This is a genomic window from Haemophilus haemolyticus (assembly GCF_003490935.1).
In the GTDB taxonomy this organism is placed as follows: Bacteria; Pseudomonadota; Gammaproteobacteria; order Enterobacterales; family Pasteurellaceae; genus Haemophilus; species Haemophilus haemolyticus_M.
Genome location: NZ_QQGD01000003.1, coordinates 57,672 through 115,342 on the forward strand (window position 1 = coordinate 57,672; position 57,671 = coordinate 115,342).

At 38.3% G+C, this 57,671-nt stretch carries 48 protein-coding genes, 1 tRNA gene and 2 pseudogenes (2 of these 51 cut by a window edge); 26 read left to right on the forward strand and 25 right to left on the reverse strand.

Translation table 11 applies throughout. The features are described from left to right. Both pta and DV417_RS04510 read right to left on the reverse strand, forming a co-directional pair. Positions 1–634: the beginning of a phosphate acetyltransferase gene (pta, locus tag DV417_RS04505; RefSeq protein ID WP_118878808.1), read on the reverse strand. Its footprint begins 1,502 nt before the window's first position; the window shows 634 of its 2,136 coding nt (coding positions 1–634); its start codon is at positions 632–634; its stop codon lies beyond the left edge, outside the window. 67 nt (positions 635–701) lie between these two features. Then, on the reverse strand, positions 702–1,907 hold the full coding sequence (locus DV417_RS04510) for an acetate kinase (RefSeq protein WP_118878810.1): 1,206 nt from the start codon (positions 1,905–1,907) through the stop codon (positions 702–704). A 220-nt stretch (positions 1,908–2,127) separates the two neighbouring features. On the opposite strand from DV417_RS04510, the gene yfbV reads away from it, so the two are divergent. The 3 genes from yfbV (at position 2,128) to purF (ending at position 4,677) form a co-directional block, all read left to right on the forward strand. Beyond that, positions 2,128–2,571: a terminus macrodomain insulation protein YfbV gene (yfbV, locus tag DV417_RS04515; RefSeq protein ID WP_118878812.1), complete on the forward strand. Its 444-nt coding sequence runs from the start codon at positions 2,128–2,130 to the stop codon at positions 2,569–2,571. 86 nt (positions 2,572–2,657) lie between these two features. After that, positions 2,658–3,149, forward strand: coding sequence for a CvpA family protein (locus tag DV417_RS04520; protein ID WP_005670590.1), 492 nt, complete (start codon positions 2,658–2,660; stop codon positions 3,147–3,149). A 10-nt stretch (positions 3,150–3,159) separates the two neighbouring features. Then, on the forward strand, positions 3,160–4,677 hold the full coding sequence (purF, locus tag DV417_RS04525; protein WP_118878814.1) for an amidophosphoribosyltransferase: 1,518 nt from the start codon (positions 3,160–3,162) through the stop codon (positions 4,675–4,677). A gap of 65 nt (positions 4,678–4,742) precedes the next feature. Here purF and DV417_RS04530 read toward each other — a convergent pair whose 3' ends face one another. Together DV417_RS04530 and argR are read right to left on the reverse strand one after the other, a co-directional pair. After that, positions 4,743–5,633, reverse strand: a complete 891-nt coding sequence (locus DV417_RS04530; RefSeq protein ID WP_118878816.1) for a TIGR01777 family oxidoreductase — start codon at positions 5,631–5,633, stop codon at positions 4,743–4,745. After that, positions 5,633–6,088, reverse strand: a complete 456-nt coding sequence (gene argR, locus DV417_RS04535; protein WP_005638679.1) for a transcriptional regulator ArgR — start codon at positions 6,086–6,088, stop codon at positions 5,633–5,635. Before argR ends, DV417_RS04530 begins: the two co-directional genes overlap by 1 nt. 207 nt (positions 6,089–6,295) lie before the next feature. Here argR and mdh point away from each other — a divergent pair, with 207 nt between their 5' ends. Next, positions 6,296–7,231: a malate dehydrogenase gene (mdh, locus tag DV417_RS04540; RefSeq protein ID WP_005691178.1), complete on the forward strand. Its 936-nt coding sequence runs from the start codon at positions 6,296–6,298 to the stop codon at positions 7,229–7,231. Between the two features lie 86 nt (positions 7,232–7,317). Here mdh and lysS read toward each other — a convergent pair whose 3' ends face one another. Next, positions 7,318–8,826, reverse strand: a complete 1,509-nt coding sequence (lysS, locus tag DV417_RS04545) for a lysine--tRNA ligase (protein ID WP_118878818.1) — start codon at positions 8,824–8,826, stop codon at positions 7,318–7,320. A gap of 111 nt (positions 8,827–8,937) precedes the next feature. Next, positions 8,938–10,036, reverse strand: a protein-coding gene (gene prfB, locus DV417_RS04550) for a peptide chain release factor 2 (protein WP_111407231.1) whose coding sequence is annotated in 2 segments (ribosomal slippage) — positions 8,938–9,960 and positions 9,962–10,036 — 1,098 coding nt in all. Because the reading frame shifts where the segments join, the coding sequence is not laid out codon by codon here. Between the two features lie 132 nt (positions 10,037–10,168). Between prfB and dsbC the strand changes: the two genes are divergently transcribed. The 4 genes from dsbC to DV417_RS04570 all read left to right on the forward strand — a co-directional run bounded on the left by dsbC (position 10,169) and on the right by DV417_RS04570 (position 14,047). Continuing rightward, on the forward strand, positions 10,169–10,858 hold the full coding sequence (gene dsbC / locus DV417_RS04555) for a bifunctional protein-disulfide isomerase/oxidoreductase DsbC (RefSeq protein ID WP_118878820.1): 690 nt from the start codon (positions 10,169–10,171) through the stop codon (positions 10,856–10,858). A gap of 75 nt (positions 10,859–10,933) precedes the next feature. Next, positions 10,934–12,661, forward strand: coding sequence for a single-stranded-DNA-specific exonuclease RecJ (gene recJ / locus DV417_RS04560; RefSeq protein WP_118878822.1), 1,728 nt, complete (start codon positions 10,934–10,936; stop codon positions 12,659–12,661). After that, positions 12,654–13,358: a thiol:disulfide interchange protein DsbA/DsbL gene (locus tag DV417_RS04565; RefSeq protein ID WP_118776116.1), complete on the forward strand. Its 705-nt coding sequence runs from the start codon at positions 12,654–12,656 to the stop codon at positions 13,356–13,358. Before recJ ends, DV417_RS04565 begins: the two co-directional genes overlap by 8 nt. Next, positions 13,358–14,047, forward strand: a complete 690-nt coding sequence (locus DV417_RS04570) for a 5'-methylthioadenosine/adenosylhomocysteine nucleosidase (protein ID WP_118776115.1) — start codon at positions 13,358–13,360, stop codon at positions 14,045–14,047. Before DV417_RS04565 ends, DV417_RS04570 begins: the two co-directional genes overlap by 1 nt. 98 nt (positions 14,048–14,145) lie before the next feature. On the opposite strand, the pseudogene DV417_RS09670 reads toward DV417_RS04570, so the two are convergent. Together DV417_RS09670 and DV417_RS09675 are read right to left on the reverse strand one after the other, a co-directional pair. Continuing rightward, positions 14,146–16,002: pseudogene (locus tag DV417_RS09670) on the reverse strand (TonB-dependent receptor domain-containing protein); the annotation flags it as partial. A gap of 201 nt (positions 16,003–16,203) precedes the next feature. Continuing rightward, positions 16,204–17,013, reverse strand: a pseudogene (locus DV417_RS09675) (TonB-dependent receptor plug domain-containing protein); the annotation flags it as partial. 276 nt (positions 17,014–17,289) lie between these two features. Here DV417_RS09675 and cmk point away from each other — a divergent pair. The 7 genes from cmk to yciH all read left to right on the forward strand — a co-directional run bounded on the left by cmk (position 17,290) and on the right by yciH (position 22,722). Continuing rightward, positions 17,290–17,967 (forward strand): (d)CMP kinase, encoded by a 678-nt coding sequence (gene cmk, locus DV417_RS04580; RefSeq protein WP_192876988.1) that lies wholly within the window; start codon positions 17,290–17,292, stop codon positions 17,965–17,967. A gap of 96 nt (positions 17,968–18,063) precedes the next feature. Continuing rightward, positions 18,064–19,713: a 30S ribosomal protein S1 gene (gene rpsA / locus DV417_RS04585; protein WP_046942589.1), complete on the forward strand. Its 1,650-nt coding sequence runs from the start codon at positions 18,064–18,066 to the stop codon at positions 19,711–19,713. Between the two features lie 103 nt (positions 19,714–19,816). Continuing rightward, positions 19,817–20,116 (forward strand): integration host factor subunit beta, encoded by a 300-nt coding sequence (locus DV417_RS04590; protein ID WP_478292514.1) that lies wholly within the window; start codon positions 19,817–19,819, stop codon positions 20,114–20,116. A gap of 80 nt (positions 20,117–20,196) precedes the next feature. Next, on the forward strand, positions 20,197–20,490 hold the full coding sequence (locus DV417_RS04595) for a LapA family protein (RefSeq protein ID WP_005628856.1): 294 nt from the start codon (positions 20,197–20,199) through the stop codon (positions 20,488–20,490). After that, positions 20,490–21,680 carry a lipopolysaccharide assembly protein LapB gene (gene lapB, locus DV417_RS04600; protein WP_118776112.1) on the forward strand — a complete coding sequence of 397 codons (1,191 nt, stop codon included), beginning with the start codon at positions 20,490–20,492 and terminating at the stop codon, positions 21,678–21,680. Before DV417_RS04595 ends, lapB begins: the two co-directional genes overlap by 1 nt. Positions 21,681–21,703: 23 nt before the next feature. Beyond that, the gene (gene pyrF, locus DV417_RS04605; RefSeq protein WP_118776111.1) at positions 21,704–22,396 is read left to right on the forward strand and encodes an orotidine-5'-phosphate decarboxylase; all 693 of its coding nucleotides are present in this window, start codon (positions 21,704–21,706) and stop codon (positions 22,394–22,396) included. A 5-nt stretch (positions 22,397–22,401) separates the two neighbouring features. Next, positions 22,402–22,722 carry a stress response translation initiation inhibitor YciH gene (gene yciH, locus DV417_RS04610; protein ID WP_032828022.1) on the forward strand — a complete coding sequence of 107 codons (321 nt, stop codon included), beginning with the start codon at positions 22,402–22,404 and terminating at the stop codon, positions 22,720–22,722. Positions 22,723–22,750: 28 nt separating this feature from the next. On the opposite strand, the gene hda is transcribed toward yciH, so the two are convergent. The 8 genes from hda to aceE all read right to left on the reverse strand — a co-directional run bounded on the left by hda (position 22,751) and on the right by aceE (position 34,541). Further along, entirely contained in the window at positions 22,751–23,446 is a 696-nt protein-coding gene (hda, locus tag DV417_RS04615) for a DnaA regulatory inactivator Hda (protein WP_118776110.1), read from the reverse strand. 71 nt (positions 23,447–23,517) lie between these two features. Next, positions 23,518–24,762: a nucleobase:cation symporter-2 family protein gene (locus DV417_RS04620; protein ID WP_118776109.1), complete on the reverse strand. Its 1,245-nt coding sequence runs from the start codon at positions 24,760–24,762 to the stop codon at positions 23,518–23,520. A gap of 110 nt (positions 24,763–24,872) precedes the next feature. After that, positions 24,873–25,499, reverse strand: a complete 627-nt coding sequence (gene upp / locus DV417_RS04625; protein ID WP_005634809.1) for a uracil phosphoribosyltransferase — start codon at positions 25,497–25,499, stop codon at positions 24,873–24,875. Positions 25,500–25,622: 123 nt separating this feature from the next. Further along, positions 25,623–27,689: a DNA polymerase III subunit gamma/tau gene (dnaX, locus tag DV417_RS04630; RefSeq protein WP_118878826.1), complete on the reverse strand. Its 2,067-nt coding sequence runs from the start codon at positions 27,687–27,689 to the stop codon at positions 25,623–25,625. A gap of 11 nt (positions 27,690–27,700) precedes the next feature. Further along, positions 27,701–28,243: an adenine phosphoribosyltransferase gene (gene apt, locus DV417_RS04635; protein WP_118776107.1), complete on the reverse strand. Its 543-nt coding sequence runs from the start codon at positions 28,241–28,243 to the stop codon at positions 27,701–27,703. Positions 28,244–28,401: 158 nt separating this feature from the next. Further along, positions 28,402–29,826, reverse strand: a complete 1,425-nt coding sequence (lpdA, locus tag DV417_RS04640) for a dihydrolipoyl dehydrogenase (protein ID WP_118878828.1) — start codon at positions 29,824–29,826, stop codon at positions 28,402–28,404. Between the two features lie 100 nt (positions 29,827–29,926). After that, positions 29,927–31,816, reverse strand: a complete 1,890-nt coding sequence (aceF, locus tag DV417_RS04645) for a pyruvate dehydrogenase complex dihydrolipoyllysine-residue acetyltransferase (RefSeq protein WP_118878830.1) — start codon at positions 31,814–31,816, stop codon at positions 29,927–29,929. 64 nt (positions 31,817–31,880) lie between these two features. Continuing rightward, positions 31,881–34,541, reverse strand: coding sequence for a pyruvate dehydrogenase (acetyl-transferring), homodimeric type (gene aceE, locus DV417_RS04650; protein WP_118878833.1), 2,661 nt, complete (start codon positions 34,539–34,541; stop codon positions 31,881–31,883). Positions 34,542–34,843: 302 nt separating this feature from the next. Between aceE and mgsA the strand changes: the two genes are divergently transcribed. Beyond that, positions 34,844–35,302 (forward strand): methylglyoxal synthase, encoded by a 459-nt coding sequence (gene mgsA / locus DV417_RS04655; RefSeq protein ID WP_118878835.1) that lies wholly within the window; start codon positions 34,844–34,846, stop codon positions 35,300–35,302. Positions 35,303–35,370: 68 nt separating this feature from the next. Here mgsA and DV417_RS04660 read toward each other — a convergent pair whose 3' ends face one another. After that, the gene (locus tag DV417_RS04660; RefSeq protein ID WP_118878837.1) at positions 35,371–36,810 is read right to left on the reverse strand and encodes a YdgA family protein; all 1,440 of its coding nucleotides are present in this window, start codon (positions 36,808–36,810) and stop codon (positions 35,371–35,373) included. A 266-nt stretch (positions 36,811–37,076) separates the two neighbouring features. Between DV417_RS04660 and dnaK the strand changes: the two genes are divergently transcribed. The 3 genes from dnaK (at position 37,077) to dnaJ (ending at position 40,742) form a co-directional block, all read left to right on the forward strand. Then, positions 37,077–38,984 carry a molecular chaperone DnaK gene (gene dnaK / locus DV417_RS04665; RefSeq protein ID WP_118878839.1) on the forward strand — a complete coding sequence of 636 codons (1,908 nt, stop codon included), beginning with the start codon at positions 37,077–37,079 and terminating at the stop codon, positions 38,982–38,984. A gap of 142 nt (positions 38,985–39,126) precedes the next feature. Beyond that, the gene (locus DV417_RS04670) at positions 39,127–39,531 is read left to right on the forward strand and encodes a GyrI-like domain-containing protein (RefSeq protein WP_118878841.1); all 405 of its coding nucleotides are present in this window, start codon (positions 39,127–39,129) and stop codon (positions 39,529–39,531) included. Positions 39,532–39,593: 62 nt separating this feature from the next. Next, entirely contained in the window at positions 39,594–40,742 is a 1,149-nt protein-coding gene (gene dnaJ, locus DV417_RS04675; RefSeq protein ID WP_118878843.1) for a molecular chaperone DnaJ, read from the forward strand. A gap of 78 nt (positions 40,743–40,820) precedes the next feature. On the opposite strand, the gene proA is transcribed toward dnaJ, so the two are convergent. Both proA and DV417_RS04685 read right to left on the reverse strand, forming a co-directional pair. After that, a complete protein-coding gene (proA, locus tag DV417_RS04680; RefSeq protein WP_118878845.1) occupies positions 40,821–42,074 on the reverse strand; it encodes a glutamate-5-semialdehyde dehydrogenase in 1,254 nt (417 codons plus the stop codon). Positions 42,075–42,094: 20 nt separating this feature from the next. Further along, positions 42,095–42,757 (reverse strand): trimeric intracellular cation channel family protein, encoded by a 663-nt coding sequence (locus DV417_RS04685; RefSeq protein WP_005646565.1) that lies wholly within the window; start codon positions 42,755–42,757, stop codon positions 42,095–42,097. Positions 42,758–42,854: 97 nt separating this feature from the next. On the opposite strand from DV417_RS04685, the gene DV417_RS04690 reads away from it, so the two are divergent. After that, a complete protein-coding gene (locus tag DV417_RS04690) occupies positions 42,855–43,655 on the forward strand; it encodes a hypothetical protein (RefSeq protein ID WP_118878847.1) in 801 nt (266 codons plus the stop codon). A 32-nt stretch (positions 43,656–43,687) separates the two neighbouring features. Here the strand turns inward: DV417_RS04690 and DV417_RS04695 are convergent, their stop codons facing one another. From DV417_RS04695 to DV417_RS04705, 3 genes are all read right to left on the reverse strand, one after another. Continuing rightward, entirely contained in the window at positions 43,688–44,884 is a 1,197-nt protein-coding gene (locus DV417_RS04695; protein WP_118878849.1) for a Bcr/CflA family multidrug efflux MFS transporter, read from the reverse strand. 1 nt (position 44,885) lies between these two features. After that, on the reverse strand, positions 44,886–45,584 hold the full coding sequence (gene rsuA, locus DV417_RS04700; protein ID WP_009499999.1) for a 16S rRNA pseudouridine(516) synthase RsuA: 699 nt from the start codon (positions 45,582–45,584) through the stop codon (positions 44,886–44,888). A gap of 90 nt (positions 45,585–45,674) precedes the next feature. Next, positions 45,675–46,295 (reverse strand): DUF1919 domain-containing protein, encoded by a 621-nt coding sequence (locus DV417_RS04705; RefSeq protein ID WP_118878851.1) that lies wholly within the window; start codon positions 46,293–46,295, stop codon positions 45,675–45,677. Between the two features lie 196 nt (positions 46,296–46,491). On the opposite strand from DV417_RS04705, the gene DV417_RS04710 reads away from it, so the two are divergent. Then, positions 46,492–48,762, forward strand: coding sequence for an NADP-dependent malic enzyme (locus DV417_RS04710; protein ID WP_118878853.1), 2,271 nt, complete (start codon positions 46,492–46,494; stop codon positions 48,760–48,762). 284 nt (positions 48,763–49,046) lie between these two features. Then, on the forward strand, positions 49,047–50,972 hold the full coding sequence (locus DV417_RS04715) for an LTA synthase family protein (protein ID WP_118878855.1): 1,926 nt from the start codon (positions 49,047–49,049) through the stop codon (positions 50,970–50,972). A gap of 29 nt (positions 50,973–51,001) precedes the next feature. On the opposite strand, the gene uvrB is transcribed toward DV417_RS04715, so the two are convergent. Then, complete coding sequence (gene uvrB, locus DV417_RS04720) at positions 51,002–53,041, reverse strand: excinuclease ABC subunit UvrB (protein WP_065249720.1); 2,040 nt, start codon at positions 53,039–53,041, stop codon at positions 51,002–51,004. Between the two features lie 435 nt (positions 53,042–53,476). Here uvrB and DV417_RS04725 point away from each other — a divergent pair. After that, positions 53,477–53,552, forward strand: a tRNA-Asn gene (locus tag DV417_RS04725). A gap of 102 nt (positions 53,553–53,654) precedes the next feature. Here the strand turns inward: DV417_RS04725 and zevB are convergent. Both zevB and zevA read right to left on the reverse strand, forming a co-directional pair. Further along, positions 53,655–54,623 (reverse strand): zinc transporter permease subunit ZevB, encoded by a 969-nt coding sequence (gene zevB, locus DV417_RS04730; protein WP_118878857.1) that lies wholly within the window; start codon positions 54,621–54,623, stop codon positions 53,655–53,657. A gap of 2 nt (positions 54,624–54,625) precedes the next feature. Next, positions 54,626–55,246, reverse strand: a complete 621-nt coding sequence (gene zevA, locus DV417_RS04735; protein WP_118878859.1) for a zinc transporter binding subunit ZevA — start codon at positions 55,244–55,246, stop codon at positions 54,626–54,628. A 350-nt stretch (positions 55,247–55,596) separates the two neighbouring features. Here zevA and DV417_RS04740 point away from each other — a divergent pair, with 350 nt between their 5' ends. The 3 genes from DV417_RS04740 to ettA all read left to right on the forward strand — a co-directional run. Further along, positions 55,597–55,872, forward strand: a complete 276-nt coding sequence (locus tag DV417_RS04740; protein WP_065249717.1) for a type II toxin-antitoxin system RelB/DinJ family antitoxin — start codon at positions 55,597–55,599, stop codon at positions 55,870–55,872. Continuing rightward, positions 55,869–56,132, forward strand: a complete 264-nt coding sequence (locus tag DV417_RS04745; RefSeq protein ID WP_118878862.1) for a type II toxin-antitoxin system YafQ family toxin — start codon at positions 55,869–55,871, stop codon at positions 56,130–56,132. Before DV417_RS04740 ends, DV417_RS04745 begins: the two co-directional genes overlap by 4 nt. Before the next feature lie 94 nt (positions 56,133–56,226). Continuing rightward, positions 56,227–57,671 carry the 5' portion of an energy-dependent translational throttle protein EttA gene (gene ettA / locus DV417_RS04750; protein WP_046950035.1) on the forward strand. The gene runs 226 nt beyond the window's last position, so only the first 1,445 of its 1,671 coding nucleotides appear in the window; it begins with the start codon at positions 56,227–56,229; its stop codon lies off the right edge, out of view.

Sequence of the window (57,671 nt, forward strand, 5' to 3'; positions counted from 1 at the left end):
TATTTGCAAATAATTTGCTCACTTCTGCTTCACATGCATGGCTATGTTGGAATGAATCAAAGATTTCAGCAAGATCAGGGCGTGTACGACCAGATTCATCAACGGGTGCATTAAATTTGTTTACAACTACGCCTAAAAGATTCGGATTGTTTTTACCACCAAATAGAGAGGCTGCAGCTTCTACACGATCTTTTAATTCGGTTGGGGTTTCAGTTGCAGGTGCTGCAACTAATACGATTTCCGCATCTAATGCTTGTGCAATTTCATAGTTGATGCTATTTGCGTAACCGTGTTTTCTTGTTGGAATTAAGCCTTCAACCACAACAATATCGTTGTTTTTAGTTAATTGTTGGTGATTTGCCACAATTTTTTCTAACAATACATCAGACTGATTTTGCCCAATCAATGATTCCGCAACGCTTAACATAAACGGTTCAGAAGTTTCAAGGTTAGTGCTGGTGCGAATGATAGAGGTTGTACGATCCAGTTTATCTTCACCTGTGCTTGGTTGAGAAACTGGTTTCATAAAACCAACTTTTGCGCCTTTTTGTTCAAGAGAATGGATCAATCCCAGACTAATGCTAGTTAAACCCACGCCTGTGCTTACAGGGATAAGGATAATCGTGCGAGACATAGTTAAACCTTAATGTGTATATGTTATAAATAAAAACTGCCGAAAAATTCGGCAGCTTGTTGTTAAATTAGAAACAAAGTTTTGCGGTATCTTGTGCGATAACTAATTCTTCGTTAGTTGGAAGAACAATCGCTTTAAATGCTGAATCATCAGTAGTGATGACGCCATCTTTACCGAAGCGTGCCGCTAGATTGCGTTCGTTATCCACTTTAATACCAAATAATTTCAAGTGATTTAATGCTAATTCACGAACGTGTGCTGAGTTCTCACCAATGCCACCCGTGAAAGCAATCGCATCTAAGTGATTATCACCTAATACAGCCATATAAGCACCGATATATTTCGCTAAACGATAGCTGTATACATCTAAAGCGCGTTTTGCTTCTGGTTTAGATACATCATCGTAATTATCTTCAGCATAACGGCAGTCGCTCGTTACTTCAGTTAAACCTAAAAGACCAGATTTTTTCACTAAAGTCTCTTCGATTTGTTCCATAGACATACCTAAAGTTTTGTATAGGTAGAATACGATTGCAGGATCGATATCACCACAACGAGTGCCCATGACTAAACCTTCTAACGGAGTTAAGCCCATTGATGTATCGATACATTTACCGTTACGCACAACAGAAACAGAACCACCATTACCTAAGTGACAAATAATCGTATTGACTTGGTCTGCAGGTTTACCTACATATTCAGCGACTTCACGAGAAACGAAGTAGTGGCTAGTACCGTGTGCACCGTAGCGACGAACGCCATGTTCTTTATATAAAGAGTATGGAAGGGCATAAAGAAATGCTTCTTCAGGCATGGTTTGGTGGAATGCCGTATCAAAAACTACTACATTTTTATCTTTTAAGTGCGGGAATGCATTGAATGCTTCGCGAATACCGATTAAGTGCGCTGGATTGTGAAGTGGCGCAAATTGTGCAGCATCTTCAATACCTTTAACGACTTCATCAGTTACGATAACAGATTGGGTGTATTTTTCACCACCATGTACGATACGGTGACCAATTGCCGCGATAGAGTTTTTAAGCTCATCTGTCATGATATTAGACGCAATAAAGTTAAGCGCTTCAGTATGAGCTGCGCCTGCGCCTAAATCTGCGTTACCTTTCTCACCATTGAGTTTCCATTTGATACGAGCTTCTGGTAAGAAAAATGCTTCCGCTAAGCCGGATAATTTTTCTTCACCTGTTGCAGGATCAAGAATTGCAAATTTTAGTGAAGAACTACCACAGTTAAGGATAAGAACAAGTTTTGACATGGGAACCCTATATTTGATTAAAGTTAATGGAAATCCACCTTGCTGATGGACTGAAAAAATCTGGCATAGGATACACCTTTTGATAAACAAAATAAATTCATCCCAGCATAAAAAGACAACGATTTATGGAACTTTTTGAAAAATTAAACTTTTTCAGTAAGGTGACAATTTCAGGCAAACTGGGGTATGATAAGTGCGGTTGTTTTTTAAAGGTGTTTTTATGGCATTTTTTTCCATTTTAAAACAGGGACAAATTTATCTTAATACTTGGCCACAGGAGGCTAAATTAGGGATTATTTTCCCAGAAAACCGCATTATGAAAGCCACGAGTTTTGCACAAAAATTCATGCCTTTTGTTGCTGTATTTACAGTGGTGTGGCAACAGATTTATGCAAAAAATGATTTGATGGCCTTTTCTATTGCAATTTTGACCGCACTTTTTGCCTTGCTTATTCCTTTTCAAGGTCTTTATTGGCTTGGTAAGCGTGCGAGTTCGCCATTAGAAAATCAAAGTGCGGTGTGGTTTTATGATATTTGCGAACGCTTAAAAAAACTACATGAACCCTTGCCTCTTGTGCAAGATCAACCGACATACCAACATTTAGCAGAAGTCTTAAAGAAAGCTCAAAGCAAATTTGAACGTGCTTTTTGGCAGGAAATTTAGTTTACGCAAACGTTTTCTTTTTGGCTTTATTTTTGTAGAATACCTCGGTCGTTTTAAACGGCCGTTTTTCATTGAGAGATTTTTTAATGATCGATTACATTATTATTGGCATTATCGCTTTTTCCATTCTTGTCAGTTTATTACGCGGTTTTGTACGCGAAGTGCTTTCACTCGGTAGCTGGGTTGTGGCATTTATAGTAGCAAGCCAGTTTTATCCTTATCTTGCAGCTTATCTTACGCAAATTGAATCAATGTATATTCGTAATGGAACCGCAATCGGGATTTTATTTGTACTGACTTTAATCGTGGGTGCCATAGTAAATTATGTGATTAGTCAATTAGTGGATAAAACGGGGTTAAGCGGCACTGATCGCGTATTAGGTGCAGCTTTCGGTTTAGTGCGCGGTGCACTGATTGTGGCTGCGTTATTATTTTTCATGGATACCTTCACCAATTTTGAACAAACTGATTGGTGGAAAGAATCTCAATTAATACCGCACTTTGGTTTTATTATTGAATGGTTCTTTCAACAACTCCAAGCTAGTTCAAGTTTTTTAACTCCAACGCTTAATCAATAAGGAACACAAAATGTGTGGTATTGTCGGTATTGTTAGCCAAAGTCCGGTTAATGAATCTATTTATGCAGCATTAACTCTTTTGCAACATCGTGGGCAAGATGCTGCGGGCATTGTGACGCTTGACGATGAAAACCGTTTCCGTTTACGCAAAGCTAACGGTTTAGTGAGTGATGTGTTCCATCAAGAACATATGCTACGCTTGCAAGGAAATGCTGGATTGGGGCATGTTCGCTATCCTACAGCGGGGAGTTCTAGCGTCTCAGAGGCGCAGCCTTTTTATGTAAATTCTCCCTATGGTGTCACTTTGGTGCATAATGGCAACTTAACCAACTCAGTGGAGTTAAAAGAAAAAGTCTTTAAAACAGCTCGCCGACATGTAAACACCAATTCAGATTCCGAACTTCTTCTAAATATTCTTGCAAATCACCTTGATCACATTCCTCAAGAGAAACTTGATCCAAAAGATATTTTTAATGCTGTTCGTCAAACTCACAACGATGTTCGTGGTGCTTATGCTTGTTTAGCGATGATTATTGGGCATGGCATGGTTGCGTTTCGTGATCCTTTTGGTATTCGTCCTTTAGTGTTGGGTAAACGCGAAGAAAATGGCAAAACTGATTATATGTTTGCCTCTGAAACAGTTGCTTTAGATATTGTTGGTTTTGACTTTGTTCGTGATATTGCCCCTGGTGAAGCCGTTTATGTGACGTTTGATGGCGAGCTTTATTCCCAGCAATGTGCTGAAAGTGCGGTGTTAAATCCTTGTATTTTTGAGTATGTTTATTTTGCACGTCCAGATTCAACAATTGATGGCGTCTCTGTTTATGCAGCACGTGTTCACATGGGCGAAAAACTCGGACAAAAAATTGCAAAAGAATGGGCGGATGAAATTGATAATATTGATGTAGTGATTCCCGTTCCTGAAACCTCCACAGATATTGCGTTACAAATAGCTCGAGTACTAGGGAAACCTTACCGACAAGGATTTGTGAAAAATCGCTATGTTGGTCGTACGTTTATTATGCCAGGACAAGCACAGCGTATTAGTTCTGTTCGTCGCAAATTGAATACTATTAAAGCTGAATTTAAAGATAAAAACGTCTTATTGGTGGACGATTCTATCGTTCGTGGCACAACCTCTGAGCAAATTGTTGAAATGGCTCGCTCAGCTGGCGCGAAGAAAATTTACTTTGCCTCTGCTGCTCCAGAAATTCGTTATCCGAATGTATATGGTATTGATATGCCGAGTCGCGATGAACTGATCGCTTACGGTAGAAATGTTGATGAAATTGCACATTTGATTGGTGTGGACAAATTAATTTTCCAAGATCTGACCGCACTTACTGAATCTGTTCAATTGGAAAACCCAGCCATTCAAGGTTTTGATTGTTCTGTTTTCACAGGCGAATATATTACAGGTGACATCACGCCAGAATATTTAGAGAAAATCGCAAGTCAACGGAACGATAGTGCAAAGAAAAAACGTGAAAAACAAGCATCTAATCTTGAAATTTATAATGAACAATAAATTGCGATAAGGCGAGATATTTAATCTGATAAAAAATCACCGCATTAAAAAAGTGCGGTGATTTTTTATTTATTTTTTAGAATCTCTTCTAGATAGTTTTCGCAATCAGAATATTGAAATTGGAATCCAGCGTTGAGTAATTTTTCAGGCACAACATTTTGGCTTTCTAGTAATAGATTCGCTCGTTCGCCAAGGATGAAATGTAATATCCATTTTGGAATGATTGCAAAGGCAGGACGTTTTAATATTCCAGCCAAAGTGCGGTTAAATTTATATTGTTTTATGGGATTCGGGGCGGTGAAGTTAAATGAGCCTTGGCATTTTGAGTGATCGAGTAAAAATAAAATGCCATTGACCATATCTTCCAAAGCAATCCAGGGAAAATATTGCTCTCCATTGCCCAGTTTGCTGCCAAGCCCCCATTTGTATAAAGGCAACATTTGAGCTAGTGCCCCCCCTTTTTTAGAAAAGACCATGCCTGTTCGAATCAAACAAACTCTTGCATCAGCTTGTCGCGCAATATTTTCCCAATCTTGGCATAATTGTGCGGTGAAAGTTTTTGCTGTTTTGCTTGTTTCGGTAATTTTTTGTTCGCCTTGATCGCCGTAAATTCCAGTTGCTGAACCTGAAATAAAAATAGGGTGTTGCTGATATTGATTAATGAATTCAACCAGTTGAGTGGTAAGGCTTAAACGACTTTCTCGTAAAATAGATTTTTGCTTTGTCGTCCAAGCTTTATGAAAAATCGGCTCACCAGCAAGATTGATGATGGCATCAAGCTGTTCTTGTAAATCGAGTTCTGAAAGTGCGGTAATAAATTTGATGTTTTTTGGCTTTGAGATAGTTTGCAGCGTACTTGAGCGGGTTAAGATCGTCACTTGTTCATTGCGTAGGCTGAGCTGTTCAACAAGTGCTTTGCCAATAAGTCCCGTGCCTCCAGTTAATAAAATATTCATTACAACGCGTTTTCAAATAAACGTTGAACATTTTTGAGTAAATCGACAATTTTTGTGCCACGCGTTGGTGTGATAAAAATTGTGTCATCGCCTGCGATAGTGCCTAAGATGCCTTCTGATTTTCCAATTGAATCGAGCAAGCGAGCGATGAGTTGTGCCGCACCTGGAGAAGTCTTAATGACAATTAACATATCATTGTAATCAACGTCTAATACAAGATTTTTTAATGGGCTACTGGTATTAGGAACACTTAATTCACCTGGTAAGCAATAGACCATTTCCATTTTGGTATTACGGGTGCGAACAGCGCCAAATTTGGTGAGCATTCTTGATATTTTTGATTGATTAATGCCTGTAAAGCCTTGTTTTTTTAAGGCATCGACAATCTCACTTTGAGAGCCAAAGCGTTCTTGATTGAGTAATTCTTTAAAAGCACGAGTTAAATTGTCAGTCATTTTTATTTTTCAATAGTCAAAAATTTGCATAAGAATTGCATAAAAATTCATTTTCATCAACTTGAATGTGAATAAAAGCAAAGAGAAGGAAAAAATTACCTCAGAAATGTGAACTAGATCATAGAATGATATTTCTCTGTTTGTAATTGTGAGATGAAAATTTTAAAATCAGGTCATCTTAAATTAACTAACACATAAGGAGTATTTATGAAAGTTGCAGTATTAGGCGCCGCAGGCGGTATTGGTCAAGCATTAGCGTTATTACTAAAACTTCAGTTGCCTGCTGGTTCAGATTTAGCATTATATGATATTGCCCCTGTTACCCCAGGTGTTGCAGTGGATGTGAGCCATATTCCAACTGCAGTGAATGTGAAAGGTTTTTCTGGTGAAGATCCAACACCAGCACTTGAAGGTGCAGATGTTGTATTAATTTCTGCTGGTGTTGCACGTAAACCTGGTATGGATCGTTCAGATTTATTCAATATTAATGCAGGCATTGTTCGTGGTTTAATTGAAAAAGTCGCGGTCACTTGCCCGAAAGCTTGTGTTGGTATCATCACTAACCCAGTAAATACTACCGTTGCGATTGCGGCCGAAGTATTGAAAAAAGCAGGTGTTTACGACAAACGTAAATTATTTGGTGTAACAACTTTAGACGTGTTACGTTCTGAAACCTTTGTGGCTGAATTAAAAGGTTTAAATGTTTCTCGTACAAGCGTTCCTGTTATTGGTGGTCACTCAGGTGTGACTATTCTTCCATTACTTTCTCAAGTTCAATATGCTAAATGGAATGAAGATGAAATCGAACCATTAACAAAACGTATCCAAAATGCAGGTACAGAAGTGGTCAATGCAAAAGCGGGTGGTGGTTCTGCAACGCTTTCAATGGCGCAAGCTGCAGCACGTTTTGCTCGTTCTTTAGTGAAAGGATTAAGTGGCGAGACAGTTGTTGAATGTACTTATGTTGAAGGTGATGGTAAATATGCTCGTTTCTTCTCTCAACCAGTTCGTTTAGGCAAAGAAGGTGTAGAAGAAATTTTACCAATTGGCCCATTAAGCAATTTTGAACAACAAGCTTTAGAAAATATGTTGCCAACTTTACGTGCAGATATTGAATTAGGCGAAAAATTTATTAATGGTTAATCGTTAAACAATAAGAAGGGAATATAAAATTCTCTTTTTATTAAAATAAAAAAGCCACCAAATGGTGGCTTTTGTTTGTATCTTTATTATTTCTGACGCATTGCAGGGAATAAGATCACATCACGAATTGACGGTGCATTTGCATAAAGCATCGCTAAACGGTCGATACCTAAACCTTCCCCAGCTGTTGGTGGTAAGCCGTGCTCTAATGCAACAACAAAGTCTTCATCTTTAAACATCGCTTCATCATCGCCCGCTTCTTTAGCAGCGACTTGTGCATCAAAACGTTCATTTTGGTCTTCCGCATCATTTAATTCAGAGAAACCATTACCGATTTCACGACCACCGATAAAGAGCTCAAAACGATCTGTTACATCAGGATTTTCATCATTGCGACGTGCAAGTGGAGAAATTTCCGCAGGATGAGCCATTAAGAATGTTGGTTGAATTAAGTGATGTTCAGCCACTTCTTCAAAAATTGCATTGACAATGCTGCCTAAACCCCAAGATTTTTGTACTTCAATACCTAAGCGTTCAGCCGTGGCTTTTGCACGATCAAAGTCATATAAATCTTCTTTTACGATACCTTTGTCTGCTCCGTATTTAATGGTTGCATCGTGTAATGTAATACGTTCGAATGGTTTACCAAAATCAAATTCGTATTCACCGTATTTAACAATAGTAGTACCAAGAATATCAATCGCTAATTTACGAAGAAGTTCTTCGGTGTTATCCATTAAATCATGGTAATCTGCATAGGCTTGATAGTATTCAAGCATAGTAAATTCTGGATTATGACGAACAGAAACCCCTTCATTACGGAAGTTACGGTTTAATTCAAATACTCGTTCAAAGCCACCCACTACTAGGCGTTTTAAATAAAGTTCAGGTGCGATACGTAAATACATATCCACATCTAATGCATTGTGATGGGTCACGAAAGGACGCGCAGATGCACCGCCTGGAATTACTTGTAACATTGGCGTTTCCACTTCCATAAAGCCTTTAGAAATGAAATATTCACGAATCCCCGCGACAACTTTAGAACGAATAATAAAAGTGCGGCGAGATTCTTCGTTAGAAATTAAATCTAAATAACGTTGGCGATAACGAACTTCTTGGTCGGTTAAACCATGGAATTTGTCTGGTAATGGGCGAAGTGCTTTAGTTAAAAGTTGAACTTCAGTGGTTTTAACGGTGAGTTCATCGGTTTTTGTTTTAAATAAAGTGCCTTTAACGCCAACGATGTCACCTAAATCCCAAGTACCAACGTCATCTTTATAAACACCTTCAGGTAAATTATCGCGAGCAACATAAAGCTGGATTTTACCGCTCATATCTTGAATGGTGATAAACGTCACCTTGCCCATTGCTCGGCGAGTCATAATACGCCCCGCAACTTGTACTTCAACGCCTTTCTCTTTTAAGATTTCACCGTCTTCAGCATCATATTGATTGTGCAAGTCTTGTGCGAGCGCATCACGACGAAACTTGTTTGGAAATGCATTACCTTTTGCACGTAATGCAGCTAATTTTTCACGACGAACGAGCATTTCGCCATTGAGATCTAATTCTTTAACTTCTTGTTCTGACATATTGTTTACCTTTAATTTTAACTTTAAAAATACCTTCAAAAATAACCGCACTTTGGGGTTATTTCTATGATGGGATAAGTAACGCGTCTTTACTTATCCAGTAAATCATGATTAAAGCCCAGCTTTTAAACTCGCTTCAATAAATCGATCTAAATCACCGTCTAATACGGCTTGGGTGTTACGGTTTTCCACACCAGTACGCAAATCTTTAATGCGTGAATCGTCTAATACGTAAGAGCGAATTTGGCTGCCCCAACCAATGTCAGATTTATTATCTTCCATTGCTTGTTTATCTGCATTTTTCTTCTGTAATTCAAGTTCATACAATTTCGCTTTTAATTGTTTCATTGCTTGATCTTTGTTCTTGTGCTGTGAACGATCGTTCTGACATTGCACCACAATGCCACTTGGCATATGGGTAATTCGCACCGCACTTTCAGTTTTGTTTACGTGCTGACCACCAGCCCCTGATGCACGATAAACATCAATACGTAAATCAGCAGGATTGATTTCAATATCAATATCATCATCAATTTCAGGGTAGACAAATGCTGCGCTGAATGATGTGTGGCGACGGTTATTGGAATCAAATGGACTTTTCCGCACTAAACGATGAATACCGGTTTCTGTTCGTAACCAACCAAAGGCATATTCACCGCTTACTTTAATGGTTGCCGATTTCAATCCAGCTACATCACCGTCAGATACTTCCATCAGTTCTGTTTTAAAACCTTTGCTTTCAGCCCAACGGAGATACATACGGAGCAACATTTCTGTCCAATCTTGAGCTTCCGTACCGCCAGAACCAGCTTGTAAGTCCACATAGCAATCGCAAGCATCATGTTCGCCACTAAACATTCGACGGAACTCTAATTTTTCGAGTTGTTGTTCGAGTTCAGCTAACTCAGCAACTGCTTCATTGAAGGTGTCTTCGTCTTCTGCTTCGATGGCAAGTTCTAATAACCCATCAACATCTTCTAATCCTTGTTCTAAATTTTTGATGGTATTTACAACTTGTTCTAAAGAAACGCGTTCTTTACCAAGCGCTTGGGCTTTATCTGGATCATTCCAAACATCTGGCTGTTCTAATTCGGCATTGACTTCTTCTAAACGCTCAACTTTGGCATCGAAGTCAAAGATACCCCCGAAGCACCGAAGTACGGTCGGTTAAGTCGGTGATTTTATTTTTTACAGGATTGATTTCAAACATAATAAATTCACTGTGTGATAAAGTGTGGGATTATATGCTATTTTCTGATTTTTGGATAGTTTGACCTTGCAGAAATTAGCAATCTATCTATAATTTCAGACTTTCTTACTCAAGCTAATTTAGGAACAAAAAATGAAGAAAATTTTTACCGCACTTTTGTGCATGACTGCGGCTAATGCAATGGCAAACGATGCCACGATTAAAAGCAAATTACAGTCTCTTGGCGCATCCAATATTGATGTGAAATCCTCGCCAATTTCAGGTATCAAAACTGCCGTAACAGATCAAGGCGTACTTTATGTGACAGACGATGGAAAATATGCTTTCCAAGGTAAACTTTACGAGCTCACAAATAGTGGCCCTGTTGATGTAGCGGGTAAAATTTTAGTGGATAAACTTAATTCTTATAAAGATGAGATGATTGTTTATCCCGCTAAAAATGAAAAGCATGTTGTGACGGTATTTATGGATATTACTTGCCATTATTGCCATTTATTACATCAGCAATTAAAAGAATATAATGATCTTGGTATTACCGTGCGTTATTTAGCTTTCCCTCGTGCGGGCATGAATAACCAAACTGCAAAACAAATGGAAGCGATTTGGACGGCTAAAGATCCTGTTTTTGCTTTAAACGAAGCTGAAAAAGGCAATTTACCGAAAGAAGTTAAAATCCCAAATGTTGTGAAAAAGCATTATGAATTAGGCGCGCAATTTGGCGTAAATGGCACACCAAGTATTGTTACCTCAACTGGTGAGCTTATTGGCGGTTATTTAAAACCAGCTGATTTATTGAGCACACTTGAAGAAACAACAAAATAATCCTAGCGATATTCATATTTATAAGGGCATATCTTATATGCCCTTTGAATGTGATAAATTAAAACAAAATACACCGTGAAAAAACTTATCAAACGCCGTGAAATTCCAATTGGAAATTCTGTTTCAAACCATCCATTATTAGATCGCCTTTATCGCGCACGCCATATTCAAAACATCGAAGAATTAGACCGCACTTTAAAATCAATGCTGAATCCAAATCAGCTATATGGTATTGAACAAGCCGTAAATTTATTAGTGGAAGCTTACCAACAACAGCAAAAAATAGTGATTGTTGGGGATTTTGATGCTGATGGTGCAACTAGTACAGCATTGAGTGTGCTGGCTTTAAGACAACTTGGTTTTTCCGATGTAGATTACCTTGTACCAAATCGATTTGAACAAGGTTATGGCTTGAGTATTCCTGTGGCTGAAATGGCGATTGAAAAGGACGTTCAGCTATTAATGACGGTGGATAATGGCGTTTCATCTTTTGAAGGCGTTGCATTTTTGAAAGAAAAAGGTGTTCGTGTTTTAGTGACGGATCATCATTTACCACCGGAAACTTTGCCGCCAGCTGATGCCATTGTTAACCCTAATTTAAGTCAGTGTGGTTTTCCTTCAAAATCCTTAGCGGGCGTTGGTGTTGCGTTTTATTTGATGCTGGCGGTACGTGCTAAATTTCGTGAACTCGGTATTTTTACTGCAGAAACACAACCTAATTTTACTGACTTGCTCGATCTCGTGGCATTGGGTACTGTCGCTGATGTGGTGCCTTTAGATCAAAATAATCGTATCCTTGCTTATCAAGGCTTAATGCGGATTCGTGCACGGCGTTGCCGTCCTGGTATTGTTGCGTTGGCTGAAGTGGCTAACCGTAATATTGAACAGTTTACTTCAAGTGATCTCGGTTTTTGTATCGGACCTCGTTTAAATGCAGCAGGGCGTTTAGACAATATGTCGATTGGAGTAGAGCTTTTACTGGCGGACGATATGCTAAAAGCCAGAGAATTGGCTTTAGATCTTGATCAACTCAACCAAACGCGTAAAGAAATTGAAGCAGGCATGAAGCTTGAGGCGCTAGAAATTTGCCAAAATCTCACCGCACTTTTTAAAGAGTTACCTTCGGGGATTACACTTTATCAACCAGATTGGCATCAAGGTGTGTTGGGCATTGTGTCATCTAGGATTAAAGAGCAATATCATCGCCCTGTAGTTGCCTTCGCGAAAGATGGTGAGGGAGTTTTGAAGGGTTCCGCGCGTTCTATTGAAGGCTTACATATGCGTGATGTTTTGGAGCGTATTCATTCGCAACATCCTAATATGATTTTAAAATTTGGTGGTCATGCGATGGCTGCAGGATTAAGCCTTCGAGAAGAACACTTTGACGATTTCCAACATATTTTTAATCAAACCGTTGCCGATTGGCTTGATGAAGAACATTTACAAGGTGTAATTTGGACCGATGGCGAATTAAATTCAAATGAATTTAATCTTGAAACGGCGGAACTGATAAAATCAGCAGGCCCTTGGGGACAAGCTTTTCCTGAGCCTTGTTTTGATGGCGAATTTAAAATTTTAGACCAGCGTGCAATTGGACAAAATCAAAACCATCTTAAAATGTTAGTGGAGCCAAAACAAGGTGGGCCTTTATTAGACGCGGTTGCGTTTAATATTGACACAAGATTGTATCCCGATCTTTCAATTAAACAGGCAAGATTTGCATATAAATTGGATGTTAATGAGTTTCGTGGTAATCGAAATGTACAGCTTTTAGTAGAATATATTGAAGCGATTGATGAGTAATATTTTGAAATTTTATGGATTATTCGTATTAGGTTTATTTGGGTTTACATCATCGGTTCTAGCTGAAGTAAATCAAAAAGAATTTTCTACTCAAAATCCACCGCACTTACCGTCTTCTGATGTCATGCATTTTGAAGATGGGCGGGATTATTTTTCTTATCAAGAGCCTATTGAACAAGCGCCTAGAGCAGACAAAAAAATACGTATTCAATTCTTTTTTGATTACGATTGCCGCGTATGTTCGTCAGCGCAAGATATTTTAGAACTTTATAATCAAATGCGAACAAATAAAGTTGCGTTGGAACAATACCCTATTGCAACCGCGGATAGTCAGTTTAGCGCACGCATTTTTTATACCTTGCAAGCGCTAAGTGCGGGTGAGTTATCTAATGTTTTATTGTTTGAAACTTCAGAAAAATCCCGTTATGCAGAATTGTCTGCGACAAATAAAATTCAACAATGGGCGGAAGAACAAGGGCTAGATAAGCAGTTATTTATTCAAACTGAAAATTCAGAAAGAGTAAAAGAACAAATTCAAGATGCGATTGAATTGACGGAAGAATATGGTGTTTTTACCTATCCTTACGTTGTCATTGGAGGAAAATATGTACTCACGGCGAGTACGCTTTATAACGATGATTATAGCGTGGCAGTGTTAGATTTTTTGGTAAATAAAATAGAACAGGAAAAAAAGTGATGAAAATCGGAATTGTTGGCGCAATGGCGCAAGAAGTAGAAATTTTAAAAAATTTAATGGCAGAGAGAACTGAAACTCGAGTAGCAAGTGCAGTAATTTTTGAAGGCAAAATTAATGGTAAAAATGTTGCATTGTTGCAATCAGGTATTGGAAAAGTGGCCGCTGCAATTGGCACGACGGCATTGTTGCAATTAGCCAAGCCAGATTTTGTGATCAATACTGGTTCTGCAGGTGGGGTAGCAAAAGGCTTGAAAGTGGGAGATATTGTAATTTCTGATGAAACACGCTATCACGATGTGGACGTGACAGCTTTTGGCTATGAAAAAGGGCAGTTGCCAGCTAATCCAGCAGCATTTTTATCTGACCAAAAACTAGCTGACCTCGCTCAAGAAATTGCAGAAAAGCAAGGACAATCAGTAAAACGTGGTTTAATTTGCTCTGGCGATAGTTTTATTAATAGTGAAGATAAAATTGCACAAATAAAAGCTGACTTCCTGAATGTGACGGGGGTTGAAATGGAGGCTACAGCGATTGCACAAGTTTGCTATGCTTTTAATGTGCCTTTTGTGGTGGTTCGAGCAATTTCTGATGGAGGCGATGGTGAAGCAAGTATATCTTTTGAAGAGTTCTTACCGTTGGCCGCAAAACGGTCTTCAGCGTTAGTGTTGGGGATGATTGATAGACTGTAGTAATAATCTTTTAATAAGATAATAAATTCTAAAATTGAATTATAAACATTATTTAAAAAGGCATTGCTTATTTAGCTATGCCTTTTTATATGAGCCAATTAGAATTTATAGTTCAAACTTAGAATATAAGTTCTTCCACGTGCAAAGTTATAAAGTACAGATTTATCTTTTCCTCCATCTTCACAAGTATTATTTTTACTACAAATTGAATCATTTAAGCTTGAATAATAGCGCTGTGAAGCAGCATCATTGCCTGAGTCTAAAGGATCAACATAACGTTTATCTAGTAGGTTTTGTACTTCAGCTTTGATAATTAAATCTTTAACAGGTTCATAACTTACATGCAAATCTAAAATAATCGGTTGTTTATTAATTTCCTCTGTTTTCTTGATTGCATAATAAGTTCGTTCATGGCTCGTATTTAATTCAAATTGAGAACCGTTAATATAATCTTCTTGAATGGTTGCTCGTTTACTTTTCCCATAGTAACGTGCTGCGATACCAAGAGTTAATTTTTGATCAAACCAGCGAGATCCAAGTTCTAATCTTCCATAATCTTTCGGTAACATTGAGATACGAGATAGACCATAACCTTGTTTCAGAATATCATCTTTTGATGCGTTGTTAGGACGTGGACTTGCATCTGCATAGTTGGTTGGTTGATTTGTTCGTTGGTATGCATAAGATAGATTTGCAAAGAAACGTCCCATGTCATAGTTAATTTCTAACTCGACGCCGCTCTTTTTCACAATAGGCTTATAATTTTGATGAGCAATGGTGAATCTAAATCCATTATTAGCTGCCCAGTCAGGAACAACGCCATCTCTCCACCATACACCATATACATTATGAATATAATTTTTGATAAAGCTGCGATAGCCCACTAGTTTTAAACCTAATATATCTTCTTTAGTGAAAACGCCTTTTTTATAGGTATTAAATCCAAGTTGATAAGTTTCAGCTCGCTCAGGTTTTAATGCCGTATTTACGCCAACATCAGATACTTGAGAGAAGAACATTTCTTGAATATTTGGCATTCTATGTGTGCGCGAATAGGTGAAAAACGGCATAAAATAATCATTGATATCCGCGCTAAGTGTTGCTGAGTGATTTATCGCTGTTTTATGTCCTGATTTATGCAAAATCGGTTCATTAATTTGTGTTGGTGTATTTTCGTAACCTACATATTCACCGTTAAATGCATAATGGGTAAAATTGACACTATAGTCTAAATGGTAAATTCCTTTAGAAAGTGCGGTATCAAAATAAACAGTTTTAAATTTTTGTTTACCAGAAGGCTGTAAGATCACTGAACGTTGTGGTAATCCGCTTTTGCTTCCTTGGAAGCGACCTAAATAACTATAGTTTCCTTGTGAGTGTGATTCATTGTTATAAAACAAACTTAATTCTTCAGGAAAACGGTTTTTACTATACTCATTAATAAAGTAGTTAAAGCCCAATGTGGTTTTTAAATCGATTTCTTTTGGCAATAAGAAGGTATAGCTGTTATTTATATCAACAATATTTGCCACATTTTTGGTAATAAGTTTGTCTGCAACTTGCCAACCAGCAAAAAAGCCACCCTTAGGATAAATGGTTTTACCTAAGTTATGTGCTACCATTAGATTTAGATCAAGATAGCGATTATTATTAAAATTATAATTTAATTGATAATTACGATTTTCGATTTTTCGAGAACCAATTTTATTATCAAGGGTACGTATTTGTGCACCTAAGGTATGGTTATCATCTCCATATTCAAATTTTAATAAATGGCTACGAGAACGAGATTGCAAGCTACCTGGTTCAATAGGAGCGACACTATATTGATCTTTATTACGTTCAAATGAGTTATTTGTGGAATCTACATCATTTTGTAATTCAGGGATATTTTGAGGTTGTATGCCATTTTCCAATTCTCTCAGAATTTTTCTTCTGGTTTCATTTTTATAAGTATTAAGTTGATAGCTAGATGTATTGTAACGTGGTTCATTAGGCGTATCTTCTTCACTAACATAATCATAATTTTCTTCTTTTCTTTCAATCCGAGTAATACAACCTGGTGTTCTTGTTTCGGTCGCTCCGGTTAGCTCATCGGTTGTTGTAATTGGGTCTGTATTTCCATTAAATGTTGGATTGGGTGCGTTGCAAGACTAATGGTTTTTGTTTAGATCAGGTGTCCACTGTCCAGCTGAATTTAAAACATAACCTGCATTGTGGAAATAGGCTTCTTTTTCTTTAGCAAGAATATCTTGTCCTAGCGAAGACAATCGTTCTCCTCCACCAATACGATAATCTTGTGAAACCTCACGTTGACTGTAACCATATACCACACCAACATAACCGCCATTATCAAGCCATTTTCTGCCTGCAGCCATTGTCATAAAATTCGATTTAGTTGCATTGTTCCCCGTCATTCCTTTTACGATGAGCCCAAAAGATTTGTCATCAGTGATAACATCATTAACGCCTAATGTTCTAAAATTGGCACTACCAGATAAAGTATTTACGCCATTGGAACCTGAAAAGTTACTTTTATTGACATCGACACCTGCAATGAAGTTAGGATCAAGCGATGCACCGAATTGAGAATTACCACTTGATTGACCTGAGTCCATGGCAGTAGAGTAAAAAGTTTGAGTGACGCCATCGACCATTGTATTGACACGACCTAACCCATTTTCGCCACGAATATTCACAGAAACTACGCCAGAGCCTTTATCTTGTTGAGTAAAAGCACCAGGGATACTTCGAATAACTTGATCGATAGTCTGTGTTTCTTTAAAAATATGCTCTCGGGTACTTTTAGCTTTTGCTTCCGTAAAAGGTTTTTTATCGTTAGTGACATTTTTTTCTACTACATCAATTTGCTCTAGCGTTTCTTCTGCCTGAGCTTCCATAATAGATACACTTATTGTATTGATAAGACAAAATGTAATTAAATTTAATCGAATAACTTTCTGCATTATTACTTCCTTATTTTTTTTGAGAAAGATTCGCATTATCTTATTGTGTTTTGTAAAATTCAATAAATTTTTATTAAAATTAATATAAAACTCTAAAAAAATGAAAAAAATTAATTTATAAAAGGGGGCTCTTTAACTAAAAAGCTTATAGGTGCGCGTTTGTTATTTTTTACTCTTTGTTAGTGGATCTTGAGTTAAGTTTGAAAGGTGGCAATAGCGAAATAGAGTGTTTATCTTTATAATACGTCAACTTTTGATAAGTAAAGGATAAGTTATATGGGAACGATTATTACCGTTGATGGCCCTAGTGGTGCTGGGAAAGGTACGCTTTGTTATGCGTTGGCACAAAAGCTAGGTTACGCGTTATTGGATAGTGGAGCGATTTATCGCGTTACAGCATTAGCTGCATTACAACGTAAAACTGATTTAACAAATGAATCGGCGCTAGCTGAATTAGCTCGCCACTTAGATATTCAATTTATTCCTCAAAATGGCGAGGTGAATATTTTGCTTGCTGGTATGAATGTAAGCCATTTAATCCGCACTCAAGAAGTCGCTGATGCCGCATCTAAAGTCGCTGTGTTTCCAGAAGTGCGGTCAGCTTTATTACAACTTCAGCAAGATTTTTCAAAAAATGATGGATTAATTGCTGATGGTAGAGATATGGGGACTGTGGTATTCCCAAATGCTCAAGTGAAGTTATTTTTAGATGCAAGTGCTGAAGAACGCGCAAAAAGACGCTATAAACAGTTGCAAAATAAAGGAATAAATGGTAACTTTGAGCAGATTTTAGCCGAGATAAAAGAGCGTGATTTTCGTGATAGAAATCGAGAGGTTGCGCCTCTAAAACCGGCTGATGATGCTTTGTTATTGGATAGCACAACGTTGAGTATTGGTGAAGTTATTGATCAGGCGTTAGCTTATATTCAAGAAAAGGTATCAGTTTCGATTTAACTGTTTGTTCAAGGAAGAATAAACATTTATTCTCAACCCCACATTTTATGGATTTTAATGTGGATGTTATTAACTTAAATTAAGAAGATTATTTATATGTCAGAATCTTTTGCTCAACTTTTTGAAGAATCATTAAAAGGCCTTGAAACTCGTCAAGGTTCAATCGTTAGTGGTACTGTAGTAGCTATCCAAAAAGGCTTTGTGCTTGTTGATGCAGGTTTAAAATCTGAGTCTGCAATTCCAGTTGCTGAATTCTTAAATGCACAAGGCGAACTTGAAATCCAAGTTGGCGATACTGTAAATGTTGCATTAGATGCAGTTGAAGATGGTTTCGGTGAAACTAAACTTTCTCGTGAGAAAGCTGTTCGTCACGAATCTTGGATTGAATTAGAAAAAGCTTACGAAGAAAAAGCGACCGTTATCGGTTTAATCAACGGCAAAGTGAAAGGTGGCTTCACAGTTGAGTTAAACGGTGTTCGTGCATTCTTACCAGGTTCTTTAGTTGATACTCGTCCAGCGCGTGAAGCAGATCATTTACTTGGTAAAGAATTAGAATTCAAAGTAATCAAATTAGATCAAAAACGTAACAACGTTGTTGTTTCTCGTCGTGCAGTGATTGAATCTGAAAACAGTCAAGAACGTGAACAAGTATTAGAAAATCTTGTTGAAGGTTCAGAAGTTAAAGGTATCGTTAAAAACTTAACTGAGTACGGTGCATTCGTTGATCTTGGTGGTGTTGACGGTTTATTACATATCACAGATATGGCTTGGAAACGTGTTAAACATCCAAGCGAAATCGTGAATGTAGGCGATGAAGTTACTGTTAAAGTATTAAAATTTGATAAAGATCGTACTCGTGTATCTTTAGGCTTAAAACAATTAGGTCAAGATCCGTGGGCTGCAATTGCTGAAAATCACCCAGTAAACAGCAAATTAACTGGTAAAGTAACTAACTTAACAGACTATGGTTGTTTTGTTGAGATCTTAGATGGCGTTGAAGGTTTAGTTCACGTTTCTGAAATGGATTGGACTAACAAAAATATCCACCCATCTAAAGTTGTTAGCTTAGGCGATACTGTAGAAGTAATGGTATTAGAAATTGATGAAGAACGTCGTCGTATTTCTTTAGGCTTAAAACAATGTAAAGCTAACCCATGGACTCAATTTGCTGAAACTCACAATAAAGGCGATAAAGTAACTGGTAAAATCAAGTCTATCACTGATTTCGGTATCTTCATCGGTCTTGAAGGTGGTATCGATGGTTTAGTTCACTTATCTGATATTTCTTGGAATGTATCAGGTGAAGAAGCAGTTCGTAACTACAAAAAAGGTGACGAAGTTTCTGCTGTAGTATTAGCAGTTGACGCACTGAAAGAGCGTATCTCTTTAGGTATCAAACAACTTGAAGAAGATCCATTCAATAACTTCGTAGCAATCAACAAAAAAGGCGCTGTAGTATCTGCAACTGTAGTTGAAGCAGATGCAAAAGGTGCTAAAGTTGAATTAGCGGGCGGCGTTGAAGGTTATATCCGCGCAGCTGATTTAACAAATGAAGTTGCTGCAGGTGATGTGGTTGAAGCTAAATACACTGGTGTAGATCGTAAATCTCGTATCGTTCACTTATCAGTGAAAGCAAAAGATCAAGCTGAAGAAGCTGCGGCAGTTGCAAATGTGAATAACAAACAAGAAGAAGTTGCTATTCCAAACGCAATGGCTGAAGCATTTAAAGCAGCTAAAGGTGAATAATTAATTCACGTAATAAGGCTGGGCTGATGTCCAGCCTTATTTTTAGGGCTTATTGCTAATAAATTGAAATAATGTATTAGCAATAAATCTTAATTTGAATAATATTAAGGGAGAAAAGACGATGACTAAGTCTGAACTTATAGAGAAATTATTAGCGAAACATCCGACTTTACCCGCAAAAGAAATCGAAAATATGGTAAAAGATATTTTGGAGTTTATTTCTCAATCTCTTGAAAATGGCGATCGTGTTGAGTTGAGAGGATTTGGAAGTTTTTCACTGCATTATCGTAATCCTCGTTTAGGGCGTAATCCAAAAACGGGTGATTCCGTTAAATTAGAAGCTAAATCTGTACCGCACTTTAAAGCTGGTAAAGAATTAAAAGAGCGTGTAGATATTTATTAATAAAATTAAAATGCTCGAATATGCCTTTCAAACTACAACGTTTGCCATTATTTAGAAAAGCTATATTTTAAGGAAATGTTATGATTAAATATATTTTAGGTATTGTGATTTTTATCGCTATCGTGTTGGTTGCAATTACCATTGGAGCAAATAACGATCAAGTTATTACATTTAATTATATTGTGGCGGAAAGTCAGCTCCAACTATCAACTCTTGTTGCTATTTTATTTGGATTAGGTTTAATTCTTGGTTGGTTAATCACCGCTTTTTTCTATCTTAAGTTAAAACTTAAAAATATGGCATTGGCTCGTCAAGTTAAGCGTCAAACTTTACAAATCAACGAATTGACTACCGTGCGCGATAAGGTCGCCTGATGCTAGAATTACTCTTTCTACTATTGCCTATCGCTGCAGCCTATGGTTGGTACATGGGGCAGCGTAGTGCAAAGAAAGATCAAGATGACATTAGTAATAAACTCTCCCGAGATTATGTTACGGGGGTAAACTTCTTACTTTCCAATCAAACCGATAAAGCTGTAGATTTGTTTTTGGACATGCTTCAGAAACAAGAAACTGAAAATGAAATCGAAAGCCACTCCCAATTTGAAGCTGAGCTTACACTTGGCAATCTATTCCGCTCTAGAGGCGAAGTTGATCGTGCATTGCGTATTCACCAAGCTTTAGACCTTAGCCCTAATTATACATTTGAGCAAAAATTACTCGCAAAGCAACAGCTTGCTAGAGATTTTATGGTGGTTGGTTTTTTTGACCGCGCTGAAAATCTTTATATTTTACTAGTGGATGAACCTGAATTTGCAGAAAATGCTTTACAGCAACTTTTAGTGATTTATCAAAAAACTAAAGAATGGAAAAAAGCGGTTAATATTGCTGAAAAACTCGCTAAAATAAAACCACAAGAGAATAATATTGAACTTGCGCAATGTTATTGTGAATATTCACAAAGTTTAGAGCCTGAAAGTGCGGTTGAAAAACGCAGTGTTTTACAAAAAGCTTTGGCGGTTTCTCCTACTTGTGTTCGCGCTTCTTTATTACTCGCAAATTTAGAAATGCTTGAAGGTCAATACCAACACGCGGCAAAAATACTAGAACATGTTTTAGAGCAAAATCCAGATTATACGGGTGAAATTTTGTCACCTTTAAAACATTGTTATGAAGAATTAAATCAGTTAGATAACTTTGAATTATTCTTAATTCGTGCTGGCCAAATTACTAATAATGACGAAGTAGAGCTAGCTTTGGTCAAATTAATTGAAGAAAAAGATGGCAAGTCAGCTGCTCAGGCTAAGCTTTATCAGCAACTCACGAAAAAGCCAAGTACTTTAATTTTCCATCGTTTTATGCAGTATCAAATTGATGATGCAGAAGACGGGAGGGGAAAAGAAAGCCTAATTTTATTACATAAAATGGTTGGTGAAAGAATTAAGCAAACATCGGCCTATCGTTGTACAAATTGTGGTTATCAAATCCATAAGCTATTGTGGAATTGTCCATCTTGCCGTCAATGGGAAAGTATTAAACCAGTTTCAAGTCAAGAACATAATTAATTGATACTCAGCGAGGTAACATTATGACAAGCAAAATTATTGTGGCATTGGACTATGAGAAAGAAGCTGAGGCTCTTGCTTTAGTTGATCAAATTGATCCGAGTTTATGTCGATTAAAAGTGGGTAAAGAAATGTTTACTACACTTGGTATTAATTTTGTAAAACAATTACATCAACGTAATTTCGATGTTTTCTTAGATCTTAAATATCATGATATTCCAAATACTGTAGCAAGAGCGGTCAGATCTGCCGCTGATTTGGGTGTATGGATGGTAGATTTGCATGCAAGCGGTGGGCTACGAATGATGGAAGAAGCTAAGAGAATTCTTGAACCTTATGGGAAAGATGCTCCATTGCTTATTGCTGTGACGGTATTAACCAGCATGGAAGATTTGGATTTATTACAAATTGGGATTAATGCATCGCCAATGGAACAAGTTTTACGCTTAGCTCATTTAACCCAACGTGCAGGTTTGGATGGGGTGGTTTGCTCTCCGCAAGAGGTTGAAATTTTACGTAACGCTTGTGGAGAAGACTTTAAATTAGTGACTCCAGGGATTCGTCCAATTGGAGCGGATTTTGGTGATCAAAGACGAGTAATGACACCTACAGCTGCGATTCGTGCTGGTTCCGATTATTTAGTGATAGGGCGTCCTATTACTCAAGCTGATAATCCTGCAGAGGTTCTTCGTTCTATTAATGCATCTATTGGGTAATTATGATGTCAGATTCCGTTTTAGTATATTCAACAGATGTAGGTCGAATTAAAGAGGAAAAGGCTTCTGTAGTTCGCCCAAAAGGAGACGGTGTTGTACGTATCCAAAAACAAACGAGTGGTAGAAAAGGTGCAGGCGTATCGGTTATAACTGGTTTGGATTTATCTGATGAGGAATTGAAAAAATTAGCGGCTGAATTAAAAAAACGTTGTGGATGTGGCGGTTCAGTTAAAAATGGAATGATTGAGATTCAAGGCGAAAAGCGTGATTTGCTCAAGCAATTGTTAGAGCAAAAAGGGTTTACCGTTAAATTATCAGGTGGATGATTAAAAAGGCGCATTAGCGCCTTTTTTGTTAAAGATTTAAAATTTCTTTAACGAAAGGGATCGTAAGATTTCGTTGTGCTTGTAACGAGGCTTTATCTAGTAGATCAAGCGCTTCAAATAATGTGTGCATGTCTCGTGCTAGTCGTGTAAGTAAAAAATTAGCTGTCTCATCGGGTAATTGAATTCCTCGTTGATAAGCGTTATGTTGCAGCACACTAATTTTTTGCTCGTCAGTTAAGGAATTTAATTGATAAATTTCACCCCAAGTCAAGCGAGAGTTCAAATCAGGCAATTTTACAGAAAGTGCGGAAGGCGATTTGTTTGAACTAATAAGCAAAAGCGTTTTTCCGCTCGCTTTAATTCGATTGAATAGATCAAAAATAGCTAATTCCCATTCATCATTGCCGATCACACTTTGCACATCATCTAGACACACTAATTCTTGCTGTTCTAGATTTTCAAGAACTGCGGTAGAAAAATATTGAGATTTACTTAGAGGCACATAAATAGCAGTACGTTGATTGATTAAATATTCGTTACTGAATGCTCTAAGTAGGTGAGTTTTTCCAGAACCTTTATTTCCCCAAATATAGAAAAACTGTTGTTTTAATTCAGATGAATTTTTGCGTAAAGAATCGAGCAATAAAAGATTATTATCGCCGTAAAAGTTTTCTAATGTGGCATCATCAATTTGATGAATAGGTAAGGGAAGCTGCTTATTCAAATATTTATGTATTACAGATTATAAGTACGAAAAAGGGCTAAATTGATATTTAACCCTTTTAAAAGGAGCCCTTATTCTACTTCATTTTTTGCTTTCGGTAAAACAAGGTTTAAGATGATAGCAACAATCGCACACAAGCTGATACCTTTTAGTGATACGTTACCCACATCTACAAACATATTGCCGATACCAAATGTCATGACGACAGAAATAATACATAGATTACGCGCTTCGGTAACATCAACTTTGCCACGAATTAAGGTGCTCATGCCCACGACTGCGATTGAACCGAAAACAAGCATCATAATTCCGCCCATTACAATAGTTGGAATCGTTGATAAGAATGCGCCTACTTTTCCACAGAATGAAATCGCTATAGCCCAAACCGCAGCCCAAGTCATAATATTAGGGTTGAAATTTCGGGTTAACATTACTGCACCAGTTACTTCCGCATAGGTTGTATTTGGGGGGCCACCCACTAAAGATGCAGCTGCTGTTGCTAAGCCATCGCCTAATAAAGTACGGTGTAATCCTGGTTTTTTTAAAAAGTCTTTACCTGTCACAGAGCTGATTGCCATAATGCCGCCCACGTGTTCTACTGCAGGTGCAATGGCAATTGGTAACATATAAAGAATAGCTTCTAGGTTAAATTCAGGCGCAGTTAATTTTGGTAAGCTGAACCAAGGCGCATCAATCACTGGTTGGAAATTAATTAAACCTAGGAATAAACATAAAATATAGCCCGCAGTAATACCAAACATAATTGGGATGAGTTTCATCAATCCTTTGGCAAACACTGCTACAGATAAAGTAGTGAGAAGTGTTACCATTGAAACTAATACTGCATCGTTATACGCATAAGCACTGTTTTTGCCTAATGACATATCAACTGCCACAGGAGCAAGCCCCATCCCAATGATAACAATTACTGGGCCAACGACAATCGGTGGGAAAATACGTTGTAATGCTTCTGTTCCACGTAATTTTACTAACGTGCTTAGCGCTAGATATACAAGACCAGCAGATGCTAAACCACCCATAGTGGTCGCAATGCCCCAAGTTTGAACACCATATTGAATCGGCGCGATAAAGGCAAAAGATGAGGCTAAGAAAATAGGAACTTGTTTGCCCGTGCAAAGTTGGAAGAGTAGGGTACCAACGCCAGCAGTTAATAATGCTGTATTGGAATCAAGGCCTGTAATTAATGGTACAAGAACGAGTGCACCAAATGCGACGAAGAGCATTTGTAGGCCAACGAATGATTGTTTTAATGTACTTTGTTTTTCCGAAGGGAAAGAAGAAGTTTGATTTGTCATTTAGTTTCAACTCTCTGTTTGAATTAACTTAAAGTGCGGTCAGTTTTTCTTGTGTTTCACGCACACAAAAAGACGGCAAGAAAATGCCGTCCATCTTTTATTTTTGGGGATTATTTGGTCCCAAAAATTTTATCACCCGCGTCACCTAGACCCGGAATAATGTAACCATGTTCATTTAGGTGGCTATCAATAGAAGCGCAGTAAAGTTCAATGTCAGGATGTGCAGCTTCAAGAGCCTTAATACCTTCTGGCGCAGCGACCAACACTAATACTTTGATGTGTTTACAACCTTTTGCTTTTAAAAGATCAAGGGTTGCAATCATAGAACCACCAGTTGCAAGCATAGGATCAACAACAATTGCAAGGCGCTCTTCTAAATCGCTAGCTAATTTTTGGAAGTAAGGGACGGGTTCAAGGGTTTCTTCATTACGGTAGATACCCACTACGCTGATACGTGCGCTTGGTACATGTTCAAGTACACCATCCATCATACCTAAACCTGCACGTAAAATTGGGACAACCGTTACTTTTTTACCTTTAATTCGATCGATTTCTACTGGGCCATTCCAACCGTTGATCGTTACTTTTTCAGTTTCTAAATCAGACGTTGCTTCATAGGTTAATAGGCTACCGATTTCTGTTGCCAGTTCACGGAATTTTTTTGTATCAATCTCAGCTTCACGCATCACACCTAGTTTGTGTTTTACAAGTGGGTGTTTTACTTCAACCAGTTTCATTTTCACTCTCCTTTTGGCTCTTAAAAAACAAATTGACAAATTCTAGATTAAAAAAATACAAAATGGTAGAGATTTATAAAAATATTCTGACTTGAAACGGGAGTTTTAAATGCAATATTGTGTTTAAACTGGTCGAATACTCTCTATATCTAATTTTGCATCAAACTCATTAAGCAGAATTTGTAATTTACTATCTTTTTGCAACTCATTTTGAGCTTTTTCCCGCAATGCTTGATAAATATTACGGCGATATTCAATTGGAGTAGTGACATTGCTATCATCAATATTAATTGTTAATCGAATATCTTTACCTTGCAATTTTCTTAAAGCTTCAACCAAATTTTTTATGCTTCTGTCTTGGCGTAAATGAGATTTTTCTGAATGTAATCCAAGATTGATTTCATCATCAGTTTTGCTTTGTAAGAAACAATTTAACGCTAATTCTTTGCTAAATCCTGTTACACCCGAACGTTCAACTATATCTGCCCACTCATCTTGTTGTTGAGTTTGGGTAATGATTTTTAAACGTAATTCAGGCGTAATATCTTTCAAAATAGCCTGTTTTATATCGGAAGGACGAACGCCTGTATCGGCTTTAGCAAGTTCTGGATTGCTCCATTCCCAACGATAGGTGTCAGCACTCAAGATTTCTTGCTCATCTTGAGCAATTTCTGCTCTATCATCACTTGAATTTTCTTCTTTGCTATTTTCTTGTGGAACCTGTGCAGAATTTGGTAGTGATGTTGGCTTTTCTATGTGCTTGGGCTTCGGTTCAGTCATTTCTCGCACGGGAAGTGCGGTCATTTTTTTATGAGATTTCTCTTCATCCAGTTCTTGAATGTGATGTAAAGTCTCACTTACTGCAGCTAATGATTCAGCTTTGTGTTCTTGGCGTTCTTGGTTTTCCAGTTGTGTTAAATGTTCAAGCGCATCTAAAGCCGAAAGGCTTGCCAAATTTGGAATGCTCGTTTTATTTGGTTTTGCTTGAGAATAAGCTGATTTGATACTTTGCGACAGTACTGGCACATCGACATAATTACCTGTATTTTCAACCGCACTTGGAGTTGATGGCGGAGGAGTAATTACAGTGTTAGCCTTTGGTACTGCCGTAAGGAACTTTGGGTGGAATGCCAATGCCCTCAATAATGTCATTTCTGTGCCAATACGACGGTTTGGCGCATTTGATAAGTCTTTTCTACCAGAAATAATGACTTGATAAAAAAACTGAACATCTTCTGGAGAGATATGTTTGGCTAAAAATGAAAAATGTTCATTGTTATCTGAAGATTTTTGTGGAAGAAGTTGCATGAGTGCAATTTGATGTAATTTTTCTGCACATTCGCCAAGCAATTTGTCCCAATCACCTGCCGCATCTGCAACTCTTTGCAGTGTTCGCATTAAGAGTTCACCATTACCTTGGTGTAAGGCGTATAAAATATCAACAGAATAGTTATCATCAAGCAACCCTAACATATTGCTTACAACACTATTTGTAACTTGTCGGTCGCCCATTGCAATGGCTTGATCCGTTAAACTTAAGCTATCACGAATACTTCCTTGCGCCGCTTTTGCAAGTTTAACTAATGCAGGCTCTTCAAAAGGAATATTTTCTTGCGTCAAAATGTAGGCAAGATGCTGGGAGATTTGGGTTTCATCTAATGCTTTGAGATGAAATTGTAAACAGCGAGAAAGAATAGTTACAGGTAATTTTTGTGGATCCGTTGTCGCGAGTAGGAATTTTACATATTTTGGTGGTTCTTCCAAAGTCTTGAGCAACGCATTAAATGAATGGCGAGATAGCATATGGACTTCATCAATTAAATAAACCTTAAATCTTCCCACAACAGGTTTATATTGCACGTTATCCAATAATTCGCGCGTGTCTTCAACTTTTGTGCGTGATGCCGCATCAATTTCAATTAAATCAATAAAATTGCCTTGCTCAATGGCTTTACAATTTTCACATTCACCGCAGGGTGTTGCGGTTACACCATGTACACAATTTAATCCTTTTGCAAACAATCGAGCAATAGAGGTTTTCCCTACACCACGCGTGCCTGAAAAGAGGTAAGCGTGATGTAGTCGATTATCTTTTAATCCATTTGCTAATGCCGTGATAATGTGTTCTTGCCCAACAACATCAGCAAATGTTTTTGGTCGCCACTTTCTGGCTAAGACTTGATAGCTCATCGAATCCTTAATTAATGACCTTCAAAATTGACGAGTGTATAGCAATCAACACCCAAATTATTTAAGCGTTTTTCGCCACCTAATTCAGGTAAATTAATCACAAATGCAGCGTGTTTTACCGCTCCACCTAAACGTTGCACTAATTTTACTGTTGCTTCAACGGTGCCGCCTGTTGCTAATAAATCATCAATGATTAAAACATTGTCACCTTCTGAAATTGCATCAATATGCATTTCTAAAGTATCTTGACCATATTCTAATTGATAAGATTGAGAAATGGTTTCACGTGGTAATTTTTTAGGTTTACGTACTAATTCGAAAGGTAAGCCTAGTGCTAAGGCAACGGGTGCGCCAAAAATAAAACCACGAGATTCAGTTCCAAGCACTTTGGTAATTCCTTTATCGCGATATTGTTCCACAATAAGATCTATTGTTGCTTTAAAAGCAGCTGGAACTTCCAAAAGGGTAGTAATATCGCGGAAGATAATGCCTTTTTTTGGATAGTTAGGAATTGATTTGATAGAAGATTTAATTAAATCAAGTTGTGTAGTCATAAATAATGCTCAAAAGTGCGGTAAAAAAAGAAACGTTTTTAGGACAGTATCTTATCATAAAAAAATAAAAAGATAGGAAAATAAAAATCCCCTATAGGGGATTTTTATTTAGGTTTGAATTTATAATTTTAGCTGAATTAAAACTCCTTAAATAGAAATTATTTTTTCTTCGCTTTTGCATTTGGAAGGTCAGTGATTGAGCCTTCAAATACTTCCGCAGCTAAACCAACAGACTCGTGTAAAGTTGGGTGAGCGTGGATAGTTAATGCAATATCTTCTGCATCGCAACCCATCTCAATGGCTAGACCGATTTCACCTAATAATTCACCACCGTTAGAACCGACGATTGCTCCGCCAAGTACACGATGAGTATCTTTATCAAAGATTAACTTCGTCATACCTTCTGAACATTCAGATGCAATCGCTCGGCCTGATGCTGCCCAAGGGAATTTAGCGACTTCGTAGTTTAAACCTTCTTGTTTACATTCTTTCTCAGTTTTACCTACCCAAGCCACTTCTGGTTCAGTATAAGCGATTGATGGAATAACTTTAGGATCGAAGTAGTGTTTTTGTCCCGCGATTACTTCTGCAGCAACGTGGCCTTCGTGAACACCTTTGTGTGCTAACATTGGTTGACCAACAATATCGCCGATTGCAAAGATATGCGGCACATTGGTACGCATTTGTTTATCAACATGAATGAAACCACGATCATCCACTTCAACGCCAGCTTTACCTGCATCAATCAATTTGCCATTTGGTACACGACCGATAGCGACAAGCACCGCATCATAACGTTTGGTGTCATTGCATGCTTTGCCTTCCATTGAAACGTAGATACCATCATCTTTTGCTTCAACAGCGGTTACTTTGGTTTCAAGCATTAACTTGAATTTTTTCTCGATTTGTTTGGTGTAAATTGCCACAACATCTTTATCTGCTGCTGGGATAACTTGGTCGAACATTTCCACCACTTCAATTTCTGAACCTAATGCGTGGTAAACCGTACCCATTTCTAAACCGATGATGCCGCCACCCATAATGAGAAGTTTTTTAGGTACTTCTTTTAATTTAAGTGCATCTGTTGAATCCCAAATACGCGGATCTTCATGTGGAATGAAAGGTAATTGAATTGGGCGAGACCCGGCTGCAATAATAGCGTTATCAAATTTGATTGTTGTTGGGTGACCATCACGATCACGTGCGACTAAAGTATGAGGATCAGTAAATGCAGCTAAGCCTTCAACAACAGTGACTTTGCGCGCTTTTGCCATACCCGCTAAACCACCGGTTAATTTAGCCACAACCGCTTCTTTACCCGCACGAACTTCATCTAAATCAATTCTTGGATCACCAAAGTAAATACCATTTTTACTTGCGTGTTTTGCTTCTTCAATCACTTTTGCTACGTGCAATAATGCTTTAGATGGGATACAACCTACATTTAAACATACCCCTCCAAGAGTTGAATAACGTTCAACTAATACAGTTTCTAAGCCTAAATCCGCACAACGGAACGCTGCTGAATAACCTGCTGGTCCAGCACCAAGTACGACGACTTGGGTTTTAATTTCTTTACTCATTTTTACCTCGTAAAAACGTTCAAAATATTGACCGCACTTTTTGCGATCATAAGGAATTTGCTAAAACGCCCTTTCTTCTAATTAGAAGAAAGGGGCGTTATTACATAATCAAACGGCGTAAATCTGCTAATACAGCACCGATATAGCTAATGAATCGTGCACCATCCGCACCATCAATGACACGGTGATCGAATGATAATGACATTGGAAGAATTAAGCGTGGTGCAAATTCTTTACCATTCCATACTGGTTCCATCGATGATTTAGACACACCAAGGATAGCAACTTCTGGCGCGTTTACGATTGGTGCAAAGTGAGTTGTACCAATACCACCAAGACTTGAAATGGTGAAACAGCCACCTTGCATATCAGATGCAGTCAATTTGCCTTCACGTGCTTTTTTCGATACTTCCATTAATTCACGCGAAAGTTCGATAATGCCTTTTTTGTTCACATTCTTGAATACAGGCACGACTAAGCCATTTGGCGTATCTACTGCGACACCAATGTTAATATATTTTTTCAGGATTAAGCGTTGTGCATCTTCGGTAATTGAGCTGTTGAAACGTGGATACGCTTCTAATGCTTTTGCCACCGCTTTCATAATGAACACAACTGGCGTGATTTTTACGCCAAGTTTTTGTTTTTCTGCTAACGCATTTTGTTCTTTACGGAATGCTTCTAAATCCGTGATATCTGCTTTATCGAAGTGAGTAACGTGTGGAATCATTACCCAGTTACGATGTAAGTTAGCGCCTGAAATTTTATTAATACGGCTTAATTCGACTTCTTCAATTTCGCCAAATTTACTGAAATCAACTTTTGGCCATGGTAATAAGCCTAAGCCAGCGCCATTCGCTACGCCATTGCCAGCAGCTTGTGCTGTTGCACCGCTTTCATAAGCTTTAACGGCGGTCTTCACATAAGCTTCGATATCTTCTTTAACGATACGACCTTTACGACCAGTACCTTTTACTTTATCTAAGTTTACGCCAAATTCACGTGCTAAACGACGAATAACTGGGGTTGCATGTGCATAGCCAGCACTTGCCACCACTTGTTCTTGGCTTAAGCCAGATACATTACCAGATTGAGCAGGTTGTTCAGCCGGCGCAGGTGATGCAACTTGTGGCGCTGGAGCAGGTGCTGCTGCAGCTGGCGCTGCACCAGCTACTTCAAAGCGCATAATTAATGAACCAGTCGATACTTTATCACCTGATTTCACGAGAATTTCTTTTACTACACCGCCAAATGGAGCCGGAACTTCCATTGACGCTTTATCACCTTCAACGGTAATTAATGATTGATCTTCTGAAACAGTATCACCAACGGCAACCATAATTTCAGTCACATTGACTTCATCGCCACCAATATCTGGCACATTCACATCTTTAATGGCAGATGTTGTAGCAGTTACAGGTGCAGCTGTTTGAGCTGGTGCAGCCGCAGCAACTGGAGCAGCTGATGCCGTTTCAAATTTCATGATAAGTTTGCCAGTTGAAACTTTATCACCAACATTAATTAAAATTTCTTTTACCACACCTGCGATTGGCGCTGGAACTTCCATTGAAGCTTTATCGCCTTCAACATTGATGATTGATTGATCAACTTCAACACTATCACCCACTTTAACCATAATTTCAGTAACGTTTACTTCATCAGAACCGATATCTGGTACGTTTACTTCAACAACAGCCGACGTAGTTGGCGCAGTCGCAGCTACTGGTGCTACTGGTGCTTCAGCCGCAGGTGCAGTGCCTGCGGCTTCTAATACGAGCATTGGGGTGCCCGTTGTGACTTTATCGCCCACTTTAACTAAAACTTCTTTTACAACACCCGCTTCTGGTGCAGGCACTTCCATTGAAGCCTTATCACCTTCAACGTTAATGATAGATTGATCAACAGAGATGGTATCGCCTACGTTTACCATGACTTCTGTTACTGTAACTTCATCACTACCAATATCAGGAATTTGAATTTGTTTTGACATTTTTTTTGTTCCTTTTAAAGTGCGGTCATAAAACACGATGTTTTTTGACCGCAGTTTTCATCAATTACGCATAAAGCGGATTGATACGATCTACATTCAAACCGAATTTCGCAATCGCATCTGCAACAACTTGGTTAGATACTGTACCTTCTTTCGCTAATTGAGAAAGTGCAGCAACCACAACATAACGAGCATCAACTTCGAAGTGTTCACGTAGGTTTGCACGGCTGTCTGAACGACCGAAACCATCTGTACCTAACACATGATAATGACGACTTGGTACAAATGCACGGATTTGATCTGCGTATGCTTTAACATAGTCAGTTGAAGCAACGGTTGGTAAATCAGCTAATACTTGAGCAACGTATGGTACGCGTTGTTCCGCTGTTGGGTGTAACAAGTTCCAACGTGCAGCATCGTGACCTTCACGGGCTAATTCATTGAATGAAGGTGCAGAGAATACATCTGAGGTGACACCATAATCTTTTGCAAGAATTTGTGCCGCTTCACGAACATGACGCATGATAGCACCAGAACCTAACAATTGAACGTGGCCTTTGCCTTTTTTACCTTCCACTGTTTCAAATTTGTATAAACCTTTACGGATACCTTCTTCCGCACCAGCAGGCATTGCAGGTTGATCCATGACTTCATTTAACGTTGTCATGTAATAGAATACATCTTCTTGTTTTTCGCCGTACATGCGGTTAATACCGTCTTGCATAATTACAGCAACTTCAAATGCAAATGATGGGTCGTAAGTGACACAGTTAGGAATGATACCTGCTTGAATATGGCTATGGCCATCTTCGTGTTGCAAGCCTTCACCGTTTAATGTCGTACGACCAGAAGTACCACCCACCATGAAACCACGAGCTAATTGGTCACCAGCCGCCCACATCATATCGCCCACACGTTGGAAACCAAACATTGAGTAATAGATGAAGAATGGAATCATTGGTTGGTTATTGACAGAGTAGGAGTTCGCTGCAGCTAACCAAGATGCGGTTGCACCTAATTCATTGATACCTTCTTGTAGCACTTGACCATCTTTTGCTTCGCGGTAGTACGCAACTAAGTCACGATCTGAAGGAACATAGTTTTGACCATGTGGGTTATAAATACCGATTTGACGGAATAAACCTTCCATACCGAAAGTACGTGCTTCATCAGCAATCATTGGAACGATAGTTTTACCAATGTTTTTATCTTTTAATAAGATGTTTAATGCACGAGTAAACGCCATAGTGGTTGAAATACCACGAGGTTGTTCTTCTAATAATGCTTTAAACTCTTCTAATGCAGGAACTTTATATTCAACATCAAATTTAGTACGACGAGCAGGAACATAGCCGTTTAATGCTTTACGGTGACCATGTAAATATTCGTATTCAGGAGTGCCTTCAGCAAATTTAATGTATTCTAATTTTTCTACTTGCTCATCAGTCAATGGTAAATCGAAGTAGTCACGGAAACCTTTAAGGCTTTCATAAGACATTTTTTTAGATTGGTGAGCGGTGTTTTTACTTTCCGCTTCAGGAATTTTATAACCTTTAACTTGATGCGCTAAAATCACAACTGGTTTCGTTGCATTTTGTGCTTTTGCATAGGCTGCATATAATTTTTCACTATCGTGTGCACCACGGCGTAATGCCCAAATTTCATCATCAGTCATATCTGCAACTAATGCAGCGGTTTCTGGATAACGACCGAAGAAGTGTTCACGAATATACGCACCATCTTTAGATTTGAAAGTTAAATAGTCGCCATCTACCACTTCCATCATTAACTGAGTTAATTTACCTGAAGTATCTTTAGCAAATAATTTATCCCAGTCGCTGCCCCATAATACTTTGATTACTTCCCAGCCCGCACCAGTAAACAATCCTTCTAATTCTTGAACGATTTTACCGTTACCATTAACTGGGCCGTCTAAACGTTGTAAGTTACAGCTGATAGTGAAGATTAAGTTATCTAATTTTTCACGAGCCGCAAAAGTTAATGCACCTTTAGACTCAATTTCATCCATTTCACCATCGCCTAAGAATGCATAGACTTTTTGATCTTTGGTATCTTTTAAGCCACGGTTATCTAAGTATTTCAAGAAACGCGCTTGGTAGATGGCGTTCACAGGGCCTAAACCCATAGAAACCGTAGAGAATTGCCAGAATTCAGGCATTAATTTAGGGTGTGGATATGAAGATAAACCATCGGTAAAGGCTTCTTGACGGAAGTTATCCATTTGTTCTTCAGTTAAACGACCTTCTAAGAATGCACGCGCATACATACCCGGAGCAGCATGGCCTTGGAAGAAAATTAAGTCGCCACCGTTTTTCTCTGTTGCGGCTTTGAAGAAGTGGTTATAGCACACTTCATACATGGTTGCTGCAGCTTGATAAGTTGAGATATGGCCACCTAAGTCAAGATCTTTCTTCTGACTACGCAATACCATAGCAATAGCATTCCAACGCACAGCAGAACGAATACGACGCTCAATAGCATGATCACCTGGGTAAGCAGGTTGTTCAGAAGCTGGAATAGTATTGACATAATCGGTCGTTACACCTGTCGGTAATGAAACACCGCTGGTGCGTGCTTGGCCGATAACTTGCTCAATAATATATTGTGCACGTTCTACGCCTTCTTCACGAATCAAAGAATCTAATGATTGTAACCAATCTTGAGTTTCGATTGGGTCAACGTCATTTTTTAAAATCTCAGACATAGGTTTTCCTTATCTGTTAATTAAGTGAACATTAGTTTAGTAAGCACTAAACACGAATATCAGAAATGCTTGCTTTTTTACAAACATTTAACAAATCCTGCAAATTTTAGAAGATTTTTTGAGATAAAGATAGTAAATTTTCATCAAATGCCCCTGTTAAGCACGCTATTAATAGGTAATCTTTTGAAAGTGCGGTAATTTTTCTCGCCTTTTGTAAAGCCTATTAAAATCATAAGTAAAACATTGCATTCTGTAGGGCTTTGCTTTAAAGTTTTCAAACTTTTTTCAAAAAGGAATCAATCATGCATATAACGACTCGAACGCTCACCCAACATAAACGTATTGCACTTGTGGCTCATGACAGCTGCAAAAAAAATTTACTGAATTGGACGCAAAAACACAAAGATGCACTTAAGCCTCATATACTTTATGCAACAGGTACTACAGGCCATATTTTAGAACGAGAAACAGGTTTAAGCATTCGATCTTTATTAAGTGGTCCGATGGGCGGCGACCAACAACTTGGTGGATTAATCGCAGAAAAGAAAATCGACATGATGATCTTCTTTTGGGATCCAATGAATGCCGCACCCCATGATCCAGATGTGAAAGCCCTTATGCGCATTGCAACAGTGTGGAATATCCCTGTTGCGATTAATCAAAGCTCCGCAGATTTTATGTTAACTTCAGTTTTATTTGAACAAGATGTGGAAATTGAAGTACCAGATTATGAAGGGTATTTAAAAGAGCGTTTAGCTTAAAAAGATAAGGAATATTTACCGCACTTCATAGTTAAACAGGGCGACAATTTATCGCCCTGTTTTTGTTATCATCCAAAGCCCCCCATCACAAGCATAAAGAGTACCATTTTCAACTGTTCTTCTGGGATTGGCTTACCATTTAGTTTCAATTCGTTATTCTCTAAAGCAAGCGTTAATGTGACGGTTTTATCGGTGTTTACGATAATGCCATTTGCTTCGTCTTCAGCAATTAATTCGTCCATTCTGTAAACTAAATCTTGTTTTTGATTTTCTGGTACAAATTTAGATAATAATGAAATCGCGGTTTCTTTGTTCGCATCAAAATTGATCGAAAAATCTTTGAATTGTTTGTATAAACCGCTACGCATTAAATCAAATTTAGGATTTGGCACTAAAGCAATGTTCAGATCTAATGCCACTTTGCCTTTTTCATCAGAAATAGAAAGAGGGGCAAATTTAATTTGAGGCTGATTATTTGCAATGACCATGCCTGCTTGTTGTAATTTTTGCACTAATGGTTTAGGTAACGGCATATCTGAATCAGCCTTGCCTATTGCTACTAAAATGTTTAAAAGTTCTTGTAATGCGTTGCCATCAATATGGTTGAATTCTACATTATTGGTCACTTTACCTAAGTTGTTACCATTAATATGTAATTCATCCAGATTTGTTTTATTTATGATATTTACTGTATCACCCTCAACTTGTGTAGTTAAATTTGCTTGGCTGTTTTTCTGAATAAGAGAGAATTTTTCGCCAGTCTCTGCAGATTCGGTATTTTGCTCAAAATAGCCTATTTTACTATTGATATTCCCACTATAAATAAATGGCCATTTTGTGCTTTGCAACGAGCCTTGTACGACAAGATCTTTTATTTTAATTGATGAAGCGGTTGAAACTGCATGATTTGGGTCATTTGAATTAAATGCATCTACAGATAGTGTATAATTGCTTGGTTCATTTTTGTCTAAATCAACATTTAATACGACATTTGACCAATCAAAGTCAGCCTTAGATTGCTCATTGTGATATTGCCCCGATGTAAGTTTTAATTCCGCATTACCGTTTAAGGCATAATTCATTGCGAAATTAAGTTGTAACGGTTTCTCTGATTTTGTGATGTCAAAGAGTGCTTGAGTTGTTTCATTTTTTCCTAACAAGGTTTGGCTTGAGAAAATGGTTGGAACAAAATTCAGTTTTGCCACACGATCAAGCGGCAAAGGCCCGTGATAAAGTATTGATGATAAAGGAATAATGATCGTTTCATTTGCCTTGTGGATTTCTATTTGATCTTGAATATGAGACGCAAATAATCCTCTATCAAATTTTATATTTTTATAAAAAATTTTACTTTCTTCTAATGCATCTGTTTTGGCAAATAGTTGATTTAACTGGTTGAGTTGATGTAAATATTCTTCTTCCGCTTTTTTCCCTGTAAACCATGCACCTGCACACCAAACGGCAGCAAGAGCAACGACTACGCCTGCAGCAATTTTTGATTTTTTCATTTATTTTTTTCCTATTTTAACGTAAAAATTTTCACCAAATTTATCATAAATCCCTTTTTCTTGCCTGAAAATTTTTGTTTTCCCCTTGAAGTTCATCATTTGAGACTTATCTTGAAAACAAGAACGGAAATCACCGCACTTTAAGAAATAAAAAATTTTTAAAATTTTCTCTTGAAATGCGAAAGAATATCCACATCTTACAATTCGTAATAAATGGGTCTAAAAGCCCTACCCCGAATTTTAAAATTTTTTACTAGGAGTACAAAATGGGAAAAATTATTGGTATTGACTTAGGTACAACAAACTCTTGTGTAGCTGTAATGGACGGCGACAAAGCACGCGTAATTGAAAATGCAGAGGGTGCACGTACAACCCCTTCAATTATTGCTTATACAGATAATGAAACTTTAGTGGGTCAGCCAGCAAAACGTCAAGCAATCACTAACCCGAAAAATACATTGTTTGCGATTAAACGTTTAATTGGTCGTCGTTTTGAAAGCGAAGAAGTTCAACGCGATATTAAAATTATGCCTTTCGAAATTACTCGTGCTGACAATGGTGATGCTTGGGTAAACGTAAAAGGTGATAAATTAGCACCGCCACAAATCTCTGCTGAAGTGTTGAAAAAAATGAAAAAAACGGCAGAAGATTTCTTGGGTGAATCTGTAACAGAAGCAGTAATTACCGTTCCTGCATACTTCAACGATGCACAACGTCAAGCAACCATCGATGCAGGTAAAATCGCTGGTTTAGACGTTAAACGTATCATCAATGAACCAACGGCAGCTGCGTTAGCGTTCGGTTTAGGTTCAAGCAAAGAGAACCAAGTGATCGCAGTTTATGACTTAGGTGGTGGTACATTCGATATTTCAATCATCGAAATTGATAACTTTGATGGTGAACAAACTTTCGAAGTATTGGCAACAGGTGGTAACACTCACTTAGGTGGTGAAGACTTCGATAACCGTGTAATTGATTACATTATTGATGAGTTCAAAAAAGAACAAAACATCGATTTACGTAATGACCCAATGGCATTACAACGCGTAAAAGAAGCAGCAGAGAAAGCAAAAATTGAACTTTCATCAGCGCAATCTACTGAAGTAAACTTACCTTACATAACTGCAGATGCGACTGGCCCTAAACACTTAGCATTAAATATTACTCGTGCAAAATTAGAAGCATTAGTAGAAGATTTAGTGGCAAGCTCAATTGAGTCTTTGAAAGCTGTATTAAAAGATGCAGGTAAAAGCGTGAGTGAAATTCACGACATTATTCTTGTGGGTGGTCAAACTCGTATGCCACTTGTACAACAAAAAGTTGCTGAGTTCTTTGGTAAAGAAGCTCGTAAAGATGTTAACCCTGATGAAGCGGTGGCAATCGGTGCGGCAGTTCAAGGTGGTGTATTAAAAGGTGATGTAAAAGACGTTCTTTTATTAGACGTAACTCCATTATCTTTAGGTATCGAAACCATGGGCGGTGTGATGACCACCTTAATTGAGAAAAATACCACGATTCCAACTAAAAAATCGCAAGTATTCTCAACAGCAGAAGATAACCAAAGTGCGGTAACCATTCACGTTCTTCAAGGTGAGCGTAAACGTGCGGCAGACAATAAATCTTTAGGTCAATTCAACCTAGAAGGTATTAATCCTGCACCGCGTGGTATGCCACAAATCGAAGTAACATTTGATATCGATGCGAACGGCGTAATCAACGTATCTGCGAAAGATAAAAACACAGGTAAAGAGCAACAAATCCGCATTCAAGCATCTTCAGGTTTATCTGATGAAGAAATCCAACAAATGGTGCGTGATGCAGAAGCAAATGCTGATGCAGACCGTAAATTTGAAGAGTTAGTACAAGCGCGTAACCAAGCAGACGGTATCGCACACGCAACACGTAAACAAATTGCAGAAGCGGGCGATGCATTGAGTACCGCAGACAAAGAGAAAATTGAAGCTGCAGTCGCTGAGCTTGAAACAGCAGCAAAAGGCGAAGATAAAGCAGAAATTGAAGCGAAAATTGAAGCTGTAATTAAAGCCTCTGAACCGTTAATGCAAGCAGCGCAAGCAAAAGCTCAACAAGCTGGTGGCGAGCAACCACAACAATCATCAGCAAAAGATGATGGCGTGGTAGATGCTGAATTTGAAGAAGTGAAAGATAATAAATAATTCACCGCTCTTCTTAGCACAAACAAAGGGCGTGGAAACACGCCCTTTTGGTGTATATAAATGATCCCCCTCTTTGCTAAAGAGGGGAGTATGTTATAAGCGGTCAAATTTACCCAGAATTTTGTAAATTTAAGGAATAGTTATGCCACTTACACTTTATCCACTTGCTACAATTCGTACGCATAACACAAAGGAAAATCCTGCAGAAAAGATTGGACAGCTTTGGCAGAATAATTTTGTAAAATTGCCTCAAAATGCCCCTTATTATGGTGTTTATCTGAATTATGAATCGGATTTTACGGGCTATTATGATGTTGCTGTTGCTCAAGAAAGTAAACCTGAAGGCAGTTTTTCAACCATTGAAATTGAAGATCTGACTTGGTATGAAGTCTTCCCTACGACTTATGAATCAGTAGTTCAAACGTGGCAACGCATTTGGAATAAAGAAAAGCAAGGCTTATTAAAACGTGCTTATAAAGTGGATTTTGAGAAATATTATCCAAATGGAAAAGTGGATATTTACATTTCAATTTGCCCACATTGCTAAAAATAGCGAATGTAAGCGGTCAGAAATGACAAAATATTTGCAAATAAAAATACGGAAACACTATGGCAAAAAAAGATTACTACGAAGTCCTTGGATTGAAAAAAGGGGCGAGTGAGAACGACATTAAACGTGCGTATAAACGTTTAGCATCTAAACATCACCCGGATAAAAACCAAGGCAGTAAAGAAGCAGAAGAAAAATTCAAAGAAATTAATGAAGCTTATGAAGTATTAGGCGACGATCAAAAACGCGCAGCCTACGATCAATATGGCCACGCAGCCTTTGAACAAGGTGGTGGCGCAGGTGGTTTTGGTGGCGGCTTTGGCGGTGCTGATTTTGGTGATATGTTCGGTGATATCTTTGGCGATATTTTCGGCGGTGGTGGACGTGGTCGTCAGCGCGTTGTTCGTGGCGAAGACTTACGCTATGACTTAGAAATTACTTTGGAAGAAGCCGTAAAAGGTACAACCAAAGATATTCAAATCAATACTCTTGCACATTGTGATAGTTGTGGTGGTTCTGGTGCTGAAAAAGGTTCTAAAGTGGAAACTTGTCCGCATTGTCACGGTTCTGGTCGAATTCGTCGTCAGCAAGGTTTCTTTGTATCTGAAAGTATTTGTTCAACTTGTCATGGTAGCGGTAAGAAAATTGAAAAACCTTGTCGCAGCTGTCATGGTGAAGGACGAGTTCATAAGAAAGAAAATCTTTCAGTAAAAATTCCTGCTGGCGTAGATACGGGCAACCAACTTCGCTTAGCTGGCAAAGGCGCTGCGGGCGAAAATGGCGCACCAGCTGGAGATTTATATGTTGTGATTCACGTGAGAGAACATAATATTTTTGAACGTGACGGTAACAATTTATATTGTGAAGTACCGATTAGCTTTGCCACTGCAGCGCTTGGCGGTGAAATTGAAGTGCCGACTTTAGATGGTCGAGTGAAACTTAAAATCCCAGCTGAAACGCAAACTGGAAAATTATTCCGTATGCGAGGCAAAGGTGTCGCATCTACACGTAGTGGTTATGCGGGTGATTTAATTTGCCGTATCGTGGTCGAAACGCCAGTTAATTTAACCAGCGAGCAAAAAGAATTACTCCAAAAACTTGAAGAGAGTTTACAAGGTAAAGATTTAAGTAAACACGCACCAAAATCTTCAGGATTTTTAGACGGTGTGAAAAAATTCTTTGATAACTTAGGTAAATCTGACAAATAAAGATAATGAAAAAGTCCGCATTTTGCGGACTTTTTTATATGCAAATAATCTCTTCTAAAAATTACCGAACTTTGGGTTTTATTTGCGAACGGTATATTCGCCTTCACACACCCATTTATAACTTGTTAATGCTTCTAATCCCATTGGGCCACGAGCGTGAAGTTTTTGGGTGCTTACGGCAACTTCTGCGCCTAATCCAAATTGTCCGCCATCAGTAAAGCGTGTGCTTGCATTCACATAAACGGCTGCCGCATCAACTTGATTGATAAATTGACGGGCTAGGTTTTGTGAGGATGTTAAAATACTTTCAGAATGTTGTGTACCATATTGGCGGATATGCTCAATAGCGGCATGAATATCTTCTACAACAACGACATTTAAATCCAATGATCCCCATTCTTCGCGTAATTCTTTTTCTGTCACTTCGCAGACATTCGCACCCGCTTGTTTTAATATATTAAGTGCGGTGGATTTTGCGTGATATTTTACGTTTTTAGCGGAAAGGTGAGAGACGAGTTTTGGTAAAAATTCTTCAGAAATAGAACGCTGAACTAACAACGTCTCCAATGTGTTACAGGTGCTTGGACGTTGTGTTTTAGCGTTATCAATAACACAAATTGCTTTATTTTGAACCGCACTTTCTTCAACGAAAGTATGGCAAACACCTACGCCACCCACAATAACTGGAATAGTCGAATGTTGTTTACATAATTCATGTAAACCCGCACCACCACGAGGAATAATCATATCCACATAGAGATCTAGTTTTAATAATTGCATAACGAGTTCACGGTTTGGATCGGTAATGGCTTGCACTGCGAATTTTGGTAAGCCGGCTTGCTCTAAAGCATTTTGCACAACTTCGATTAAAATTTTGTTAGAAAACTGTGTTTCTTTACCACCGCGTAAAATCACTGCATTACCCGTTTTAAGGCAAAGACTTGCTACATCAATGGTCACATTTGGGCGAGCTTCATAAATTGTGCCAATGACGCCGAGTGGAGTGCGTACGCGTTCGATTTTAAGTCCGCTATCCAATGTACCGCCGTCTATGATTTTCCCCACAGGATCTGCAAGTGAAATAACATGGTGTACATCATTAGCAATGCTTTGTAAACGTTCTTGCGTGAGCAGTAGGCGATCAATCAAGGCATCTGATAATCCATTTTGTTTAGCAAGTTCAATATCTTTTGCGTTTTCGGCTAAGATAAGAGGGGATTGTTGTTCGAGTTGTTCTGCAATAATGGATAATGCACGATTTTTTTCAGCAGTGGTGAGTTGAGCCAAGATAAATGCTGCATCTTTGGCTTGTTTACCCATTTGTTCTAACATAGTTATTCCCTTTATTTTATTTATTTCTTTTTATTTGGCAGCTTATCTTGTTCTTCCGATGTGAGTTCTTGGTAATTAAATACTGGTAAACCCCATTCGAAATGAATAGCTAAAAGACGTAAAGTAAAGCTACTAATAAGTGTGAGTAACACGGCTAGCGTATGTTCTACTTGAAGCGTGCTTAATGCGTAATAAGTCAGCGTGGCAAATAGCGCAATACTGGCGTAGAGTTCTTTTTGGAACACGAGAGGAATTCGATTGCATAGCATATCGCGTAGAACTCCGCCAAAGGCACCTGTAATACAGCCTGCAATGCTTACAATGGTGAGGCCATGTCCCATATCCATCGCAATTTGTGCGCCAATAATGGAATACACCACTAAACCCATCGCATCGAGCACCAAGAAAATAGTGCGGAAATAGCGCATAAAATGATTGATGAATGGCGCAACATATACGGTAATCACCGCTGCACTTGCTACCATTAAAAAATATTCTGGATGCTTAACCCAGCCGAGAGGGTAATGTCCGAGTAGTACATCACGTACAGAGCCGCCACCAATGGCAGTAACGGATGCGATAATTATCACGCCAAAAATATCCATTTTTTCACGACCAGCAGCAAGTGCACCTGTCATTCCTTCAGCGGTGATACCGATGATATATAAAATACTAAGTAACATTCATGTACCTAAGTGCGGTTATAATTGGTTTCATTCTACTTTAAAATTTAATGAATTTTTAGCATAATGGCGCATTATTTTTTCAGACGTCAAAATTATGTCAGAACAATCTTCTAAATATATCGCGGCATTGCTTGCGGTATTATCGATCTCAATGGTGCTTGGCATCGATCTATTTATTTTTTCTTTGCAACCTGAAAAGCAAACAATTCCTCATTTAGGTGTAGGCGTGTTGGTTGCACAGCTAATTTCTTTGTTGGTATTTTATCGTGGCGAAATTTGCCCAGGACAACGTGGTCGTTTAATCAAAGTTAATCTGACTTTTGCCATTTATTGGGCTGTCTGGTTGGTGATAAGTCTATTACAGAGTAATCACACGCTTACTAACGTGATGAGCGTATGTGGTCTTTCTGTTGTGTATTTTATTTGGAAACAACCAAAAACTGAAAAAATCCGTAACAGCTTTTTATTGATGGCTGCATTAATTGCGGGTTTAGGTTGCTTGAGTTATTTAATAATTTTTACCGTGCTTCCTGCAAGTGATTTTGCTGAATATAACCCGTTTGCACCGATTTTATCTGGAGTGATTTTGGCAAATCTTGCGCTTGTTATTGCACGAAATCGTTTACAAGGTTTTATTGCATTGTTTCCCTTATCCATGATTATATTGTTAGCCCTAAATGCTTTGGCAATGTTCTTATTTTTACTTTTAAATGGCATGGAAAGTACGGTTAATTCTGACAGTATTTTCGCTTACATCATTTATTTTGTTTGTCATTTTGTTATTGCAGCCATTCTGATTCTACATAGTTTCCAAAAGTGGAAATTATCTGCCAATAGTTTATTTATCCTATTATTTATTGCGGTTTGCTTGCCGTTATGGATGATTTTCGCTTAATAAAGAAAACAATCATTGAGCCGTGGGGATATTTACCCACGGCTTTTTAAATTTCGGCTGGTTAGAAAGTAATATGCCGACACGGAAATCGCGACACATGCCCCCATAGTAAAGAGCATTGGTGCAGCGGTATCCATTTTCATTGATGCGACTAAACTTCCCATAATTGCACCCACTGCAAAACGTACGCTACCAATCAAAGAATTTGCTGTTCCCGCCATTTGAGGACATCTTTCTAAAGCTGATGCCATTGCATTTGATGAAATCACAGGGTTTGGACCAACGAAAAAGGCGACGCCAATTGCCATTGGCCAAAAACCGAGATCTAAAAGTGCGGTCAAAATTAGCCACATTCCAGAAAGGAATTGAATTGTAAGGGCTATCCGTAACATTGTTTCTGCACCCACTTTAGTGACAAATCGGCTATTCAAAAAGGAGGCAAAGATCATTGTAACGATATTCATCATAAAGAAATAACCGAACTGATCAACGGGAACACCATAAATACCGATATAGACAATTGAGCCTGCAGTCACAAAAGCAAATAACCCACCAAAGCCAAAAGAGGCGGCAAACATATAGCCGAGCACGTCTTTTTGCTTCCAAAGAAGAAGGAAATTGCGAGCTATAATATTTAAGCGCAGCGGAATGCGATTTTCTTTTTTATGGGTTTCTGGAATGATGAAAAAGACTAATGCAGCGGCTAATAATCCCACGAGTGAGATAACGTAAAAAATCGCATGCCAATGGAAAAATTTAACGATGTAACCACCAATAATTGGTGCAACTAAAGGTGCAAGCATAAACACTAACGTGATGGTTGACATTACTTTAGATAGCTGATCTTTACTAAATAAATCACGTAATAATGCGCCTGAAAGCACAACAGGTGCGGCACCAAAGAAACCTTGCACAAAACGAAGTGCGGTGAAATTTCCGACTGAATTTATTTCGGTGAGCACCAAAGCTGTTAGTGCGCCTACAATGACACCGAGTAAAATGATCGGTTTTCGTCCGAAACTATCACCAAAAGGTCCCCAAAAAAGCTGACCAAATGCCATGCCATAAGCAAAAGAGGTGAGCGTGTGTTGTACTTGTTCTGGGCTCACACCGAGATCTTTCGCAATTTCTAAAAAAGACGGCAAATACATATCCACACCAAAAGGCGGTAGCATGGAGAGAATGCCGAGGGTAAGAATAAAGATGAAAGTCGATTTTTGTTGATTCATATTATTTTACCAAACTTTCAATTTCGCTTTGAGTCAATGGGCGGTATTCCCCTTCATCTAAGGATTGATCCAACACTACATTACCAATTTTCCAGCGATGTAATCCGACGACTTTATTCCCAAGTGCGGCAAACATACGTTTTACTTGATGATAGCGGCCTTCAGAAATGGTTAGATTTACATTGTAATCATCTAAAATTTCTAATTTTGCTGGTTTAGTGGGCTCTTTTTCTCCGCGTAATAAAATGCCTTTTGCACAAGCCGTTGCGTAATTTTCTTCTACGGGATCAGCTAAAGTTACCAAATAGGTTTTTTCACAATGATGTTTTGGCGAAGTGATGCGATGTGACCATTGTCCATCATCGGTAAGCAAGACGAGACCTGTTGTATCCATATCTAAGCGACCCGCGCTATGTAATTTCCCCGCTAAAGGGTAATCGAAAAATTGATAAATTGTTGGATAGTCGCCATCATCATTAGAACAAACACAGCCTTGTGGCTTATTCAACATAAAATACTGGCCTTTTTCCACCCACGTTAATAATTGATCTTCAAAATAGATTTCATCTTCTTGTGAAATTTGTACCGCGCCACTTTTGACAATTTCACCATTAATTTTTACCGCACTTTGGCGGATCGCTTTTGTTGCTTGAGAACGCGTTAATCCTGTATTTTCAGCAATAAATTTATCTAATCTCATTATGTTTTCTCTTGTTAAAATTCGCTAGGCATTGTACAGGTTTTTGCTTTTAGAACGAAACAAAAAAGGCTGCAATGCAGCCTTTATCTATTAAGCTTGATTAAACCACTTCACGTAATCGAATTGATCGTAATATTTTTTCCCATTCCAGCCAGAAAATTCAAAAATATCTCCCACCTGATTTTGTTTCTCGAAGCCTTTTATATAATAAGCCGATTTAAAAGCAGGGCAGGGCTTGTGAGTAAAAATCACTTTATTTTTAAAAGGGAGTTGATCAAAAAGTTGAATGTCTTTTTCGGTTACACCATCTCGATCTGTCATGATAATAAAAAGATTGTCTAAATTGATGCGTGACGTGCGAAGTTGCCATTTTTCACCAGCTTCTTGCTCACTGTGATAGTGCATAAAATGAATTTCAAGATCGGCAAGTTTTCCCACTGGATAACTTTTTTCTGTTTGTACGAATGTGAGAGGTTGAGTGAGGTAGAAATCCATATTTTGTAAATAACGCAAAAAATCCTGTGGTGAGAGATAGAGGTTCACAAAAGGGGAATTAAACGGCTGGTGCAAATCATGTAAGATAAAAGCTCCCACGCAATTGGCAGAAATGACAGTCATGCCTTGGTTAGTCAATTTACGTTGTAATGAATGATTGATAAAAAATCTTTGGCATTTATTCACCGCACTTTTGATTTTTTGAAATGGATTCATTTTATTATCCTCTATGATTCTCTTGTAAAAATCCTACCTTTTTTGCTGAAAAATGAAAAGTCTAGCTAATGCCTCGCATCAAAAAATTTTGTAATGATTTTGTGAAAATTTGCAGTCTGTCACAATTTTTTGAATAAAAAACCGCTATAATCGACGTAATATTTCAATCCTGTTTCAATAAAATGGAGCATTTATTATGAGTGAACAATTACGTCAAGCAGCCTTGGATTTCCACGAATTTCCAATTCCTGGAAAAATTGAAGTTACCCCAACAAAATCATTAGCAACGCAACGCGATCTGGCTTTAGCTTATTCACCAGGTGTGGCTGAGCCTTGTTTAGAAATTGAAAAAGATCCTGCAGCCTCTTACAAATATACGGCGCGTGGCAATTTGGTCGCTGTTATTTCTAATGGTACAGCGGTACTTGGTCTTGGCAATATTGGCGCGCTTGCGGGCAAACCTGTAATGGAAGGGAAGGGGGTATTGTTCAAAAAATTCGCTGGTATCAACGTATTTGATATTGAAGTGAATGAACATGATCCCGATAAACTTGTTGATATTATTGCTTCGTTAGAGCCGACTTTCGGTGGGGTCAATTTAGAAGATATTAAAGCACCAGAATGTTTCTATATTGAACAAAAATTGCGTGAGAGAATGAATATTCCTGTATTCCATGATGACCAACATGGTACGGCGATCATCAGTGCTGCCGCGATTATCAATTCTCTTCGTATTGTAGGTAAAAAAATTGAAGATGTTCGACTTGTTGCGTCTGGTGCGGGTGCAGCATCAATTGCGTGCTTGAACTTATTGCTTTCTTTAGGTATGAAACGTGAAAACATCACGGTTTGCGACTCAAAAGGCGTGGTATATAAAGGCCGTGATGACAAAATGGATCAAACCAAAAAAGATTATGCAATTGAAGATAATAGTTGGCGTAAACTTGGTGATGCGATGCCAAATGCAGATATTTTCTTAGGTTGTTCTGCGGCTGGTGCGCTTACACAAGATATGGTGAAAACCATGGCTGCACATCCAATTATTCTTGCTTTAGCTAATCCAAATCCTGAAATTACCCCGCCAGAAGCGAAAGCGGTTCGTCCTGATGCAATTGTATGTACAGGACGCTCTGATTATCCAAACCAAGTAAATAACGTGCTTTGTTTCCCATTCATTTTCCGTGGCGCATTAGATGTGGGCGCAACCACTATTAATGAAGAAATGAAACGTGCTGCAGTTTATGCGATTGCCGACCTTGCATTAGAAGAGCAAAACGAAGTTGTAACTTCTGCTTACGGTGGTGAAGGGGCGAATTTTGGTGCAGATTATGTGATTCCTCGTCCATTCGATCCTCGCTTGATTGTGCGTATCGCACCAGCGGTAGCAAAAGCAGCAATGGAATCTGGTGTGGCAACTCGTCCAATTCAAAATTGGGATGCTTATGTTGAAAAACTAACTCAGTTTGTTTACAAAACGAGCTTGTTTATGCGTCCTATTTTCAGCCAAGCAAAAGCGGCAAAACAACGCATTATTTTGGCGGAAGGAGAAGAAAATAAAGCATTGCATGCCACCCAAGAAGTGATTTCAATGGGCTTGGCAAATCCAATCTTAATTGGTCGCCGCAGTGTGATTGAAGAAAAAATTAAAAAACTTGGTTTGCGTTTAACTGCCGGTGTAGATTTTGAAATTGTGGATAACGAAGATAATCCTCGCTATGAGGAATGTTGGAAACACTATTACGAACTTACTAAACGTAAAGGTATTACACCTGCAATCGCAAAACGCGTGGTGCGTTCTAATACAACTGTGCTTGCATCTACTTTAGTGAGTCTGGGCTACGCTGATGGCTTGGTATGTGGTTTATTTGGTTCTTATGGTAAACATTTAGCATCTATTAAGGATATTATTGGGTTAAAAGATGGCGTGAAAACTGCCGCTGCTTTAAATAGCCTTGTATTACCGACGGGTAACGTATTCTTAACTGATACCCATGTAAACAGTAATCCAACAACGGAAGAATTAGCTGAAATCACCTTAATGGCAGCAGAAGAAATTCACCGTTTCGGTATTGAACCTGCGGTTGCCTTGCTTTCTCATTCTAATTTTGGTTCCTCTAATTCTCTTGGTGCACCAAAAATGCGTGAAGTATTACAGATCGTAAAAGAGCGTAATCCGCACTTAATGATCGATGGTGAAATGCGTGGCGATTTAGCGATGAATGAAGCTCACCGCAAAGAAGTCATGCCTGATAGTCCATTGAAAGGAAGTGCAAATTTATTAGTGTTCCCTGATTTGAGCTCATCACGTATTAGTTATAGCTTATTACGCGGCACCACTACGGCAATTACTGTTGGCCCTATCTTAATGGGTATGAACAAATCTGCGCATATTCTTAATCCGGGTGCATCTGTTCGCCGTATTATTAATATGATTGCCTATGCTGCGGTGAAAGCACAACAAGAGTAATTGAAAAAGTGCGGTGAATTTTTATTAAATTTCCGCCGTTTACTTAACAAAGCCTCGATTTTTCTCGAGGCTTTATTTTTTGTAATTCTATTGAATGTGATTAGCTAAAATTGCGCTACACAGAATTCGGCATATTGTTTGCATTTGAGATTAACTAAAACTATGCGAAAATTGACCGCACTTTAAGACTTTTGTCGTGTCGAAAAGGAACCGACCGATAGACAGTTGCCTATCTTTCTTTAATTTAATACGGCTTGGATGCCGTTGCATTAGTGGTTTTTACAATGAAAAAAGCGCATTCCCCTTTATTCCCCATCTTCACCTTCGTGTTGATTAATCTCATCATCCTTTCCTTATCCCGTTTGGGACTTGCTGTATGGCAATCAGAGCGTGTATTTGCCGTAAATGGCTGGTTGCAATTATTTTTGCAAGGCGTACGAATGGATGTTGTGGCACTTTGTTATTTATTTGGCGTACCTGCATTGCTCACAACATTGTTCCATTGCAGCAAAGTTTGGCTAAAAATTTTACGCCTTTGGCTAACGCTTGGTAGTGTGTTTATTATCTTTATGGAAATTGCCACACCTGCCTTTATTGAAACCTACGATTACCGTCCAAATCGTTTATTTATCGAATACCTGATTTATCCGAAAGAAGTTTTTTCAATGCTTGCTGAAGGGCATTTAAGTGCGGTGATTTTTAGCCTTGTTTTCACAGTTTTATCTGCCGTGATTTATTGGAAAATTTCTGGTTGGGCAGTCAAAAATTTACGTTCAATGAGTTGGAAACTCCGCCCTGTGATTGCTTTGTTTGTAATTGTAGTAAGTTTCCTCGGAGCGCGTTCAAGTTTTCAACACCGCGGTATTAATCCCGCCATGGTGGCATTTTCTTCTGATGCGTTAGTGAATTCTTTGGTGCTTAATTCGGGCTATTCCGTCATTTATGCGGCACAGCAATTTAAAGATGAAGAAAAATCTTCAGAAATGTACGGAAAAATGGATGCAGATGAAATGTTTCGTATTGTTAAAGCAAGTCGAGGCCGCCCAGACAGCGATTATATTTCAGATAAATACCCAACTTTAACGAAAAATGTCGCGACTTATCAGGGTAAAACTAAAAATATCGTGATTTTGTTACAAGAGAGTCTCGGTGCTCAGTTTATTGGAACGCTCGGTGGCAAACCTCTTTCTCCAAATGTGGATCAGCTCGCAAAAGAAGGCTGGTTATTTGAAAATCTTTATGCAACAGGCACACGTTCAGTACGCGGTATTGAAGCAACAACCGCAGGTTTTACGCCAACGCCGGCTCGTGCAGTGGTGAAACTTAATAATGCCCAAAGTGGTTTCTTTACTATTGCGGATTTATTACATAAACAAGGCTATAACACTTCCTTTATTTATGGCGGAGAAAAGCACTTTGACAATATGGCGAGCTTTTTCTATGGCAATGGTTTTAAAGATATTTGGGATCAACAAGATTATCAAAATCCAACATTTACTGGCACTTGGGGCGTGAGTGATGAGGATTTATTTGATAAAGCCAATGAAACTTTCACGAAATTACAAAATGAAGGTAAACCGTTTTTTAGTTTAGTATTTAGTTCCAGTAATCATGATCCATTTGAATACCCAGATGGCAAAATTGAACTTTATGAACAACCAAAAGCCACTCGTAACAATGCCGCAAAATATGCGGATTATGCGTTAGGTCATTTCTTTAAAATGGCAAAACAGTCTAATTATTGGAAAGATACGATTTTCTTAATTGTTGCGGATCACGATTCTCGTGTAGGTGGAGCAAGTCTTGTGCCGATTAAGCATTTCCATATTCCAGCCTTGATTCTTGGTGATGGGATTACGCCACGCCGTGACAGTCGTCTTGTGAGCCAAATTGATATGCCAACCACGTTACTTTCTTTAGCAGGCGTAAGTGGCAATTATCCAATGATTGGTTTTGATTTAACGCAAGACGTAAATCCAGATCGTGCCTTTATGCAATACGATCAAACTCAAGCAATGATGAAAGGCAATAATGATGTGGTGATTCAAATGCCAAATAAAGCGGCGCAAGGTTATCATTATGATAAAGCTTCAGAAACTTTAACGCCAAAAGACGTGCCTGATGCAATGAAAAAAGAGGCATTGGCTCACGCTTTATTAGGCAGTTATTTATATAAGAATCGCTTGTATTCTTCAGGTGAAAATAAATAAACGGAACGCCAGCTTAAGCTGGCGTTTTTTTAGTTTTCAAAAACAAACTGTTCACGCAATTGATGTAATTGATCGCGAATTGCCGCGGCTTTTTCAAATTCCAAATCTTGCGCAAATTTATACATTTGTTGTTCCAGTTTTTTGATTTGTTGTTGATATTCTTTGGCATTTTTCGGAGCATTATAAAGTGCGGTTGGTTCTGCTGCCATTTTTCCACGTTGTTTATTGGCTTTCGCTTTTTGGTTTGCACCTTGCCCAATATCTAACAATTCACCGACTTTCTTATTTAATGCTTGTGGCACAATGCCATGTTCTTCATTATATTTGGTTTGTTTTTCACGACGACGATTAGTTTCGGTGATGGCTTTTTCCATCGATTTTGTGATGCTATCCGCATATAAAATTGCTTTACCATTCAAGTTTCGCGCAGCACGACCTATTGTTTGGATTAAAGAACGTTCGGAACGTAAAAATCCTTCTTTGTCAGCATCTAAAATCGCCACAAGAGACACTTCTGGAATATCTAAACCTTCACGCAATAAGTTAATCCCAACCAATACATCAAATTCGCCTAAACGCAAATCTCGGATAATTTCGACGCGTTCCACGGTATCAATATCAGAATGTAGATAACGTACACGAATCCCGTGTTCATCTAAATAATCTGTTAAATCTTCCGCCATTTTTTTGGTGAGTGTTGTCACTAAAACGCGCTCATTTTTATCCGCTCTTTGGCGAGCTTCGGAAAGTAAATCATCCACTTGAATGGACACTGGACGAATTTCAATGATCGGATCAAGTAAACCAGTCGGGCGAACCACTTGATCGATGATCTCACTACCTGATTTCTCTAATTCATAAGGCCCTGGTGTTGCGGAAACATAAATGGTTTGTGGGGCTAAGCGTTCAAATTCCTCAAAGCGTAATGGACGATTATCCAAGGCAGACGGTAAACGGAAACCATATTCGACTAAGGTTTCTTTGCGAGAACGGTCGCCACGATACATTCCACCAATTTGAGGCACAGTCACATGAGATTCATCAATAATTAAAATAGCATCAGAGGGCATATAATCAAATAATGTTGGTGGTGGTTCGCCCTCATTTCTGCCTGACAAATAGCGAGAATAGTTTTCAATGCCCGAGCAATAGCCTAATTCATTCATCATTTCAATATCAAATTGGGTACGCTGGCTGATACGCTGTTCTTCTAAAAGTTTATGTTCCTTGATGAAGTATTCACGGCGTGATACCAGTTCTTTTTTGATGTTTTCTATCGCATCTAAAATACGTTCTCTTGGTGTCACATAGTGCGTTTTAGGATAGATCGTAAAACGTGGTACTGCACCAAAACTACTGCCAGTAAGCGGATCAAATAAACTTAAACGCTCGATTTCATCATCAAATAACTCAATACGCACCGCACGATCATCGGATTCCGCTGGGAAAATATCAATAATTTCGCCGCGAACACGGAAAGTTCCACGCTGAAATGCTTGATCATTGCGAGTATATTGCAATTCCGCTAATTTCGCTAAAATTTGGCGTTGATCGATAATGGCACCTTGTTGTAAATGCAACATCATTTGTAAATAGCTATCAGGATCACCCAAACCATAAATTGCAGAAACGGAAGCCACCACGATAGTATCTCGACGTTCTAAAAAAGATTTCGTTGCTGAAAGACGCATTTGTTCGATTTGATCATTAATAGACGCATCTTTTTCAATAAAGGTATCGCTGCTCGGCACATAGGCTTCTGGCTGATAATAATCATAGTAAGACACAAAATATTCCACCGCATTTTCTGGAAAAAAGGCTTTCATTTCTGCATAGAGTTGGGCGGCAAGTGTTTTATTTGGCGCAAGTAACATCGCTGGGCGATTTAATTGAGCGATTACATTGGCAATAGTAAACGTCTTCCCCGAGCCTGTTACCCCGAGTAAAGTTTGGTGAGCTAATCCATCCGTTAAATTTTCAGTCAGTTTTTCGATAGCTTGTGGCTGATCGCCAGAGGGACGAAAGTCGGAATGTAGAATGAACGGTTTTGTGTTGATTTTTTCAGACATAAAGTGCGGTCGGTTTTTTCATAGTTTTGAATAATGTCTATTTTAGCATATTTAATGTGTAAAATTGATCAGGCAAAAATCTAAGTTTTACACAGACTTAGCGATGTCAAGAGGAAGATGTCACAAATTCATAAAAAAAACTTTAATTTTTTACTAGACAAAACTTAACCTGTTGATTTTAAATTAAAATTTAATTTTAGGCTAATCTGTAATCAAGATCGAACAATCCTTGTAAGAATAAGGGATCCGCAAAATTTTAAAAAGTTAATCCACAAAGTTATCCACAGGCTCTGTGGATAGAAAAATAAATATTAGGTGGTATATAAAAAATGAGGAAATTTTTTATTTTTTATGAAATTTTTTTAAATTTTGCATTGACAAGCTAACTATCGATCATTAAAATTCGCGCCCTGTTCCTTGTGATACAAAGTTTATTCCTCCTTAGTTCAGTCGGTAGAACGGTGGACTGTTAATCCATATGTCGCTGGTTCAAGTCCAGCAGGAGGAGCCAATTTTTCTTTTGGTTTAGAGTTTGTTTGTCTCCTTTTACAAACTCTAAATTAGCAACCAAAAGATTTTGAGCCCATCATGTTGATGGGCTTTATTTTTAACTTCAAAATATGATTTTGCTTCCGCCAGTTGAGATGGTTGTGCCGTATAACAAACTCAAGGCAAAAAATAGCATTATTCCACCTGCGATTAATTTCACGATACTTTCGCTTTTTCCTTTCGTATGTTTTGAACTATACCAACGCCCTAAGTGAATCGCGGTATTTCGCGCATAACGTACAATTCCTGCGAAGGCTGACAGCATAAGTCCTGTGCCGAAAGACATGGCCAATACAGCTAAAATTCCCCAGCCATAGAGATCAAGCATATAAGCTAAAAATAAAACGAAAATTGCACCGCTACATGGTCGCATGCCAATTGTTAGAATCACGAGAAATTGTGATTTTAGATTAGTTGCTTGTGCAGTTTGCGTGGGGCTTGGCAAATGTTGGTGTCCACAGCTACAAGTGTTTGGTTGAAAAGTGCGGTTATTTTTCACCGCACTTTTTTCGTATAGGGGGAGGGGATTTAGGGATTTAATGGCTAATTTAGATTTTTTACGATAGGCACGTAAGCCTTGCCAAATCCAATAACAGCCGAGAAATACTAATAATAGCAATGCAGCTCTTTCTAACCAAAGCTGACTTAATTTGAAATAACGTGATGATAGATTTAGCACCACAACGAGCAATGTTGTTGCTGTAATTGCGACAATGCCTTGCATTAAGGAAGAAAGCAAACTCAAAATGGTGCTTTGTTTTAATTGGCTTTCATGAGTGGAAAGATAGCTGGCAATAATAAATTTGCCGTGTCCCGGCCCGAGGGCATGAAGTACGCCGTAAACAAAGCTGGCGAAAATAAGCGTGATGCCTGCCTTGATGCTATTATTTTGAATTTGATGTAAATTTTCCGAAATAAGCTGATTAAAATCTTTTTGCCAACTGGCAATATGTAAGAAAAACCAAGGGGAAAAATAGCCAAGTAAGGCGAGTGCAACCACTAATAACACGAGCCCAGTTTTATATTTTTTCATTTCTACTCACATTGAATTATTATTTTTTGCGCGAACATTACGCCTAATGAATCATCTTCGTTCTTTTGGGATTTATCAAGTGAAGATGCGTAGGATTGGATTTTTTCATCCACATTAGGTTCAATTAATTTTCCTTGGCAATTTTTCGGAAGTGCGGAAAAATCTACCGCACTTTTTGAGGCGTAAGTCATCGCCACATAATAAGTGGGATCGTAAGTTTGTAAGCTAAATGTGTTTTTTTCTAACTTTTGAGAATGGGCGAGTGGCACATCAAAATAATATTGAAGTTGTAATCCTTGGATTTTTACGCCGTAATTTTTTGGGTGTGAAGAATATTTAATTTTGTTGTTTTGGGCGTCATATAGATAGCTAAAATAATGTTCACTCACAACATTTCCCATAACATCATCAATAAGTTTTTGTTGCTCATTTTTTGTTTTCGCCTGTTTCATATCATAAATAACCGCGGATGAACTTGGTTCATCGAGCGTCCATTTCATTGATAAACCAGTGAGTTGATTATTTTCTATGATAGGCGTGGTTTGCATATCTATAAATGCATGGGGGTGAGCTAAAACACTGCAACTAAAGAATAGACCGAGCAATAATGAATACGTTTTCACAAAAAATCCTAATTATTTTGAACGTTAGCATTAGAAGTTGTTTATTCTACACGCAAAAACGAATTTTTCTGTCAAAAATGTTGATGTAAATCAAAAAAACTCTCAATAGCATTTCCCTTGCCTTTCAATATTCAGTAACATAGCACCGTCAAGTGATTGCTTGATATTCATAAAGTTCCTAAATAAAATAATCATAAATATAGCTAAACTACTTTCCTGCCACCCATTTTGGGTGGTTTTTTTTGTCTAAAATTTATTAGGAACGCATATTTGTATATCTTTTGTGTTTTAATTGTATTTCAATGTATGTTATTGTGTGTACTAAGCATCATTGATAAGGAGAAAATAATATGGCTGCAGTTAGCTTTCGAGTACCTGATGAAACTAAAAATATAGCGTTTGAAGTGATTAAAAGTTACGGTCTTTCCCCAACTCAAGCACTTAATATGTTTTTAGCTCAAATAGCTAAAACGAAAGCGATTCCAGTATCATTAGATTATCAAACTGAACAGATGCCTAACTCAAAAACTATAATGGCTATGGCAGAGTTAGATAATCATCATGGGCGTGAATACAAAACATTGGAGGAATTCCATCAAGCGATGCTAGCGGAGATGAAATCATGATTTCAGTGAGTGGGGAATATAAAAGAGAATTTAAAAAACATATTCCTCTTATTATAAATAGTCCAGAATACATTGAAGTTATGTATTGTCTTTTGAATAGCTTACCATTGCCAGAAAAATATAAAGATCATGCTTTAACTGGAAATTGGAAAGGTTGGAGAGATTGCCATATAAAGAATGATCTTGTGCTTATTTATAAAGTGGTGGGAGATGAAATAAGGCTAGCTCGTTTTAATACTCATTCAGAAATTTTTGGTTAATTGTGAGGATTGGACTGAATCTTGCTATTGCTATCCTATATTTCCGCCCTATTTTCCAGTAAAATAGGGCGTCATTTTTAATGAGGAATAATTAATGTCAACGCAATTTGTATATACGATGCATCGTGTCGGTAAAGTGGTACCACCGAAGCGTCATATTTTGAAAGATATTTCTTTAAGCTTTTTCCCTGGCGCTAAGATCGGGGTTTTAGGTTTAAATGGTGCGGGTAAATCAACCCTTTTACGCATCATGGCGGGCGTAGATAAAGAATTTGAAGGGGAGGCTCGTCCACAGCCAGGAATTAAAATCGGTTATCTTCCGCAAGAACCAAAATTAGAACCGCAACAAACCGTGCGTGAAGCTGTGGAAGAAGCGGTTTCAGAAGTGAAAAATGCACTGACTCGTTTAGATGAAGTGTATGCGCTTTATGCGGATCCAGATGCGGATTTTGATAAATTAGCGGCAGAACAAGCGAACCTTGAAGCCATCATTCAAGCGCATGATGGGCATAATTTAGATAACCAATTAGAACGTGCAGCTGATGCATTACGTTTACCAGATTGGGATGCCAAAATCGAACATTTGTCTGGTGGTGAGCGTCGCCGTGTGGCACTTTGTCGCTTATTACTCGAAAAACCAGACATGCTCTTATTAGACGAACCAACTAACCACTTAGATGCGGAATCGGTGGCATGGTTAGAGCGATTCTTACATGACTACGAGGGCACTGTTGTCGCAATTACTCACGACCGTTATTTCTTAGATAACGTAGCCGGTTGGATCTTAGAGCTTGACCGCGGTGAGGGTATTCCTTGGGAAGGTAACTATTCTTCTTGGTTAGAACAAAAAGAGAAACGCTTAGAGCAAGAACAAGCGGCTGAAAATGCCCGCCAAAAATCCATTGCGAAAGAGTTAGAATGGGTTCGTCAAAATCCAAAAGGCCGCCAAGCGAAAAGCAAAGCACGTATGGCACGCTTTGATGAGTTGAACTCTGGCGAATATCAAAAACGAAATGAGACCAACGAACTCTTTATTCCACCTGGTCCACGCTTAGGTGATAAAGTGATTGAAGTGCAAAACTTAACCAAATCTTATGGCGACCGCACTTTAATTGATGATTTGTCCTTTAGTATTCCAAAAGGGGCAATCGTTGGGATTATCGGGGCAAATGGTGCGGGTAAATCAACCTTATTCCGTATGTTGTCAGGTCAAGAACAACCAGATTCAGGTTCTGTGACAATGGGTGAAACCGTTGTGCTTGCTTCGGTAGATCAGTTCCGTGATTCAATGGATGACAAGAAAACCGTGTGGGAAGAAGTGTCTAACGGACAAGATATTCTCACTATCGGTAACTTTGAAATTCCAAGCCGTGCATATGTTGGGCGCTTCAACTTCAAAGGCGTAGATCAACAAAAACGCGTAGGAGAATTATCCGGTGGTGAACGTGGTCGTTTACATTTAGCTAAACTTCTACAACGTGGTGGTAACGTGCTATTACTGGACGAACCAACCAATGACTTAGACGTGGAAACCTTGCG

Coding starts and splice junctions, on each gene's coding strand:
- DV417_RS04745 (WP_118878862.1), top strand. CDS start 55,869: ATGATTTCAGTGAGTGGGGAATATAAAAGAGAATTTAAAAAACATATT.
- cmk (WP_192876988.1), top strand. CDS start 17,290: ATGGGAACGATTATTACCGTTGATGGCCCTAGTGGTGCTGGGAAAGGT.
- aceF (WP_118878830.1), bottom strand. CDS start 31,816: ATGTCAAAACAAATTCAAATTCCTGATATTGGTAGTGATGAAGTTACA.
- lpdA (WP_118878828.1), bottom strand. CDS start 29,826: ATGAGTAAAGAAATTAAAACCCAAGTCGTCGTACTTGGTGCTGGACCA.
- DV417_RS04565 (WP_118776116.1), top strand. CDS start 12,654: ATGAGTAATATTTTGAAATTTTATGGATTATTCGTATTAGGTTTATTT.
- DV417_RS04530 (WP_118878816.1), bottom strand. CDS start 5,633: ATGAATATTTTATTAACTGGAGGCACGGGACTTATTGGCAAAGCACTT.
- rsuA (WP_009499999.1), bottom strand. CDS start 45,584: ATGAGATTAGATAAATTTATTGCTGAAAATACAGGATTAACGCGTTCT.
- lysS (WP_118878818.1), bottom strand. CDS start 8,826: ATGTCAGAACAAGAAGTTAAAGAATTAGATCTCAATGGCGAAATGCTC.
- zevB (WP_118878857.1), bottom strand. CDS start 54,623: ATGAAAAAATATAAAACTGGGCTCGTGTTATTAGTGGTTGCACTCGCC.
- apt (WP_118776107.1), bottom strand. CDS start 28,243: ATGACTACACAACTTGATTTAATTAAATCTTCTATCAAATCAATTCCT.
- DV417_RS04715 (WP_118878855.1), top strand. CDS start 49,047: ATGAAAAAAGCGCATTCCCCTTTATTCCCCATCTTCACCTTCGTGTTG.
- upp (WP_005634809.1), bottom strand. CDS start 25,499: ATGAAACTGGTTGAAGTAAAACACCCACTTGTAAAACACAAACTAGGT.
- DV417_RS04685 (WP_005646565.1), bottom strand. CDS start 42,757: ATGTTACTTAGTATTTTATATATCATCGGTATCACCGCTGAAGGAATG.
- DV417_RS04595 (WP_005628856.1), top strand. CDS start 20,197: ATGATTAAATATATTTTAGGTATTGTGATTTTTATCGCTATCGTGTTG.
- rpsA (WP_046942589.1), top strand. CDS start 18,064: ATGTCAGAATCTTTTGCTCAACTTTTTGAAGAATCATTAAAAGGCCTT.
- dnaK (WP_118878839.1), top strand. CDS start 37,077: ATGGGAAAAATTATTGGTATTGACTTAGGTACAACAAACTCTTGTGTA.
- mgsA (WP_118878835.1), top strand. CDS start 34,844: ATGCATATAACGACTCGAACGCTCACCCAACATAAACGTATTGCACTT.
- yciH (WP_032828022.1), top strand. CDS start 22,402: ATGTCAGATTCCGTTTTAGTATATTCAACAGATGTAGGTCGAATTAAA.
- DV417_RS04710 (WP_118878853.1), top strand. CDS start 46,492: ATGAGTGAACAATTACGTCAAGCAGCCTTGGATTTCCACGAATTTCCA.
- pyrF (WP_118776111.1), top strand. CDS start 21,704: ATGACAAGCAAAATTATTGTGGCATTGGACTATGAGAAAGAAGCTGAG.
- dsbC (WP_118878820.1), top strand. CDS start 10,169: ATGAAGAAAATTTTTACCGCACTTTTGTGCATGACTGCGGCTAATGCA.
- DV417_RS04660 (WP_118878837.1), bottom strand. CDS start 36,810: ATGAAAAAATCAAAAATTGCTGCAGGCGTAGTCGTTGCTCTTGCTGCC.
- dnaX (WP_118878826.1), bottom strand. CDS start 27,689: ATGAGCTATCAAGTCTTAGCCAGAAAGTGGCGACCAAAAACATTTGCT.
- purF (WP_118878814.1), top strand. CDS start 3,160: ATGTGTGGTATTGTCGGTATTGTTAGCCAAAGTCCGGTTAATGAATCT.
- argR (WP_005638679.1), bottom strand. CDS start 6,088: ATGACTGACAATTTAACTCGTGCTTTTAAAGAATTACTCAATCAAGAA.
- DV417_RS04705 (WP_118878851.1), bottom strand. CDS start 46,295: ATGAATCCATTTCAAAAAATCAAAAGTGCGGTGAATAAATGCCAAAGA.
- dnaJ (WP_118878843.1), top strand. CDS start 39,594: ATGGCAAAAAAAGATTACTACGAAGTCCTTGGATTGAAAAAAGGGGCG.
- DV417_RS04695 (WP_118878849.1), bottom strand. CDS start 44,884: ATGAATCAACAAAAATCGACTTTCATCTTTATTCTTACCCTCGGCATT.
- mdh (WP_005691178.1), top strand. CDS start 6,296: ATGAAAGTTGCAGTATTAGGCGCCGCAGGCGGTATTGGTCAAGCATTA.
- DV417_RS04620 (WP_118776109.1), bottom strand. CDS start 24,762: ATGACAAATCAAACTTCTTCTTTCCCTTCGGAAAAACAAAGTACATTA.
- DV417_RS04690 (WP_118878847.1), top strand. CDS start 42,855: ATGTCAGAACAATCTTCTAAATATATCGCGGCATTGCTTGCGGTATTA.
- DV417_RS04510 (WP_118878810.1), bottom strand. CDS start 1,907: ATGTCAAAACTTGTTCTTATCCTTAACTGTGGTAGTTCTTCACTAAAA.
- DV417_RS04570 (WP_118776115.1), top strand. CDS start 13,358: ATGAAAATCGGAATTGTTGGCGCAATGGCGCAAGAAGTAGAAATTTTA.
- DV417_RS04520 (WP_005670590.1), top strand. CDS start 2,658: ATGATCGATTACATTATTATTGGCATTATCGCTTTTTCCATTCTTGTC.
- DV417_RS04670 (WP_118878841.1), top strand. CDS start 39,127: ATGCCACTTACACTTTATCCACTTGCTACAATTCGTACGCATAACACA.
- uvrB (WP_065249720.1), bottom strand. CDS start 53,041: ATGTCTGAAAAAATCAACACAAAACCGTTCATTCTACATTCCGACTTT.
- DV417_RS04740 (WP_065249717.1), top strand. CDS start 55,597: ATGGCTGCAGTTAGCTTTCGAGTACCTGATGAAACTAAAAATATAGCG.
- yfbV (WP_118878812.1), top strand. CDS start 2,128: ATGGCATTTTTTTCCATTTTAAAACAGGGACAAATTTATCTTAATACT.
- aceE (WP_118878833.1), bottom strand. CDS start 34,541: ATGTCTGAGATTTTAAAAAATGACGTTGACCCAATCGAAACTCAAGAT.
- proA (WP_118878845.1), bottom strand. CDS start 42,074: ATGTTAGAACAAATGGGTAAACAAGCCAAAGATGCAGCATTTATCTTG.
- lapB (WP_118776112.1), top strand. CDS start 20,490: ATGCTAGAATTACTCTTTCTACTATTGCCTATCGCTGCAGCCTATGGT.